Annotated in this window: 41 protein-coding genes and 2 tRNA genes; 6 read left to right on the top strand and 37 right to left on the bottom strand. The window is 69.2% G+C overall.

The annotated features are described in order from the left end of the window. Positions 1-373: 373 nt before the first annotated feature. The 6 genes from AAW14_RS33040 to AAW14_RS33015 form a co-directional block, all read right to left on the bottom strand. A complete protein-coding gene (locus tag AAW14_RS33040; RefSeq protein WP_265568115.1) occupies positions 374-1,150 on the bottom strand; it encodes a TIGR03936 family radical SAM-associated protein in 777 nt (258 codons plus the stop codon). Between the two features lie 301 nt (positions 1,151-1,451). After that, complete coding sequence (locus AAW14_RS33035) at positions 1,452-2,075, bottom strand: hypothetical protein (RefSeq protein ID WP_265568114.1); 624 nt, start codon at positions 2,073-2,075, stop codon at positions 1,452-1,454. An 18-nt stretch (positions 2,076-2,093) separates the two neighbouring features. Continuing rightward, complete coding sequence (locus AAW14_RS33030) at positions 2,094-4,055, bottom strand: protein kinase domain-containing protein (protein ID WP_322741145.1); 1,962 nt, start codon at positions 4,053-4,055, stop codon at positions 2,094-2,096. 296 nt (positions 4,056-4,351) lie between these two features. Further along, on the bottom strand, positions 4,352-4,783 hold the full coding sequence (locus AAW14_RS33025; RefSeq protein ID WP_265568113.1) for an arsenate reductase ArsC: 432 nt from the start codon (positions 4,781-4,783) through the stop codon (positions 4,352-4,354). 22 nt (positions 4,784-4,805) lie between these two features. Continuing rightward, on the bottom strand, positions 4,806-5,549 hold the full coding sequence (locus tag AAW14_RS33020) for an aquaporin (RefSeq protein ID WP_265568112.1): 744 nt from the start codon (positions 5,547-5,549) through the stop codon (positions 4,806-4,808). Beyond that, positions 5,546-5,923 carry an ArsR/SmtB family transcription factor gene (locus AAW14_RS33015; protein ID WP_265568111.1) on the bottom strand — a complete coding sequence of 126 codons (378 nt, stop codon included), beginning with the start codon at positions 5,921-5,923 and terminating at the stop codon, positions 5,546-5,548. Before AAW14_RS33015 ends, AAW14_RS33020 begins: the two co-directional genes overlap by 4 nt. Positions 5,924-6,030: 107 nt before the next feature. On the opposite strand from AAW14_RS33015, the gene arsM reads away from it, so the two are divergent. The 4 genes from arsM (at position 6,031) to AAW14_RS32990 (ending at position 10,275) form a co-directional block, all read left to right on the top strand. After that, positions 6,031-6,924, top strand: a complete 894-nt coding sequence (arsM, locus tag AAW14_RS33010) for an arsenite methyltransferase (RefSeq protein ID WP_265568110.1) — start codon at positions 6,031-6,033, stop codon at positions 6,922-6,924. Between the two features lie 401 nt (positions 6,925-7,325). Then, entirely contained in the window at positions 7,326-7,943 is a 618-nt protein-coding gene (locus AAW14_RS33005) for a GNAT family N-acetyltransferase (RefSeq protein WP_265568109.1), read from the top strand. Positions 7,944-8,988: 1,045 nt separating this feature from the next. Continuing rightward, on the top strand, positions 8,989-9,282 hold the full coding sequence (locus tag AAW14_RS32995) for a hypothetical protein (RefSeq protein WP_265568108.1): 294 nt from the start codon (positions 8,989-8,991) through the stop codon (positions 9,280-9,282). Between the two features lie 462 nt (positions 9,283-9,744). Then, the gene (locus AAW14_RS32990) at positions 9,745-10,275 is read left to right on the top strand and encodes a GNAT family N-acetyltransferase (protein WP_265568107.1); all 531 of its coding nucleotides are present in this window, start codon (positions 9,745-9,747) and stop codon (positions 10,273-10,275) included. Between the two features lie 397 nt (positions 10,276-10,672). Here the strand turns inward: AAW14_RS32990 and AAW14_RS32985 are convergent, their stop codons facing one another. The 16 genes from AAW14_RS32985 to AAW14_RS32910 all read right to left on the bottom strand — a co-directional run bounded on the left by AAW14_RS32985 (position 10,673) and on the right by AAW14_RS32910 (position 32,432). Beyond that, a complete protein-coding gene (locus AAW14_RS32985; RefSeq protein WP_265568106.1) occupies positions 10,673-11,356 on the bottom strand; it encodes an alpha/beta fold hydrolase in 684 nt (227 codons plus the stop codon). Between the two features lie 777 nt (positions 11,357-12,133). Continuing rightward, a complete protein-coding gene (locus tag AAW14_RS32980) occupies positions 12,134-13,468 on the bottom strand; it encodes a Dyp-type peroxidase (RefSeq protein ID WP_265568105.1) in 1,335 nt (444 codons plus the stop codon). A gap of 44 nt (positions 13,469-13,512) precedes the next feature. Continuing rightward, positions 13,513-14,496, bottom strand: coding sequence for a tetratricopeptide repeat protein (locus AAW14_RS32975; protein WP_265568104.1), 984 nt, complete (start codon positions 14,494-14,496; stop codon positions 13,513-13,515). A gap of 89 nt (positions 14,497-14,585) precedes the next feature. Next, positions 14,586-15,737, bottom strand: a complete 1,152-nt coding sequence (locus tag AAW14_RS32970) for a DUF4331 family protein (protein WP_265568103.1) — start codon at positions 15,735-15,737, stop codon at positions 14,586-14,588. Between the two features lie 120 nt (positions 15,738-15,857). Next, complete coding sequence (locus AAW14_RS32965; RefSeq protein WP_265568102.1) at positions 15,858-16,367, bottom strand: hypothetical protein; 510 nt, start codon at positions 16,365-16,367, stop codon at positions 15,858-15,860. 459 nt (positions 16,368-16,826) lie between these two features. Further along, on the bottom strand, positions 16,827-18,797 hold the full coding sequence (locus AAW14_RS32960; RefSeq protein WP_265568101.1) for a TIGR03960 family B12-binding radical SAM protein: 1,971 nt from the start codon (positions 18,795-18,797) through the stop codon (positions 16,827-16,829). A 113-nt stretch (positions 18,798-18,910) separates the two neighbouring features. Then, entirely contained in the window at positions 18,911-20,449 is a 1,539-nt protein-coding gene (locus tag AAW14_RS32955) for a CYTH and CHAD domain-containing protein (protein WP_265568100.1), read from the bottom strand. 131 nt (positions 20,450-20,580) lie between these two features. Continuing rightward, positions 20,581-21,780: a rod shape-determining protein RodA gene (rodA, locus tag AAW14_RS32950; RefSeq protein ID WP_265568099.1), complete on the bottom strand. Its 1,200-nt coding sequence runs from the start codon at positions 21,778-21,780 to the stop codon at positions 20,581-20,583. Then, a complete protein-coding gene (gene mrdA, locus AAW14_RS32945) occupies positions 21,777-24,029 on the bottom strand; it encodes a penicillin-binding protein 2 (RefSeq protein ID WP_265568098.1) in 2,253 nt (750 codons plus the stop codon). Before mrdA ends, rodA begins: the two co-directional genes overlap by 4 nt. Positions 24,030-24,112: 83 nt before the next feature. Continuing rightward, positions 24,113-24,781, bottom strand: a complete 669-nt coding sequence (mreD, locus tag AAW14_RS32940) for a rod shape-determining protein MreD (protein ID WP_265568097.1) — start codon at positions 24,779-24,781, stop codon at positions 24,113-24,115. A 12-nt stretch (positions 24,782-24,793) separates the two neighbouring features. Continuing rightward, positions 24,794-25,732, bottom strand: a complete 939-nt coding sequence (gene mreC / locus AAW14_RS32935; protein ID WP_265568096.1) for a rod shape-determining protein MreC — start codon at positions 25,730-25,732, stop codon at positions 24,794-24,796. 193 nt (positions 25,733-25,925) lie between these two features. Then, positions 25,926-26,945: a rod shape-determining protein gene (locus tag AAW14_RS32930; protein ID WP_265568118.1), complete on the bottom strand. Its 1,020-nt coding sequence runs from the start codon at positions 26,943-26,945 to the stop codon at positions 25,926-25,928. Positions 26,946-27,287: 342 nt separating this feature from the next. Then, positions 27,288-27,701, bottom strand: a complete 414-nt coding sequence (gene ndk / locus AAW14_RS32925; protein ID WP_265568095.1) for a nucleoside-diphosphate kinase — start codon at positions 27,699-27,701, stop codon at positions 27,288-27,290. A gap of 77 nt (positions 27,702-27,778) precedes the next feature. Next, positions 27,779-28,162 carry a DUF4233 domain-containing protein gene (locus AAW14_RS32920; RefSeq protein ID WP_265568094.1) on the bottom strand — a complete coding sequence of 128 codons (384 nt, stop codon included), beginning with the start codon at positions 28,160-28,162 and terminating at the stop codon, positions 27,779-27,781. A gap of 6 nt (positions 28,163-28,168) precedes the next feature. Further along, positions 28,169-29,716 carry a bifunctional tetrahydrofolate synthase/dihydrofolate synthase gene (gene folC, locus AAW14_RS32915; protein WP_265568093.1) on the bottom strand — a complete coding sequence of 516 codons (1,548 nt, stop codon included), beginning with the start codon at positions 29,714-29,716 and terminating at the stop codon, positions 28,169-28,171. A gap of 91 nt (positions 29,717-29,807) precedes the next feature. Next, a complete protein-coding gene (locus tag AAW14_RS32910) occupies positions 29,808-32,432 on the bottom strand; it encodes a valine--tRNA ligase (RefSeq protein ID WP_265568092.1) in 2,625 nt (874 codons plus the stop codon). A 137-nt stretch (positions 32,433-32,569) separates the two neighbouring features. On the opposite strand from AAW14_RS32910, the gene AAW14_RS32905 reads away from it, so the two are divergent. Then, positions 32,570-33,574, top strand: a complete 1,005-nt coding sequence (locus AAW14_RS32905; protein ID WP_265568091.1) for a hypothetical protein — start codon at positions 32,570-32,572, stop codon at positions 33,572-33,574. An 80-nt stretch (positions 33,575-33,654) separates the two neighbouring features. Here the strand turns inward: AAW14_RS32905 and clpX are convergent, their stop codons facing one another. From clpX to AAW14_RS32880, 5 genes are all read right to left on the bottom strand, one after another. Continuing rightward, positions 33,655-34,941 (bottom strand): ATP-dependent Clp protease ATP-binding subunit ClpX, encoded by a 1,287-nt coding sequence (clpX, locus tag AAW14_RS32900; protein ID WP_265568090.1) that lies wholly within the window; start codon positions 34,939-34,941, stop codon positions 33,655-33,657. Between the two features lie 192 nt (positions 34,942-35,133). Then, a complete protein-coding gene (locus AAW14_RS32895) occupies positions 35,134-35,814 on the bottom strand; it encodes an ATP-dependent Clp protease proteolytic subunit (RefSeq protein WP_322741144.1) in 681 nt (226 codons plus the stop codon). Between the two features lie 116 nt (positions 35,815-35,930). Continuing rightward, positions 35,931-36,542 (bottom strand): ATP-dependent Clp protease proteolytic subunit, encoded by a 612-nt coding sequence (locus tag AAW14_RS32890; RefSeq protein WP_265568116.1) that lies wholly within the window; start codon positions 36,540-36,542, stop codon positions 35,931-35,933. Between the two features lie 410 nt (positions 36,543-36,952). Continuing rightward, on the bottom strand, positions 36,953-38,326 hold the full coding sequence (gene tig, locus AAW14_RS32885; protein ID WP_265568089.1) for a trigger factor: 1,374 nt from the start codon (positions 38,324-38,326) through the stop codon (positions 36,953-36,955). 204 nt (positions 38,327-38,530) lie between these two features. After that, positions 38,531-38,607: transfer RNA gene (locus AAW14_RS32880), tRNA-Pro, on the bottom strand. A gap of 152 nt (positions 38,608-38,759) precedes the next feature. Here AAW14_RS32880 and AAW14_RS32875 point away from each other — a divergent pair. Continuing rightward, a tRNA-Gly gene (locus AAW14_RS32875) sits at positions 38,760-38,830 on the top strand. Positions 38,831-39,201: 371 nt separating this feature from the next. On the opposite strand, the gene AAW14_RS32870 is transcribed toward AAW14_RS32875, so the two are convergent. The 10 genes from AAW14_RS32870 to AAW14_RS32825 all read right to left on the bottom strand — a co-directional run. Further along, positions 39,202-39,396, bottom strand: a complete 195-nt coding sequence (locus tag AAW14_RS32870) for a hypothetical protein (RefSeq protein WP_265568088.1) — start codon at positions 39,394-39,396, stop codon at positions 39,202-39,204. A gap of 421 nt (positions 39,397-39,817) precedes the next feature. Further along, on the bottom strand, positions 39,818-41,239 hold the full coding sequence (locus AAW14_RS32865) for a DUF6177 family protein (protein WP_265568087.1): 1,422 nt from the start codon (positions 41,237-41,239) through the stop codon (positions 39,818-39,820). An 82-nt stretch (positions 41,240-41,321) separates the two neighbouring features. Further along, on the bottom strand, positions 41,322-45,299 hold the full coding sequence (gene eccCa / locus AAW14_RS32860; RefSeq protein ID WP_265568086.1) for a type VII secretion protein EccCa: 3,978 nt from the start codon (positions 45,297-45,299) through the stop codon (positions 41,322-41,324). Between the two features lie 23 nt (positions 45,300-45,322). After that, positions 45,323-46,582: a MinD/ParA family protein gene (locus AAW14_RS32855; RefSeq protein WP_265568085.1), complete on the bottom strand. Its 1,260-nt coding sequence runs from the start codon at positions 46,580-46,582 to the stop codon at positions 45,323-45,325. A 48-nt stretch (positions 46,583-46,630) separates the two neighbouring features. Then, the gene (gene eccD, locus AAW14_RS32850; protein WP_265568084.1) at positions 46,631-47,986 is read right to left on the bottom strand and encodes a type VII secretion integral membrane protein EccD; all 1,356 of its coding nucleotides are present in this window, start codon (positions 47,984-47,986) and stop codon (positions 46,631-46,633) included. A gap of 75 nt (positions 47,987-48,061) precedes the next feature. After that, complete coding sequence (locus AAW14_RS32845) at positions 48,062-48,364, bottom strand: hypothetical protein (RefSeq protein WP_265568083.1); 303 nt, start codon at positions 48,362-48,364, stop codon at positions 48,062-48,064. A 50-nt stretch (positions 48,365-48,414) separates the two neighbouring features. Beyond that, positions 48,415-48,906, bottom strand: a complete 492-nt coding sequence (locus tag AAW14_RS32840) for a phosphohydrolase (RefSeq protein WP_265568082.1) — start codon at positions 48,904-48,906, stop codon at positions 48,415-48,417. 96 nt (positions 48,907-49,002) lie between these two features. Further along, positions 49,003-49,512, bottom strand: a complete 510-nt coding sequence (locus AAW14_RS32835; RefSeq protein WP_265568081.1) for a hypothetical protein — start codon at positions 49,510-49,512, stop codon at positions 49,003-49,005. A 134-nt stretch (positions 49,513-49,646) separates the two neighbouring features. Beyond that, a complete protein-coding gene (locus AAW14_RS32830; RefSeq protein WP_265568080.1) occupies positions 49,647-50,072 on the bottom strand; it encodes a hypothetical protein in 426 nt (141 codons plus the stop codon). Positions 50,073-50,089: 17 nt separating this feature from the next. Beyond that, the coding region (locus AAW14_RS32825) for an ADP-ribosyltransferase (protein ID WP_322741143.1) at positions 50,090-51,198 on the bottom strand (1,109 nt) is incomplete at its 5' end.

The raw sequence follows: 51,198 nt of genomic DNA, 5'->3' as shown, positions 1-51,198 counted from the left end.
CCACCTGGACCCTGCACTCGGCCACGCCCTCGAAGCGGCGGCGGCGCGGCGGCAGGGTGTCGCTGGGGGTGTTGTTTTCGGAACCCTCGGTGGGTTCGGTCGGCTCGAGCATGCGGGCGTTTCTCCCGTCAGGCTCCCGGGCGCCGCGCCTGGTCCGGCGATAACCGGTGACGTCCGCGGCTCGCGCGGTGCGCGGTGCCGCCGTCCGGGGCGCGGGCGCCGCACGGGAGCTCTCTGTGTCCTGTCTCGCCGGTTCCGTACGCCATGTACGTACGGCCTGGCGAAAGTCTTCTGGTCGGTGCGCTGCCCGACCCAGGTGGCTCCCGAGTACGAGGGCGGCGCTACGACGTCCGTCCCTTACGCGGAACCTTCCTTACTCCGGCGCCGTCGCGGCGGCAGTGGCGCCGGCCGTGGGTGGCTCGGTCGCTGCTGCCTCGCGGTCGGGCGCGAGCGGGTCGGTCACCGTGCCGGTCTCTTCATCGAACAGCCCCTGCGCCAGCCTGGTCACCTCTGCGGGGACCGGCGGCGCCAGGTCGGCCACGGCGCGGAGACCGGACAGGACGTCGTCGGGTCGCACGGCAGGCGTCACGTGCCGAACAACCAGCCGCAGTATCGCACAGGGCTGGTCGGTCGGCCTATCAGCCTGCGAACCGTGCGTTGTTACGCTCTGAAGGCTCGCGACAGCGGCGCGTGCGTCGAAGCTGCGGACGCCGTTCTTGGTCATGCGCTGGACCTCGACGGTCCCCGCCGCGTTGAAGGCCGCCGCTGCCCGGTCGGCGTCCGCGGGCGCCACGCCGTCCAGGCGCAGCTCCCACACCGACGCCGCCAGCCGGTCGGCGAGTCCCGAGGTACGGACCTCGACCGCCTCGATGACGTCGAGCCCCGCGGGCAACGATTCGTCGAGGAGTTCGCGCAGCTTGTCCGGGTCGCGCGCCTCGGTGAGCGCGATTTCCAGGTACTCCGCCTCACTGCCCGTGCCGGTGGGTGCGGCATTGGCGTACGACACCTTCGGATGCGGCGTGAACCCCGCCGAGTACGCCATCGGCACCTCGGCACGGCGCAGCGCACGCTCGAAGGCGCGCTGGAAGTCACGGTGGCTGGTGAACCGGAGGCGGCCGCGCTTGGTGTAGCGCAGTCGGATGCGCTGCACCGCGGGTGCGGGCGGCGGGCCTTCGGGCTGTCGCTTGCCCAGTGTCGTTCAGTCCTTCGTGAGAGCGGTCGTACTGCTACCTAGAGTACGTGTCTCGCTGGCCGGAGGTTCCCGACGGAGACCGTCCGCCTCTTCCGGGGGCCGCCGAAGAGCGTTCGGCCGAGGTCGGCCGGGGCCTGCCCGATGGCCCCTCCCACGCCGTACGCCCAGCGCACCGGCTCCGCAAAGATCCACCGTAATCCGCAAAGATCCACCGTAAAGAGGGGCCGCGGAACCGTCCGCTCATGACCGTCCCCCACGCTCAAGGGCAGGTGTAAGTGAAGGAGGCGGACACCGTGTGCGAACTGGGCGAGGTGATGACCAACTGTGCTGTCGCGTTGTCGGATCCCTTGCCGTGGAAGGTCCACAGCAGTCGGAGGCGGGCCTCGTGCTGCCCCTTGCCGAGCCGTTCCTCGAGCGGGCCCGAGGACGTGCCGTCGCTGCGGTTCCACCGGTAGGTGATCGAGCCCGGCTGTCCGTTGGTGCTCACGACGGCGACCACTTCGGCGGTCCTGTCGCACGTGAGCACCGTGTCGGTGCGCGCCATCACCTCGGTGATCCGCATGTCCGGCGTGTATCGCTGCCAGAGCAGACAGAGCACGACGACGACCAGAACGGCCGCAGCCAGGCGGTATCTCCGCAGCCCGTGCGGACGTCTGCGGCGTTCGCCCTGGGGGCGGCCCGGTCGGGTGCCGTGCCAGACCTCGGCCGCGGTGTCGCCCACACCCAGGGGCGGGACCCCCGGGCCGAAGCGGACCACTCCGGGCTCGGGTGTCGACGAGGATTCCGTGCTACTGGACCAGTGGGCGTCGAGGGCGGTGGCGATGTAGGCGTCGTCGTCGGCGTTCCGCCACTGCGGCCCCGGGTCCTCGGCGCGCTCCGCCATTCCAGACCCCTTGTGTGATCAGCCAGGTTCCACGACCTCGGACGGGATTCCCTGCCGTGGAGTCACCGGCCCCGATGGATCGGGACCACTGGCCCCGGAGGCGTTGTTGCTGCCGGGGTTGTTGGGGCCGGTGCCGGTGCTACTACTCGGACCGGTGCCGGTGCCGGTGCCGGTGCCGGTACTCGGACTGGTGCCGGTACTCGGACCGGTGCTGGTGCCGGTATGGGCGTTCGCCTGTGTATCGGTGTTCGTACGCGTACTGGTATTGGTTTTGGTATTTGTGTCGGGATTGGCGTTCGTGCCGCCGTGGCCGGAGGCGGTCCGGGCGCCGGAGTCGGTCCCCGAGCCCTTGCTCCCCGATTTTTCCGGGTTGTCCGGGGTAGTGCCCGAACCGGACTTGTCCTGCCCGCCGTGTTCGACGCCGGGAGCACCTCCGGAGCCCTTGGTACCGCCAGGGTTGACCATCCTCGAGTCGCCGCCCGGGCCCTTGGTACCGGAGTCACCGGAGTCACCGGTGGAATCCTTCTTGCCGCCCGGGTCTCGAGAGACGGAGACGCCACCACCCGAATCCCTGCCACCGCCCGGGTCACCCGTGCCGGAACCGGAGTTGGTGTCGCCACGGCTGTTGCCGGTATCTGCGGCACTCTGCGCCGTGTCCACCCTGGTACCGGCCCCGGGGTTGCCGTCGGTCCCGGCCCCGGAGCCCGTATCCCGGTGGGCGGTCCCGGCTCCGGCGGCGGAGCTCGTGCCGGTGCCGGAGCCGGTGCCGGCACGTCCCTTGCCCGCACCCGTACCCATGTCGGCGGCCGGTCCGTTGCCGTTCCGCGGGTCCAGCGTCGTGACGGCCTGCGTCCGGTCCCCGGCGTGAGTCTCTTCCTGTCCGGCCCATCCGCCCGGCATCAGACTCACCAGGCCCGCCACCGCCAAGGCAGCAGCCCCGGCGGCCAGTTCCCCCCGCCCGCGCAGCCGGGCGCGACGGCGTCCAGGTAGATCGGTGCGGGCCAGGTCCACCGCGTCCCCGACCAGCTTGATGTCGAGGCGCGACAACGCGAGGGGCACCAGGGCTGCCGCCACCGCGGCCAGGCAGCTCTGGCCACGCTCCTCCCAGTCGGGCCCGTACGCGCTCCCTGCGGCCCACTCCAACTCCTGCAGGAAGACAGTGGCGTTCTGCGGCCGCTGCGTCGGCGACTTGGCCATGCCATGAAGTACGAGGCCACGCACAGCATCCGGCACGGGCCCCATCGGCACCGGCGCGGCGACGTGCTTGTAGGCGAGTTCCAGGTCCGACCCACCGGTGAACGGGCGTTGGCCGGTCAAGCACTCGTAGAACGTGACGGTGGCGGAGTACACGTCACTGGCCGCGGTGGCGGTGCCTGTTTCCCACTGCTCGGGAGGCATGTACGCCGGCGTGCCGCTGAAACCGCAGTGGTCGCCGGTGCGCACGGAGATGCCGAAGTCCACCAGCTTGGACCGGCCGTCCAAGCTCACCAGAACGTTTTCGGGCTTGTAGTCGCGGTGCACCACGCCCACGCCGTGCGCGGCGGCCAGACCGAGGAGGGATCCTTTGAGTACCGCCAGCGCGGCCTCGGGTTCGGTAGGACCCTCTTGACGCAAAAGCGAGCGCAGGGCCGCGCCGACGACCAACTCCATGACGATGGCGGCGCCCTGCTCCGCCTCGACGTATTCGTACAGGCGCGTCACATGAGGTGACGTCAGGCTGCCGAGAAGCCTGGCCTCGGCCCGAAAGGCCGTACGGAATTCGGCGTTCAGGCGCAGTTCTTCATCGAGGTACTTGATCGCGACGTACCGGCCGGTCGCAGCGTGCACGGCGATCCGCACCCGTCCGCTCCGCCCCCTGCCCAGCCCGCTGACGTCGGTGTAGCCGGGAACGACCCACTCGTCGGCGGCCGGCCCGAATGCCGGCCGAATGGAATGACTTGCTTCTGCCATCATCTCCCCCTGGCGACCAATGGCGATCACGGCACTTCCGTGGGAAGGCCCAGGGAGATTCTGCCAGCCGGGCAAGGATCGAAACGGGTCGGCCATTTCGCAGTTCTGTAACCGTCCAACCGCCTGGAATTCTGATCTTTCAGAAGCGATCACTTTTTTGCAGTACCCGAAGCCAAGTAATCGCCGACCCGGACCTGTTGAGGTCACCGAAAAGAACTGTGGCGCTCTTCGTCAGTTGTGGCCGACCATCACAGAACGCCACTCCACATCGATACCGAAACCCTGAACGAGCTACAGCAAACTCCCCGTGCAGCCCTTTGCTCCGATCACGAAGCCCCAGTCACCGTTGGATCGACCAACTCGGCCACCAGGCCGCGGATGCGCTGCTCGATCTCGTCACGGATCGGGCGGACCGCATCGACCCCCTGTCCGGCGGGGTCCTCGAGCTGCCAGTCGAGGTACTTCTTGCCGGGAAGGACGGGGCAGGTGTCGCCGCACCCCATGGTGATCACCACGTCCGACGCCTGCACGGCTTCGACGGTGAGCACCTTCGGCGTCTCGGCCGAGATGTCGATGCCGACCTCCCTCATCGCCTCCAGCACGGCTGGGTTGACCGTGTCCGCCGGAGCCGAGCCCGCGGAGCGGACGTCCACCTCGTCTCCGGCGAGGTGGGTCAGGAATGCGGCGGCCATCTGGGAGCGCCCGGCGTTGTGGACGCAGACGAACAGCACCGACGGGCGCGCAGTGGGAGTACTCATGGGCCTTGTCTTCCTGAGTGGTTCAGTGAGCGGACGGGACGGTGAGTTCGGCGTCGGAGTGGGGGACGATGACGTCGGATTCCGCCGGAGTGGTGCGGCCGAACACGGCGGACAACAGGCCGAGGCCGACGGCGGCACCGACCAGTTGCGCGGCGACGAACGGGGCGACGGAGGCCGGGGCGATGCCGGCGAAGGTGTCGGTGAAGGCCCGGCCGATCGTCACCGCGGGGTTCGCGAAGGACGTGGACGAGGTGAACCAGTACGCGGCTCCGATGAAGGCGGCCACCACCACGGGGGCCAGATGTGCGCGACCGGCACGCGTCAGTCCGAAGATCAGCAGGACCAGGCCGGCGGTCGCCACGATCTCGCCCAGCCACAGATGACCGGCGGAGCGGTCATGAGTGGACCACTTCACCAATGGCTCCGCGAACATCGCATCGGCCAGGATCGCGCCCCCAACGGCCCCGGCGAGCTGCGCGGGGACGTACGCGGCCACTTCCCGCGCGGTCATTCCGTCACCGCTCCGGCGGCCGGTGAACCAGGCGGCGAGTGTGACCACCGGGTTGAAGTGGGCGCCGGAGACAGGCCCCAGCAGAGCGATCAGCACGCCCAGGCCGAAAACGGTGGCAAGCGAGTTGGCGAGCAACTGCACGCCGACGTCCCGGGACAGCTCGGTCGCCTGGATACCGGAGCCGACCACCACGGCGACGAGTGCCGCCGTCCCCACCGCTTCGGCGACCACGCGCCGCCCCAGCGAGGCACTCATGCGTTTGCCCCGGCGCTCTGCGGGACGGTCAGGAACGAGGCCAGCCGGGCCAGGGCCTCGGGCAGCGCCCAGTAGTAGACCCACGTCCCGCGCCGTTCGCAGTCGATGAGGCCCGCCTGGCGCAGCAGCTTGAGGTGATGGGAGATCGTCGGCTGGGACAGGTCGAAGGCGGGCGTCAGCTCACAGACGCACACCTCACCGCCGTCCCGTGAAGCGATCATCGACAGCAGCCGCAGCCGCACCGGATCCCCCAGAGCCTTGAACACTCCGGCCAGCTCCGTCGCCCGATCTTCGTCCAGGGGGGCGGAAGCGAGCCTCTCACAGCAGGCGCCGTCCGTGTCCTGGCCGAGGACCTCAAGCTCTTGTTTCGACATGCCTCTATGTTGACGTTTTTCAATTCAGAGCGCAAGGTTGCATAGACGAACATCGATACAAGCCGCCGGGGCACCGCCATGCCCTGTCTTCCAGGAGTGAGTGACTCATGCCCGAGCAGTCCAGGGACCTGCGTGAATCCGTCCGCCTCCGCTACGCGGCAGCAGCCGTCAAGGTCACCGAAGGCGGCACCGCCTGCTGTGGACCGGAGCCCGTCGAGGTGGACGAGAACTTCGGCTCCGCCCGCTACGCACCCGACGAGCGCGGCGCTCTGCCCGTGAAGGCCGTCGCCGCCTCTCTCGGCTGCGGCAACCCCACGGCCGTCGCGGACCTCCGCGAGGGAGAACGCGTCCTCGACCTCGGCTCCGGCGGCGGCATCGACGTCCTGCTCTCCGCCCGCCGCGTCGGCTCCACGGGCAGGGCGTACGGGCTCGACATGACCGAGGAAATGCTCTCCCTCGCCCTGGCCAACGCCGAGCAGGCGGGCGCGACGAACGTCGAGTTCCTCAAAGGCACGATCGAGGCGATCCCGCTGCCCGACGACACCATCGACGTCGTGATCTCCAATTGCGTCATCAACCTGTCCACCGACAAGCCCGCCGTCTTCGCCGAGACCTTCCGCGTCCTCAGGCCGGGTGGCCGGATCGGGGTGTCCGACATCGTCGCGGACGACTCCCTGACACCCGGTCAACGCGCCGAGCGCGGCGACCACGTCGGCTGTATCGCAGGCGCACTCTCCTTCACCGAGTACCGCGAAGGCCTCCTGGCGGCAGGGTTCACGAACGTCGAGATCACCCCGGCCCACGAGGTCGCCGACGGCATGCACTCGGCCGTCGTCCGCGCCACCAAGCCCGCGGCAGGCGACGCCGGCACCCGGACGCCCACACCGGCCGGCACCTGCTGCGGAGTCAACGCCTGCTGCACCGATGCCGAAACGTCCGCAGATCCGACCGTCGGCGTGAGCGCGGCGAAGACGGCAGCCGGCTGCGGCTGCCGAAACTGACCGGACACATCCGTTCCGGGTGCCATGGGCCATGGCGCCGCTCGGCATCTGGCTCGCAGTGTCACCGGCGGCGGCAACACCCCGTGGCGTATCCCTCGGAATCGTGTGAAGCAACAGTTGGGCAGGCGGCATGAAGTGCACGACCGCGTGCGCACCGCCGGGCAGTGCCCCGGAGTTGCCCCCGGGGCACCACCGTTCCGCGACAGCCGCTTCCCTACGCCGCGGCAACGCCCTGCGTGTTCGACAGCGGGCAGACCCAGCGTGACGCACGAGGCGGTGGAGAAAGCAGAGTTCACCGGCCAGGTCACCATCTCGTAAGACTCGCGTAGGCGCGTCGGGCGCCGGACTGAGACGATGTATCGATGATCGCTTCGATACCTCCCGTGGTCCCCGCAGGCCGAATGAGCCAGAGCGAGCAACCCGTCTTCCAGCTCGCGAGCGGTGTGCGTCTACGCCCGTGGGAATCGCAGTACGCCCAGGTACTCGTGGACTCCAGTCGCGATCCGGGCATCCAGCACTGGAACCGTCCGGGGCTCCTGTCCATCGACGATGCGCAGGCGAGGATCGCGCGCTGGCGCCGGCGTTGGGAGGCGGAAGAAGCGGCGGTCTGGGCCATCCAACGGGTCGATGACGACCATCCGGTGGGCCTCATCGGCCTGGGTGACATGGACTTCAAAGGCGGCAGCGCCGAGTTCCTGTACTGGCTGCTCCCCGCCGCTCGTGGGAGTGGGGCCATGGTCGACGCGACGATCCGCGTGAGCCGATGGGCTCTGGACGTTCTCGGCCTGCACCGGCTGCGCATCACCCACTCCGTGGCCAACACAGCCTCCTGCCGGGTTGCCACACGGGCCGGGTTCGCTCTCGAGGGGACGATGCGCAGCGCTCTCCTGCATGCCGATGGCTGGCACGACGAGCATCTCCACGCGAGGATCCAGGGCGATGCCTGGCCTGATGAAGAGCACACCACGACGGCCGACCTGAACGTTTCAAACCTCCGAAATCGCCCGGCCGCCACCTAATCTGACCGGCGATCACGCTGGGTGCTTCCCGGCTTGTCGTCGGTGCCATCGGCGTGGCCGCCGAAAGCCGCCTCCTAATTCCTTACGCGGAGGTGCGGGTGATCAGTCGCGAGAGAAGGCACCGGGTCGCATCGGGTTCCAGGCCGCAAGAACCGTGAGCAACGGCCATGGCCCTGCGCAGCATGGCTGAGGGTCTGCATGGCGGCGCCGGCGGGGCTGGCCCTGCCGGGTTGTTGCCTCGTCCCCGGCCCGGGCCGCCACGGCCGGCAGCGTCTACGTCGCCCACTACACCGTCGGCACGGTGACGGTGATCGACACCACCACCAACCCCGTCAGCACCACCATCACCGGCTTTCGGCTTCGCCGCAAAAAGTCGGCCGACGGCAGACCTTTCGGCCGCCCACTGTGCCTGGAGCGCGGCGGCCGGCCGACACGGCACTGCCGAAGAACCTCACACTCGATTCCAACGCCGGGCCACTCCCCCGCGCAACAGCACAGGGGCAGCAGGAAAGCCGCGGTCACACACCGGGCAGCCCGGGTGACGCCCACGTGCCGACAGCGGCCGAGGCGGCAGCCACCTAATCCTCACTCGCTCCCGCCAGGCTCTCAACCGCTCGGTCGAGTGCCCGGCTCACCTCAGTGCACGTGACCGCTCGATGCAGGAGCAGGCGCCGCGTTTCTTGACCGTCAGAGGCAGCAACTTCTTTCCGGTCGGGCCGATTTGTATGGCCGTATCCATCTGCGGGCAGACGCCGCACGCCGATCGGGCACGAGACGCCGATCTCGCCCAGCCCGCAGTACTCGGCAGGATGCTTGTCGAGGTACTGCTGGTGGTGGTAGCAGTCGGCCGCGTAGAAGTCGCCCCCTGCGGCGACGACCCGCAATGCCGTCGCGGAAGCTGAGCCAGGCGAGCTTCCCGATCACGAGGAAGTCCCCGTCGTCGGCCTCGATGAGGTCCGGACACGACTGCCCCGTCGCACTGCCCCGCACGGCGGGCTCGATCCGATCCGACGCATGAGGGCTCCTTGGTGACAGGATCGGTGCCATGGGCACCGAGAGGGTGTGGGCGTACCGAGTGGAGGAGCCACACGGCTCGCACGGCTGGCGCCCCCACGGCGGCCCTTCCCACCGGTGGCGGGGAAGGGTCACCACCGAGTCCCGGAGCGAGGATGCCAGATACGTCGCCGCCCTCGTCGTCACCGACCTTGTGACCGAGTGGAAGGTGAACGGCATCAGCGAGCAGCACGTGCGCGTGATCGTGTGGGCGGGCGAAGAAGGCACTGGCCCCGAGGACGCGGTCCTCACGCTGGAGATCCAGCCCGGCGTCGTCGGAAAGTGACCAACCGCGGCCGGATCCGCGCACTGCCGGGATACCGGCCCGGTCGTCGAGTCGATCTCCTGGTGTCCGGCCAGTGCAGATCGATGCCCGACATCGCAGCGAACTCAGACCCACTCCACCTCTGATCGGATGTGCGAGGAGCCTGCCGGCTCCGGCAGGGGGCCGATTTGTATGGCCGTATCCATCTGCGGGCAGCTACCTACCCACACTCACCATGATCCCGAAGCGGCAGGCGTAGGCGCCTTTGGATCCGTAGCTCTCTGCGGATCGGTCGGTGAGGGGCATACCGGTCGCGCTACGGTCCTGCGAGGTCGCTGTCGTACGGGGCCGGTTGCCGTACCGCCACCGGCTTCAGCGCGGTCTTGGGAGTGCTGCCGGTTGGCTGCGGTCTCTATGGTTGCTGTACTCCGCTGCTGTACAGCCAGGATTGATCAACTCGTTGTCCTGCGGTAGCAATGGCGGATGATACGTGGCAACAAGATCGGCCTGCGAGCCCGGCACGACGCTGACATTCCAGTGCTCCATGCGGTTCTTTACAACGACGTGGCAACCCGGTCGCGTCAGGACCCTCGGCCCTGGCATCCGATACCACCAGGGTCGGCCCGCTCTCCCTATGCAGTCGCTGAGCCCTCGGACGCTGCAGCATCCTTTTCCGTGGTGGAACTCGAGTCGCAGGAACTGGTGGGTGCCGCCTCGCTGTGGGGCATCGACACGCATAACAGGTCGGCGCACCTGGGCATCTCCGTGCTCCCTGACTTCCGCGGTCGTGGTTTTAGCTCGGACATCGTCCGCGTGCTGTGCGAGTACGGGTTCGCGTTACGCGGACTGCAGCGACTACAGGTGGAGACCATGGCGGACAACGCGCCGATGATCGCGGCGGCGAAGAGAGCGGGGTTCACGATCGAGGCCACGTTGCGGCGCTCGGCCTGGGTATACGGAGCATTCGTCGACCAGGTGATCCTCGGTCTCCTCGCTCATGAGTGGACTCCCTGAGGACGAGATGTTGGGGGCCGGGCCGCTGAGTGCCGAAGCACTAGTTTTGAAGAGTCCGGTTGTGGCACTCTGCTGAGCTGGCAGTCTGCTGACCTGCGGTAGCGCGTCGCTCCGGCCGTGATTCACCGTGAGTCCCCGGAAGTTCCCGCCCGATCGGGCACGCGACGGGCACGCCGTGCCCGCAGTGGCCTCGACGCCGTCGCGGCGGCTACCAACGCGCGCCCACGCAAGACTCTCGGGTGGAGACTGCAGCAGGACTTCACCCCCGCAGCGTAGAAACCCGCTGTCCAAGATCAAGGGGGAACTTCGTGCCAGCTAGCGATCCCGACGCACATCGGATCGCGGCCGGCGGCGACGCGCACGGATCCAAAGGCGGCATGCCCCGCGGTCCTCGGCCTTACTCCAGGGTCTTCGCAGCGTCGCGGATGACCTCGAGGACAGCGTTGGGCTGGGAGAGCATCGGGACGTGGCTGCTGTCGAGGCTGACGGTCGTGGCCTTCATCCGTTCGGCGGAAGCGCGCTCCCGGTCCGGGTTCACCGTGCGGTCCTGGGTGCCCACGATGTACCAGCTCGGCTTCGCTCGCCAGGCATTGCCGGGTACCTGCTGGTCGAAGAGGTCCGCGATCGGCGGGTTAGCGGTCGCCAGCACGAGCTTTTGTTCCTCCAGCGGCAGATCGCCGCAGAAGTCGCCGATGCCCGACTCCTTGAGGTAGATGCGGTTGTCGGCGACCTCAAGGTGCTCGAAAACCGGCGAGCTGGGAAACGCGGCCAAGTGCTGCTGCGAGGTCTCGTCGTCGTCCGGGGCAAGCGCGCAGATGTACACCAGGGCGCCCACGCGGTCGTGCACGCCCGCCTTGGTGATCAGCGTGCCGCCGTAGGAGTGGCCCACGAGCACGACCGGGCCGGGCACGTGGTTGATCGCGCGGTTTACGCAGTCGACGTCGCCTGCGAGCGAGTCAAGCCCATGCTGCGACGCGAAGACCTCGCGACCCTCGGCCTGGAGTGCGGGGATGAGCTTTGCGAAGCACGAGCCATCGGCCCACAAGCCGTGGGCCAGCACGATGCTGGCTTTTCCGGCCATGAGTGCCTCCTTTGTCGCTACGTCGCTGCCTGTAGCGGAGATCCACTTCGTTTGATCCTCTTTGTTCAACCCTAGGTGGGGACTACAGGTGCCGCTCGCCCGACACGAGGTCCAGGTCTTCCGACGGCCTGACCCCCAGCCTCACCCACCACTCACCCCGGCTCCCATCCCGTACGCCGTCGACCCACACACCGTGGAGCGGGCGTGGTTCCTGGCGTCCAGGAGGAGCGCGCCACTGTACGAAACGACCTGGACGCCAGGGGCCGCGTCTGCTCGGCTCTGCCTGGGTCGATGATGTGCGGGATGGGAGCCCCCCAGCATCCGCCACGATGGACCCGCGGGCGGCGACGGCGCCCCCTCCATCCCGGTGCCGGCCGATCCCCCGCCGGAGGCACTGTCCTGACCGGCCGCGTACGCGGTGATCGACTCATGGCCACCGGCCCTATCCACCAGTGGGCGCGCGTCGGCGCAGCGCGGGCGGAGCGGGCCGGAGGCAGGGGCGCCGTCGACGACGGGCGAGGGACCGAGGCGCCGACCGCCGCCAGCGCAGCCGCCACCTCGTCCTCACTCGCCCCCGCCAGCGCCTCCATCACCCGATCGAGTGCCTCGCTCACGTCAGTGCTCGTGACCACTCGAAACGGGCGCCTGACCTGCGTTCTTGACCGTCAGCGGCAGCAACTTCTTGCCGGTCGGGCCTACTTGTACCCAAGTATCCATCTGCGGGCAGGCAGACACCCACAACGGCCCTGGATCCATTGATGTGACCGTCAAGTCGGCTCAGGCGTCAGGGTTCGCCAGCCAACGCAGCGCGCTGAGGCTCGGCAGGAAGAAGTACTCTCCGCCGCGGGTGGTGACAAAACGCTCTACGCCGTGCAGGCGGCGCCGGATGGGGTGCTGCGGGATCGTGAAGATGCCGGAGCCGTCGTTGTCGCCCGTGAGCAGGTCCTTTTCCTGGTCGAGGCCGGTGAAGTTGCCCTCGTTCAGCCATTGCGACTTCACGAATTCAAACTGACGGTCCAGGTGTGAGCCGATGAAGACGAAGACGATGCCGCGGTCGGCTCCGTCGTCGTCCAGGATGCCGGCCGGCAGCGGCGGTCCGTAGTTGGTGCCCCGTCGAATCATGTGGTGCAGGCGAACGTCGCCGATGATCTCCGAGTCGCGCGGGTTGGCCCGCCTGGCGTGGGCGCCGTGGGGACAGATCGCGCCGCGCGGATCGGACTCGTAGCGGAAGTCGTTGTTGCGCTGGTCGTCCGCCCCCAGGGCCGGGTCGTCGTGCTCGGGCGCCAGGATCAACGGGGCGCCGCTCTGCCAGCGGCCCACGATCTTGGCGGCGAGCAGCGACTCTTCCTCCGGGCTGCCGGAGTTGTCGTGGAGATACCGGCGGAAGGCCGCGACGCGTGTGTGCAGCTTCCGCCAGGCGACGAAGGTGCCGTTGCGGCCCAGCTCGGCCGGCTGCGGCATCGGCGGCAGGTTTCCGGTCTCGTCGGGATAGCCGAGCACGAATTCGCCTGCCTTGAGCACGGAACCGTCACCGGGCGGACTCTCGGCACCGCTGCCTTCGATCGTGGGGTTGCCGATGCCGTCCTTGTAGCCGAAGCTGGTGCGCCCTGTGGACAGCTGGTAGAAGTCCTGCCGATGGACGAACTGAAGGCCGGGGAGCTGCGCGTGGGCCTTGCGCGCACGTTCGAGGACGACCGCCAATGACTCCTGGTCGGCGGCCAGGAGGGACAGCACGACGTGTACCTGGCCGGTGCCGAAAGGCGGCTCCCAGCGTGCGGGCGCGCTCTCGCCGGTATCACCGATGAACTCGGCGCGTGCCGCCATGCCCTGCCGATACTCCTCAGGGAAGGTGTTCAGGGCAGCCGGTGGGACCTGGAGCGCTTCGAGTCCCCGGTACGTCAATCCGACGTTGAGGAGCGCGGGCAGGTCGGGTTGCCACCAGTTGGCAGCGGAGTCGACCAGCTCGGCCAGGCGCCCCATCAACTGACGCCCGGCGCCGGGATCGTCCACACGCAGCAGGATGTAGGTGCCGACGTACGGTGACGGCCGGTTGCGCAGCACGATGCCCTGAATCTCGTCCAGCTGCAGCGGCGGTGCTTCAGTCGCTGTCATGACGTCCTTCCGGTCAGGTATCGGCGACTTTGTACCAATCGCCACTACTGTCGGCGCTGTCCGACACGGCACATCGCGCGATTGACGAGCGCGTGGGCGCGCGGGGTCGCTCGAAGCGCGAGGTTCAGCCGCGCGAGCCGCAGGGCTCGTTGGGGATCGTCGCCGATGGTCAGCCAGAACTCTGCTGCGTGATCGGCGTACGCCTCGGGGTGGCGCACCATCAACTCCTCGTAGCGCGCGGCAGCGTGGGCACGCCAGAACCGAGCCTCCGTCGATGCCTCGCACTTGCCCAGGAGGCGGGCAAGCCGGGTCGCGTAGTCGGGATCGTCACTGGCGAGGGCCAATCGGCGCAGGCGCTCTATCGCTACGGCCACCCTGCCTTCGGCGGCATCGGCCTCGGCGAGGTGGCCATGCGCCGGCACGTAGGACGGCAGTCGGCGAGTGGCCGACTCCAGCCAGACGCGCGCGCTCGCCAGTCCGCCCTGGGCCAGCCACATCTGCCCGCACTGGAATTCGAGGATCGCCAGCGGAAAGGGGCTGACCCCGCGGTAGGCGCGTCTCGCTGCCAAAAACCATGACTCGGCCTCGTCCACCTCGCCGCTCTCGGCCTGACAGCGGGCCATGGCGCCGAGGGTTCTGAAGTCCTGCCCCCTCGACAGCCCCTGCCGATGCAGCGCAAGCGCGTCTTCGTATTGCCCGACCGCCTGGCAGACGGCTGCTCGCTCCTCGTCCACGCTTCTCCGGTCGAGCCCCAGTGCAGCCGCCGCGTCCAGATCGTTGAGAGCCGCCGCGAACTGGTGGAAGAGGCCCGCCAGCCTGGCGTGCGCCACGAGCGAGCGAGGATCGCGCGGCGCCTGGTCGACGAACATCTCGGCCAGCGATGCCGCGCGCTCGGTCTCGTCGATGCGGCCCAGCACGTGCCCGCGCAGGACGGTCAGCTCCACCAATTCGCCCCAGCCGTCGGCGGTGAGTCTTCCCCGTCTCGCCTGCGACGTCAGACCTTCGATGCGCGCATCGAGGTTGCCCATGGCGATGATGCCGGCTGTCGTGGGGGGCCCGCCCACAAGATCGGGCTCCCTCTCACCGTCTGCAAGAGTGGCCGCACTGGAACTGCTCATCAGCTTGCGGCGGCCGTCGGGACGGAAACGGGTTCGGGCGGGTCGGGGTTGGGCGGTGCCAGGTACGGGAACTCGCGCGAAGCCGGGACGGTCCCGTCGACGCCGTCGCTCACGCGCGGGCCATGGCCCGCGTTGACGATCAGCGTGTAGAGCGTGTCGATGACATCGTCGTTGAGCGACCGGCCGCCACAGGTCGCATGCTCCCGTCCCTCCAGCAGGGCCCGCTCGATCTCGAAATAGCTGTCTTCGGCGTAAGGCTTGGCGACATCCACGACCAGGAAGTCCGCGAGCAGCAGCTCCGTCAGCGGATGCGTCCCGTCCGGCTGCGTCGTCCAGTCCGCCTTGCTGTCGAGGCCGTCGAAGAAGACCAGGTTGGCGTTAAGGCGTGAGCGGTAGGCGTCCACGTAGCTCGGCCCCAGCCGGAACGGATCTTCCTCGTTGTAGAGATCGCGCAGGTCAACGACCTTATTGGCGGCGTCGACCCCGTTGTCTGACAGGAGAATGTTCTTGACCTCGGGGCGGCCGAGGCGTTCGAGGCGCACGGGATACGGTCCGACCGTGACGGTTTCCGCCGCAACGGCGAAGACGCTCCCCGAGGCCGCCCCGAACACCCTGGCGACGTCAAGCTCTGCCACGACGGTCAGGACGTCGGTGCCCTCCAGGGAGTTGGTGCCATTTGGTACGAAGGCGAGCCGCCGCCTCACCCGCGTCTCCACCTCCTTGGCCACGTCCATGAAGAAGGGATCCAGCCGCAGCCCGGCGTAGCAGTGCACGCCATGTCCCTCGCCGCCCCGCTCGTCATTCACCAGCAACGAAACCGATTCCCCGTTGGGTAGCACGCACGTTCCCCGCTGCGTCAACTCCCCATTGTCTTCCGCTCCGACCGGAATCGAGAAGGTGCAGGTAAGCGCGAATTCGTCGGCGCCGACATCGAAGAGTGAGCCGGAATCCGCCATGGGCACGGATACCGGACGGACGCGGAAGCGATAGCTGGCAGCGTCGGAGAACAAGGCTCCCGGCCGCGCATTGGGAAAGACATTCATGACGAGGACGAGCCGACCCGCCTGGGAGGGGCTGGAAAAGGCATAGAGGTCGGTCAGGTCTATGGCCGGATCGGCCAGGGCGCGGGTGCCGGAAAGATGGTCGGACATGATGCTGCGACCTCCGCTGACGGGGCCCGAGCCTACGACCGCGCGCCGTTGCCAGGCCGCCCGGTGCTACCCAGGCGCCATGGCCACGGGGCTACAGGTACCTGGGACGCGAGACAGCTGCTAGCTGGACGCAGTATCCAGCAACGCGTTGAACGCCTGCGTGACCTTCTGCGCCTTGGCGGTGTCCTCGACCGTCATGGTCGGATTGGAGGCGTACCACATGTCGGCCTCCACAATCTTCGTAGCCAGCCAGTCGACGATATGCGGATCGGTCGCCCCGGGATAGCCCTCCGCGACACCTTCGAACATCTCATCGAACCATGGTGCGGCGTTGGCGAAGATGTCCGCCATGTACGGCTTGAAGTCACCGTCATAGGTGACCGCGCCGATGACCTGGGTGTCATTGTTGATGAACGCGACGCGGAAGTCGTGGACAGTGCCGACAAGTTTTTCGTAGTGCCAGGCGTCGTCCTGGATCTTGGCGGCGTTCTGGCGGAACCTCTCCGCCCCGCCCGGCTTGGCGTCGAAGAGAACGGTGATTTCCGCTACCTCCCCAACCCGCTTGCCGAGACCGTCAGGCTGCCTGGTCACGGTTGGAGTCGCCGACCTCGCGGAGCTCTGTGCCGTCATGACTCCCTCCTCCTTTGATCGTCTATCGGCTGGGCTGCGGGCTCTCCTCCCGTCTGAGCGCGTTCCGTAAGGCCCACATAGCCAGCTTTGTCGCCCTCCAGGGTGTCGGCAAGACGATCAGGCCCCACGGGGTCGACGGCGTATTGCGAGTCTGCACCGGGGGTCTCCGCCCGGGATGGAATGAGTGCGGACCGCTAGATCGTCGAGTCGCCTCCCGTCCAGAGAAAGGGGCTCGAGTGGTCACACAGCGGTACGGAATCCTGGTGCTGGACTCAGACCCACTCCACCTCGGAGACGATCTGCGAGGCGCTCCCAGGGCCCGGCAGAGGCGTCGGGGAGCAGACCAGCGGCGCCGACGGGCGAGAGCTCGAAGCGCCGGCCGCAGCCAACGCCGCAGCCACCTCCTCCTCGCTCACCCCCGCCAGCGCCTCCACCACCCGATCGAGCGCCTCGCCCACCTCAGTGCACGTGACCGCTCGATGCAGGAGCCGGCGCCGCGTTCTTGACCGTCAGAGGCAGCAACTTCTTTCCGGTCGGGCCGATTTGTATGGCCGTATCCATCTGCGGACACACACCACAGTCGAAGCACGGCGTCCAGCGGCAGTCCTCGACCTCCGTCTCGTCGAGGGCGTCCTGCCAGTCCTCCCAGAGCCAGTCCTTGTCGAGGCCCGAGTCCAGGTGGTCCCAGGGGAGGACCTCCTCGTACGTGCGCTCGCGGGTCGTGTACCAGTCGACGTCAACTCCGTAGGGAGCCAGCGCCTTCTCCGCACAGTTCATCCAGCGGTCGTAGGAGAAGTGCTCGCGCCAGCCGTCGAAACGGCCGCCGTCCTCGTAGACCGCGCGGATCACGGCGCCGATGCGGCGGTCGCCGCGGGAGAGCAGGCCTTCGACGATACCGGGCTTGCCGTCGTGGTAGCGGAAGCCGATCGAGCGGCCGTACTTCCTGTCTCCGCGGATCTTGTCGCGGAGCTTCTCCAGGCGGGCGTCCGTCTCCTGAGCGCTGAGCTGCGGGGCCCACTGGAAGGGGGTGTGCGGCTTGGGGACGAAGCCGCCGATCGACACCGTGCAGCGGATGTCGTTGGAGCCGGAGACCTCGCGGCCCTTCTGGATCACGCGCGTCGCCATGTCGGCGATCTGCAGCACGTCCTCGTCCGTCTCCGTCGGCAGGCCGCACATGAAGTACAGCTTCACCTGGCGCCAGCCGTTGCCATAGGCCGTCGAGACGGTCCTGATCAGGTCCTCTTCCGACACCATCTTGTTGATGACCTTGCGGATGCGTTCCGAGCCGCCCTCGGGGGCGAAGGTCAGGCCGGACCTGCGGCCGTTGCGCGTGAGCTCGTTCGCCAGGTCGATGTTGAACGCGTCCACCCGGGTCGACGGGAGCGACAGGCCGATCTTGTCGTCCTCGTAGCGGTCCGCGAGGCCCTTCGCGATGTCGCCGATCTCCGAGTGGTCCGCGGAGGACAGGGACAGGAGGCCGACCTCCTCGAAGCCCGTCGCCTTCAGGCCCTTGTCCACCATCTCGCCGATGCCCGTGATGGAGCGCTCACGGACCGGACGGGTGATCATGCCAGCCTGGCAGAAGCGGCAGCCCCGCGTGCAGCCGCGGAAGATCTCGACGGACATGCGCTCGTGGACGGTCTCCGCCAGGGGGACGAGGGGCTGCTTCGGGTACGGCCACTCGTCCAGGTCCATCACCGTGTGCTTGGACACGCGCCACGGCACGCCCGACCTGTTGGGGACCACGCGGCCGATGCGACCGTCCGGGAGGTACTCCACGTCGTAGAACCCCGGGACGTACACCCCGCCCGTCTTCGCCAGGCGGAAGAGCAGCTCCTCGCGGCCGCCCGGGCGTCCCTCCGCCTTCCAGGCGCGGACGATCCCGGTGACCTCCAGGACCGCCTGCTCGCCGTCGCCGATCACCGCGCAGTCGATGAAGTCGGCGATGGGCTCGGGGTTGAAGGCCGCGTGGCCGCCGGCCATCACGATCGGGTCGTCCAGGCCCCGGTCCTTGGACTCCAGGGGGATGCCCGCGAGATCGAGGGCGGTCAGCATGTTCGTGTAGCCGAGCTCGGTGGAGAAGGACAGGCCGAACACGTCGAAGGCCTTCACCGGGCGGTGGCTGTCCACCGTGAACTGCGGGACGCCGTGCTCCCGCATCAGTGCCTCGAGGTCCGGCCACACGCTGTAGGTGCGCTCGGCGAGGACACCCTCCTGCTCGTTCAGGACCTCGTAGAGGATCATGACGCCCTGGTTGGGCAGACCGACCTCGTACGCGTCGGGGTACATGAGCGCCCAGCGGACGTCACAGGCCTCCCACGGCTTGACCGTGGAGTTGAGCTCTCCGCCGACGTACTGGATCGGCTTCTGCACATGCGGGAGCAGGGCTTCGAGCTGCGGGAACACCGACTGGGCGGCTTCGGCAGACATCTCGCGACTTTCGTGAGCTGGACTGAACTGACAGGGGTGACCATCAAGCCTAACGCGAGCGCACCGCCTCCCCGGACGCCCGGACGGCCGGGGACCGGGACCGGGGCCTGCCCTCAGACCCTGGCCTTCCGCTTCACCTGCGGCCACACCTCGGGCAGCGCCGCCTCCGCCGCCGCCGCGCGCTGTTCCTCCCGGCCGTACAGCACGCCGTACGTGAAGGTGTTCTCCCTGGCCGTGTACGCCTGGGCCGACAGCTCCCGCAGGACCTCGCGAGCCATCACGCTGTCCTGGTGGTCCCCGAGCAGGGTCTGCAGGGACTTCATCGCCTTGACCAGTTTCCCGGCCGGCTTGCCGAGCGCGGGGGTGGCGGCCTCGGCCGCGTACCGCGTGCGCTTGGACTTCTTGCGGGCCTCGTGCATCGCGACGTCGCGGTCGTGGCCCGACGGCAGGTCCAGGGCCTGGCCGACCAGGTCGGCGACCTTCCGGAAGTCCCTCCGTACGGCCTTGGCGAGCACCTTCGACGGCTTCCCGGAGGCCGCCTTGCGCAGGGGCGGGTCGGCGATCAGAGCGTCCAGGGCCTCCAGCAGGTCCAGATAGCGCTGCGAGTCCAGGACCTCGGTCAGCAGACGCCGGGAGGCTTCGTGCCGCACGTTCGACCAGGTGCGGATGCGGTTGAGGACCGGGCCGGTGAGCAGCACGGGGGGCAGTTCGGACAGGGCCTTCGTCAGACGCTCGGCGAGAACTTCCCGGTCGCGGTCGATGCCCAGCTCACCGGCCAGCCACTTCAGCTCGTCGGCGATCGGGTCGGTGACGGCGCGGTCCAGGACCTTGCCGAACGAGCGGAACGTGCTGCGCAGCCGGCGGGTGGCCACGCGCATGGAGTGCACGGCGTCCTCGACGTCCCGGCGCACCGCGGGGTCGAGCTCGACGATCGCGTCCCGCTGGGCGCGGACATAGGCGAGGACATGGTCGCCCGCGGTGACGGGCGGTTTTGCGGTAGGGGCCGCGGCACGCCTCGTGCGCTTCTCCGCACCGGTCGCGGCCTTGACCCCCTCCCGCGTCTCCTTCAGCGCCCTCGCCAGCTTCGACGGGGCGGACGAGCGGTTCAGCCCGGCCTTGCGGAGCCTCTTCTCGACCTTGTCCAGGATCGCGGGGTCACGGTCGTCCGCCAGTTCGACCTCGATCTCGGTCCAGTCGGCGGTGCCCGTGCCGCCGCTCAGCCGCTCGGCGTGGACCCGGTCGAGGCTGATCTCGGCGAGCAGGTCGCCGTCCGCGTCGACGAGTTGGCGCACGTCGCGGGCGGAGCGCAGCCGTACGACGGGGACGAGGTCGGCGTCGCGCACGCGGGAGCGGACCAGACCGGACAGGTAGGGCGGGAGGGTGTCGGACAGCGGTGCGCGGATCTCGTCGCGTACGCCGTCGGCGACCGGCAGCTTGAGGTGCCAGCCGGCGTCGTCGCCGCCGGTACGGCGGCGCAGGGTGACGGCATGCGCGGCGAGGCGTTCGTCGGGGGTGTCGTAATAGGTGGCGTCCAGATCCGCGACGCCCTTGTCGACGACGGCACGGACTCCGCCGACGCCGGTCAGATCGGGGAGCTCGTCCCCTGCAGCGGCCTCGTATTTCCGCTCGATTTCACGCTTCGTGTCCGCCATGAACCGAATCTAGTGGCAATCGGGCCGGTACGGCAGGGCCCGCCGAGACGCTTTTCGCCTCCTGACCCCGGCCGATTCCAGCGGGTCAGGAGGCGAACAGGGCTCGGCGTCGCGGCGTCGTCCGCCCTTCCCTACGCCGAGAGCGGCCGCTGCACCCGGATCGACTGCAGCAGTCCCACCGCTATCCAGACGGCGAACATCGACGAGCCGCCATAGGACACGAACGGCAGCGGAATGCCCGCCACCGGCATGATGCCGAGGTTCATTCCGATGTTCTCGAAGGACTGGAAGGCGAACCACGCGATGATCCCGGCGGCGACGATCGTGCCGTACAGCTCTGTCGTCTCGCGGGCGATCCGGCACGCCCGCCACAGGACGACACCGATCAGGACGATGATCAGACCGCCGCCGACGAAGCCCAGCTCCTCCCCGGCCACCGAGAAGACGAAGTCGGTCTGCTGCTCGGGGACGAACTGGCCCGTGGTCTGGGAGCCGTGGAACAGGCCCGCCCCGGTCAGTCCGCCGGAGCCGATCGCGATGCGTGCCTGGCTGGTGTTGTAGCCGACGCCCGCGGGGTCCAGGTCGGGGTTGGCGAAGGCGGCGAAGCGGTTGATCTGGTACTGGTCCAGGATGTGCAGCTGCCAGACGGCGACCGCGCCCAGGGCGCCCGCGCCGAGCAGGCCGAAGATCCAGCGGTTGGAGGCGCCGGAGGCGAGCAGCACACCCAGCACGATGATCACCATGACCATCGTCGAGCCGAGGTCGGGCATGAGCAGGATGATCATCATCGGGACGGCGGCCAGGCCCAGGGACTGCGCCACGGTCCGGTGGTCGGGGTACTGCTTGTCGCCCGCGTCGACCCGGGCCGAGAGCAGCATCGCCATGCCCAGGGTGATCGTGACCTTCACGAACTCGGAGGGCTGCAGGGAGAAGCCGCCGCCGAAGACGATCCAGTTGCGGTTGCCGTTGATGGTGGCGCCGAGCGGGGTGAGCACCATCAGGATCAGGAAGACCGAGAGGCCGTACAGGATCGGCACGGCCGTGCGCAGGGTGCGGTGGCCGAGCCAGATGGTGCCGATCATCAGGGCGATCCCGATGCCGGTGTTCATCAGGTGCCGGATCAGGAAGTAGTACGGGTCGCCCTGGTTGATCTCGGTGCGGTTGCGGGTCGCCGAGTAGACGAGGGCCGTGCCGATCAGCGACAGGGCCACGGCCGACAGCAGTATCGGCCAGTCGAGACGGCGGGCCAGGCCGTCGCGGGCGAAGACCCGCGTCCAGCCGGGCCGGGCGGGGCCGTACCCGGAGACGGAGAAGTTGTTCGCTCCGGTCACGTCAGGATCCTCCGCCTCTTCTTCGGGCGGTCCGTGCGCCGTCGGGTGGTGCGGTTGCTCGCGGTCGGTGAGGGCGTGGTGGCCGACGGGTTGTCGGTGGGTGTGCCCTGCTGGTCCTGTCCGGTGGCCTTGTCGGCGTTCGGGTCGAACTTCTCGATCTTCGGGGAGACGATCGAGCCGTCGGTCCGGATCTTGGGGAGGTCCTTCTGCGGGGTGGGCAGCAGGGCCTTCTTGTTGTCGATCGAGCCGTCGTCCTGAACGCCGTACAGTGCGTTGTAGATCTTGTGCACGGCCTCACCCGAGGCGCCGGAGCCCGTACCGGCCTGGGCGATGGTCATGACGACCGCGTAGTCCTTGCTGTACGTGGCCAGCCACGACGTGGTCTGCTTGCCGTAGACCTCGGCGGTACCGGTCTTGGCGTGCAGCGGGATCTTGTCCTGCGGCCAGCCGCCGAACTTCCAGGCGGCGGTACCGCGGGTGACGACGCCCGCGAGGGCCTCGTCCATGACGTCGCGCGTCTTCTGGTCGATCGGCAGCCTGCCGTGCGACTGGGGCTTGATCTCGGTGATCTTCTTGCCGTCGGGGCTGATGATCGCCTTGCCGATGGTCGGGTTCCACAGGGTGCCGCCGTTGGAGATGGCCGAGTAGATGTCGGCCTCCTGAATCGGGGTCAGGAGGGTGTCGCCCTGGCCGATGGAGTAGTTGATCTCGTCACCCTCGCGCATCCTGTTGCCTTCGAGGCAGTTCTCGTACGCGATCTTCTCGACGTAACTTCCATCCTTTTTGCCGGTCTTGCACCAGGCGTCCTTGTTGGCCTCCCAGTACTTCAGCTTCCACTGGCGGTCGGGGACGCGGCCGGAGACCTCGTTGGGCAGGTCGACGCCGGTGGGCCTACCGAGGCCGAACTGGTGGGCGGTCCTGAAGAACCAGTCCTTGGGCTGTCCCTTCTTCGGGTGGATGCCGCCGTCCTTCTTCCACTCGTTGTCCGCGAGGCCGTAGAAGACGGTGTCGCAGGAGACCTCCAGGGCGCGACCCAGCGAGATCGGCCCGAAGTTCTCCCCTTCGAAGTTCTTGAAGACCTGGCCGCCGACAGAGTACGAGCTGGTGCAGGGGTAGTTGCCGTCGAAGGCGTAGCCGGCCTGGATCGCGGCGGCCGTGGAGACCACCTTGAAGGTGGAGCCGGGAGCCGACTGCCCCTGGATGGCCCGGTTGAGCAGCGGGTAGTCGGATTCCTTGCCGGTGAGCTGCTTGTAGTCCTTGGCGGAGATGCCGCCGACCCAGACGTTGGGGTCGTACGTCGGGTTGGACGCCATGGCGACGACACGGCCCGTCTTGGCCTCCATCACCACGACGGCCCCGGAGTCCGCCTTGTAGTTCTCGCCGGTGTTCTTGTCGAACTGGGCCCGTGCGGCCTTCATCGCCTCGTTCAGCTCGTACTCGGCGACCCGCTGGACGCGGGCGTCGATGCTGGTGACCAGGTTGGAGCCGGGCTGGGCGGAGTCGCTCTTGGCCTTGCCGATGACCCGGCCCAGGTTGTCGACCTCGTAGCGGGTGACGCCGGCCTTGCCGCGCAGCACCTGGTCGTACTGGCGTTCAAGTCCGGAGCGGCCGACCTGGTCGGACCGCAGATACGGCGAGCTGGTGTTCTTGGCCTGCTGGATCTCCTCGTCGGTGACGGGCGAGAGATAGCCGAGGACCTGGGCCGTGTTGGCCTCTCCGGGGCTCGGGTAGCGGCGCAGGGCCTCGGGCTCGGCGGTGATGCCGGGGAAGTCCTCGGAGCGCTCACGGATCTGCAGGGCCTGCCGGGGGTTGGCATCGTCGGTGATGGGGATCGGCTGGTACGGGGAACCGTTCCAGCAGGGCTGCGCCGTCTTGGCGTCGCACAGGCGGACCTTGTCCATGACGTCCTGCGGCTTCATGCCCAGGACGCCTGCCAGCTTGGTGAGGACCGCCTTGCCCCGGTCCTTCATCTTCATCAGGTCGGTGCGGGACGCGGAGACCACCAGCCGGGTCTCGTTGTCCGCGATCGGGACGCCCCGCGCGTCCAGGATCTCGCCGCGCACGGCGGGCTGGACGACCTGCTGGACGTGGTTTCCCGAGGCCTCCTTGGCGTACTCGGCGCCGCTGCGGATCTGGAGGTACCAGAGGCGGCCGCCGAGGGTGCCGAGGAGGGACAGCACGAGGATCTGGATGACGACGAGCCGGATCTGGACCCGTGGGGTCCGTCCCGTCTCGGGAATGTTGGTCACTGCTGCCTCCCCCTCTCAGCGCACGTACGGGTTGTACGAGTACACGGTCAACCTGTGCGGCCGGACGGCCGGGACTCGGATCGTCACAGCCGCTTGACCCCCTTGATGCGTCCGGCGCGGGCCACCCGGGCCTTGGCCGCCTTGACACGCAGCACACCGCGCTGGCTGCCGATGCGCAGTCCGGTGCCGGAGGAGAGCCAGCCGGAGGAGACGTCGGCGGCCTTGGCGGAGTTGGTCTCGGCGAGCGGGTCGTTGTCGGCACGGCGGGCCAGGCCCATGATCCCGGGGACCACGAAGGGCGCGAGCAGCAGGTCGTACACGGCGGCCGTGAACAGCAGGCTGATCAGGCCCACATGGCGCGCCGCGGTGTCGCCGACGAGGGCGCCCACGCCCGCGTACAGCAGGGTGGAGCCGATCGCGGCGGCGACCACCACGGCCATCGGGCCGCTCGCGGACTTGAGCCGGCCGTTGTCGGGCCGGGCGAGTCCGGCGAGATAGCCGACGACGCACAGCACGAGGGCGTAGCGGCCGGCGGCGTGGTCGGCGGGCGGGGCGAGGTCGGAGAGCAGGCCCGCGCCGAAGCCGATGAGACAGCCGCCGACATGGCCGTAGACCAGGGCGAGGCCGACGACCGTCAGCAGCACCAGGTCGGGCACGGCACCGGGCAGATGGAGGCGGGCGAGGACACTCACCTGGATCACCAGGGCGACGATCACCAGGGCGGTGGAGAGCAGCACCCGGTTGAGGCGCATGTGGATCAGCTCCTAGGGCGTCTGCTGCTGGTCGGAGGCGGAGGGCGAAGGCGTCACGGTGACGGTCACGGTCGGCGTGGGAGTGGGCTGTGGCTTGGGGGGCAGGACGGTGTCACGCGGGTCCTTCTTGGGCGCCTGGACTACGACACCGACGATGTCGAGGCTGGTGAAGGACACGAACGGCTTCACATAGATCGTGCGGGTCAGGCCGCCTCCGGAGGGGTCGACCCGGGAGACCACGCCGACCGGAACACCCGGCACGAACGGCTTGTCGGCCTGCGAGCCGAAGGTGACCAGGCGGTCGCCCTTCTTCACGTCGGCCTTGGCGTTGAGGAGCTGGACGCGCAGTGGGCGGTCACCCTGGCCGGAGGCGAAGCCGAGTTCGTCGCTGTTCTCCATGCGGGTGCCGACGGTGAAGTCCGGGTCGTTGGCCAGCAGCACGGTCGAGGTGTCGGGGCCGACGGTGGTGACACGGCCGACCAGACCCTCGCCGTTGATCACGGTCATGTCGCGCTTGATGCCGTCGTTCGCGCCCACGTCGATCGTGACGGTCCAGGAGAAACCCTGGGCCGCTCCTATCCCGATGACCTCGGCGCCCTTGATTCCGTACTGTCCCTCGCCCGCCACCCGGATCATCTTGTCGAGCTGCTTGAGACGGCTGCGATTGCGGTCGTCGCTGCCCAGCTTCGCCTTCAAGGCGGCGTTGGCACGCTCCAGTTCGGCGATACGGTCGTGCCGCCTGCCGGAGTCGCGTACGGCCGCGATCGCGTTTCCGACGGGGTCGACCGCGGACGACACCCCGTTCTCGATCGGGCCGAAGGCCGTGGCGGCGACCTGGCGGGCACCTTCGACCGGTGAGTCCTGACCGCCGCGGATGTCCACCGTGATCAGAGCGAACGCGATGGCGATCAGCAGCACCAGGAGCAGCCGGCTCTCTCGTGTGTCCCTCACGTGCGGCGGCCGTGCCTTCCTCGTCGGAATGTGTAGGGCGGGCGCCCCGGAATGCGCGGTGCCCGGTGGGCCATACCTGGCAGGCACAACCCGGTGGGCGGGACCCGGGGGCGATTTGGGGGCTTATGCCTCTATATCAACGATCCGCCGCACGAGAGGAGATCGTCTCGTACGGCGGAATCGGCGCGTCGCCTCATCTGCGCGGCTGGGCGTCCAGCACCTGCTGGAGCGCCTCGAACTCCTCGACGCACTTGCCGGAGCCGAGCGCCACACTGTCCAGCGGATCCTCGGCGATATGGATCGGCATGCCGGTCTCCCGGCGCAGCCGCTCGTCGAGGCCGCGCAGCAGGGCGCCGCCGCCGGTCAGGACGATCCCCCGGTCCATGACGTCGCCGGACAGCTCCGGCGGGCACTTGTCGAGGGTCGTCTTGACCGCGTCCACAATCGCGTTGACCGGTTCCTCGATGGCCTTGCGGACCTCGGCCGCCGAGATGACCACGGTCTTGGGCAGCCCGGAGACCAGGTCCCGGCCGCGGATTTCGGTGTGCTCGTCAGCGTCGAGGTCGTACGCCGAGCCGATCGTGATCTTGATCTGCTCCGCCGTCCGCTCACCGAGGAGGAGGGAGTACTCCTTCTTGACGTGCTGGATGATCGCGTTGTCCAGCTCGTCACCCGCGACGCGGATGGACTGGGCGGTGACGATGCCGCCGAGCGAGATGACCGCGACCTCCGTGGTGCCGCCGCCGATGTCCACCACCATGTTGCCCGTGGCCTCGTGGACCGGCAGGCCCGAGCCGATGGCGGCGGCCATGGGCTCCTCGATGATGTGCACCTGGCGGGCGCCGGCCTGGGAGGACGCCTCGATGACGGCGCGGCGCTCGACGCCCGTGATGCCCGAGGGCACACAGACGACGACGCGCGGACGAGCCAGATAACGCCGCTTGTGGATCTTCAGGATGAAGTAGCGGAGCATCCGCTCGGTGATCTCGAAGTCGGCGATCACGCCGTCCTTCAGCGGGCGCACGGCAACGATGTTGCCCGGCGTCCGGCCGATCATCTTCTTCGCTTCCGCGCCGACCGCGAGGATGCCCCCGGTGTTGGTGTTGATCGCGACGACGGACGGCTCGTTGAGTACGATCCCGCGACCCCTGACGTACACCAGCGTGTTGGCGGTCCCGAGGTCGACAGCCATGTCACGGCCGATGAACGACATTGAGTTCCCCATCAGGATTCGTCTGGCCTTCCCAAGTGGAGCGTACGAGGCTTTCGTCGGGGCGGCGGAGTGGGTGCTGTGACGTGAAGGCTTACATCGTAGTCTCGCCTGCACGAACACTGTGCGAGGGTCTCCGCCATTGTCAGCAGATGACGCGTCGCCTCGCTTGTGGAGACGGGCGTTCGGGGGTAGCCGTTCCCCCGATCGGCACGCATATGCCACACGACGACCGGGTTTTCAGGAAGGGGTTCCTCGGCCGTCCGGGTTTCAGCCGTCCGGGTGACGTGACAAAGCCTCAGAAATTATTCACAAGACGAGCTCAGAAGTTCATCATCCGGACGCTCAGAAGCGTCCGGGAAAGAAAATCTTCAGCTCGCGCTCGGCGGACTCCTCGGAGTCGGAGGCGTGGATCAGGTTCTCGCGGACGATCACGCCGAAGTCACCGCGGATGGAGCCGGGGGCGGCGGCGATCGGGTCGGTCGGGCCGGCCAGCGCGCGCAGCCCCTCGATGACCCGCTCGCCCTCGACGACGAGCACGACGACCGGGCCGGAGGACATGAACTCCACCAGCGGCTCGTAGAAGGGCTTGCCCTTGTGCTCCCCGTAGTGCTGCTCCAGCGTCTCCTGGTCCAGGGTGCGCAGCTCCAGCGCGCTGATGGTCCAGCCGGCCTTGCGCTCGATACGGCTGATGATCTCGCCGATCAGCCCGCGACGCACGGCGTCGGGCTTGAGGAGGACGAGGGTGCGGGAGGTCACGAGGGTGGCTCCTTACAGGTCACGGTTGTGCGGTGCGTAGAGGGTACAGGGCCCGTTCGGGTGGACGTTACGCAGCGTCAGGTGCTCTGGGGCGGGGCGGCCGGCGGGGTGCCCGGGCCGCCCTCTTTGCCCTCGGCCGCCGCGAAGCGGGCCTTCGCCTCGTCGATCTTCCGTCCGTAGTGCACCGACGCCCACCACAGCGCCGCGAAGATCGCGCCCAGGAAGAACATCGAGGGGACCACGAACCCGGAGGCGATCAGCGCGACCTGCAGCGCCCAGCCCAGCAGGACGCCGCCGGGGCGGGTGATCAGGCCGCACAGCAGGACGCTGAGCACCATGGCGATGCCGCAGACGGTCCAGACCGTCCCCATGGACATGCTCGGGTCCTTCATGGCGACCAGGCCGGCGAAGCCGATGACGAAGAACTCGCCGATCAGGGTCGAAGCACACAGCGTACGCACCGGACGTCAGCCCTTCCCCAGGAGCAGTCGGGCCTCGCCGACGGTGATGACGGAGCCGGTGACGAGCACGCCGCCGCCCGTGTACTCCCCCTGCTCCTCGGCGAGCGTGATCGCGGCCTCCAGGGCATCGGGCAGCCTCGGCTCGACCTGGACGCGCTCCTCGCCGAAGACCTCCACGGCGAGCGCGGCCAGCTCGTCGGCGTCCATCGCGCGATGGCTGGAGTTCTGGGTGACCACGACCTCGGCGAAGATCGGCTCGAAGGCCTCCAGGAGGCCACGTACGTTCTTGTCGCCGCTGGCGCCGACGACCCCGATCAGCCGGCTGAAGTCGAAGGCCTCGCTGACGGCCTCTGCGGTGGCGCGGGCGCCCGCCGGATTGTGGGCGGCGTCCAGGACGACGGTCGGGGAGCGCCGTACGACCTCCAGACGGCCCGGGGACGACACCGAGGCGAAGGACTTGCGGACCGTGTCGACGTCCAGCGGCTCCGGCCGCTGGGACCCGACGCCGAAGAACGCCTCGACCGCGGCGAGCGCGACGGCCGCGTTGTGTGCCTGGTAGGCGCCGTGCAGCGGCAGGTAGATCTCGTCGTACTCGCCGCCGAGGCCGCGCAGGGTCAGCAGCTGGCCGCCGACCGCGACCTGCCGGGAGACGACCCCGAACTCCAGGCCCTCACGGGCCACGGTCGCGTCCACCTCCACGGCCTTCTTCAGCAGCACCTGGGCGGCGTCGACCGGCTGCTGGGCCAGGATGACGGTGGCGTCCTGCTTGATGATGCCGGCCTTCTCCTGGGCGATCTCGCCGGGCGTGCCGCCGAGCCGGTCGGTGTGGTCCAGATCGATGGGGGTGACGACGGCGACGTCCCCGTCGATGACGTTCGTGGCGTCCCAGCTGCCGCCCATGCCGACCTCGACGACCGCGACGTCCACGGGCGCGTCCGCGAAGGCGGCGTACGCCATGCCCGTGAGCACCTCGAAGAACGAGAGCCGGTACTCCTGCTGGGAGTCGACCATCTCGGCGTAGGGCTTGACGTCTTCGTACGTCTCGATGAAGCGCTCGGGGGAGATGGGCGCGCCGTCGAGGCTGATCCGCTCGGTGATCGACTGGACGTGAGGACTCGTGTACCGGCCGGTGCGCAGTTCGAACGCGCGGAGGAGGGCCTCGATCATGCGGGCCGTGGACGTCTTGCCATTGGTGCCCGTGATGTGGATGGACGGGTACGACCGCTGCGGGTCCCCCAGCACGTCCATCAGCGCCGAGATACGGCTGACGGACGGCTCCAGCTTGGTCTCGCCCCAGCGGGTGGCCAGCTCGCCCTCGACCGCCCGCAGCGCCTTGTCGACCTCGGGGTCCCCGGGCCGCGCGGGCAGGCCGGACTCCGGCGGCCCGCCCTGCGTCCGCAGGGTACGGCTGCCGGCCTCGATCACCGCGAGATCGGGGGTTGGGGTCTCCGCTGCTCGAGCGGCGTCGAGGGCTTGGGGAAGCTGGGTCTCGGCCTCGACGATGTCCTCGAAGGGGTCGCTCTCATTGGGGTCACGCGGGGGCAGGTCGCTCACGAGGCCAGTCTACGGAGGACCGGTGACAAGGTGGCCGAAGGCCCCCGGAGCCGTGCGGTTCCGGGAGCCTTCGGCCACCTGCGCAACCGGCTCACGCCTGCGGCAGACGCTCCAGCTGGGCCTGGATGCGGGCGATGTCCTCGTCCGCCTTGGCGAGCCGCGTGCGGATCTTCTCCACGACGTGGTCCGGGGCCTTCGCCAAGAACGCCTCGTTGCCGAGCTTGGCGGTGGCCTGGGACTTCTCCTTCTCCGCCGCCGCCAGGTCCTTGGCGAGCCGCTTGCGCTCCGCCGCCACGTCGATCGTGCCGGACAGGTCCAGCGCGACCGTGGCGCCCGCGACCGGCAGGGTCGCCGTCGCCGTGAAGCCCTCGCCCTCCGGCTGCAGCCGGAGCAGCTGGCGGATGGCAGCCTCGTGCGGGGCGAGCGCCGTGCCGTCGAGCGTCAGCCGGGCCGGGACGCGCTGGCCGGGCTGGAGGCCCTGGTCGGCACGGAAGCGGCGGACCTCGGTGATGACCGACTGGAGGGTCTCGACCTCCTGCTCGGCTGCCGGGTCCCGGAAGCCGCTGTCCTTGGGCCAGTTGGCGATGACGAGCGACTCACCGCCGGTCAGGGTGGTCCACAGCGTCTCGGTGACGAACGGGACGACCGGGTGCAGCAGCTTCAGGGTGACGTCCAGGACCTCGCCGAGGACGCGCTTGCCGACCTCGGCCGCCTCGCCGCCAGCCTGGAAGGTGGTCTTGGACAGCTCGACGTACCAGTCGAAGACCTCGTCCCAGGCGAAGTGGAACAGTGCGTCGGACAGCTTGGCGAACTGGAAGTCGTCGTAGTACGCGTCGACTTCGGCGACGACCGAGTTGAGCCGGGAGAGGATCCACCGGTCGGTCGCCGACATCTTCGACTTGTCCGGCAGCGGGCCCTCGACCGTCGCGCCGTTCATCAGCGCGAAGCGCGTGGCGTTCCAGATCTTGTTGGCGAAGTTGCGGGAGCCCTGGACCCAGTCCTCGCCGATCGGCACGTCGACACCCGGGTTGGCGCCGCGGGCCAGGGTGAACCTGAGCGCGTCCGACCCGTACTTGTCCATCCAGTCCAGCGGGTTGACCGCGTTGCCGAAGGACTTCGACATCTTCTTGCCGAACTGGTCGCGGACCATGCCGTGCAGGGCGATGGTGTGGAACGGCGGAGTGCCGTCCATCGCGTACAGGCCGAACATCATCATCCGGGCGACCCAGAAGAAGAGGATGTCGTAGCCGGTGACCAGGACGGAGTTCGGGTAGAACTTCTCGAGGCTCTCGGTCTGCTCGGGCCAGCCCAGCGTGGAGAAGGGCCACAGGCCGGAGGAGAACCAGGTGTCGAGGACATCGGTGTCCTGGCGCCAGCCCTCGCCGGTCGGGAGCTCCTCGTCCGGGCCGACGCAGACGACCTCGCCGTTCGGGCCGTACCACACCGGAATGCGGTGACCCCACCACAACTGCCGTGAGATGCACCAGTCGTGGAGGTTGTCGACCCAGTCGAAGTACCGCTTCTCCATCTCCTGCGGGTGGATCTTGACCTTGCCCTCGCGGACCGCGTCACCGGCGGCCTTGGCGAGCGGGCCGACCTTGACCCACCACTGCATGGACAGGCGCGGCTCGATCGTGGTCTTGCAGCGGGAGCAGTGGCCGACCGAATGGATGTACGGACGCTTCTCGGCGACGATCCGGCCCTCGGCACGCAGGGCGCCGACGATGGCCGAGCGGGCCTCGAAGCGGTCCAGGCCCTGGAAGGGGCCGTGCGCCGTGATGACGGCGTGCTCGTCCATGACCGTGATGGCCGGAAGGTTGTGGCGCTGGCCGATCTCGAAGTCGTTCGGGTCGTGGGCCGGGGTGACCTTGACGGCGCCGGTACCGAACGAGGGGTCGACGTGGGTGTCGGCGACGACGGGGATGGACCGGTCGGTGAGCGGCAGCTTGACCAGCTTGCCGATCAGATGCTTGTAGCGCTCGTCGTCGGGGTGGACGGCGACGGCCGTGTCGCCGAGCATGGTCTCGGCACGGGTCGTGGCGACGACGATGCTGTCGTCGCCCTCGCCGTACCTCATGGAGACGAGCTCGCCGTCGTCGTCCTGGTATTCGACCTCGATGTCCGAGATCGCGGTCAGACAGCGCGGACACCAGTTGATGATGCGCTCGGCGCGGTAGATGAGCTCGTCGTCGTAGAGCCGCTTGAAGATGGTCTGGACGGCCTGTGACAGGCCCTCGTCCATGGTGAAGCGCTCACGGGACCAGGCGACTCCGTCGCCCAGGCGCCGCATCTGCCCGGAGATCTGCCCGCCGGACTCGGCCTTCCACTGCCAGACGCGCTCGACGAAGGCGTCACGGCCGAGGTCGTGCCGGGACTTGCCCTCCTTGGCCAGCTCCCGCTCGACGACGTTCTGCGTGGCGATGCCGGCGTGGTCCATCCCGGGCTGCCACAGCGTCTCGTAACCCTGCATGCGCTTGCGGCGGGTCAGGGCGTCGATGAGGGTGTGCTCGAAGGCGTGCCCGAGGTGCAGGCTGCCGGTGACGTTCGGCGGCGGGATGACGACGGTGTAGGGCGGCTTGTCGCTCTTCTCGTCCGCCTCGAAGTAACCCCGCTCTACCCAGCGCTCGTACAGCGGCCCCTCTACATCGGCCGGCGCGTACTGGGTCGGCAATTCGGTGTCGGGCGCTGATGGCTGCTGCTGAGCGTTCTCGGTCACGGGCCCAGTTTAGGGGTGTCACGGGGCCGTCCCGAAACGCGATTCTTTGGTAACGGTGAACCCCCCGACGGCCCGGTGTTCCGGCTCCTGCGCCAGGATGTCAGGAACGCATAAGCATCTGGAGGGGAACCCAGACCATGAGCTACAACCAGCCGGGCCCGTACGGCGGGCAGCCTCAGCAGCCCGGGCCGTACGGCCAGCCGGGCCCTTATGGCCAGCCGCAGCAGGCACCCCAGCCCGGCTACGGCCAGCCGCAGCAGGCGCCCCAGCCCGGCTACGGCTACCCCCAGCAGGCTCCGCCCGCCCCGGGCTACGGGTACCCCCAGCAGGCCCCTCAGGGCGTCCCGCCGCAGCAGAACCCGTACGGCCAGCAGCAGCCGCCGTACGGCCAGCCCCAGTACGGCCAGCAGCCCTACGGTGTCCCGCAGCCGCCGGTCCAGGAGGGCGGCAAGAAGAAGACCGGTCTCATCATCGGCGCGGTCGCGGTTGTGGCGGCGGTCGCGGTCGGGGCGTACTTCGTGATCGGCGGGGGCGGGGGCGGCCTGTCGAACGACGGTGCGCACAAGCTGACGACGCCGGCGAAGCTTCTGGGCAACTACACCCGGGTGACCAAGGACGGCGCGACCGCCAGTGACGCATCGACCGTGAAGGACCTGGAGGCCAGCGGCGTGAAGGACGGCACGGCCGTCTTCGGGGTGTACACCACGGCCAACCTCAGCAACTACAACCCGCAGGACCCGTCCACCGCCCCCAGCGCGGCGGAGCTCGCGACGGCCAAGGGCATCACCTTCGTCGGCGGCTACGGCCAGATCGCCGACCCCAACGCCGCTCTGGACAAGTTCTTCGCCTCGCTCAAGAAGTCGACCGAGGACAGCTCGTCGAGCAGCAGCACCACCGGCCAGAAGGCTCAGCTGATCGGCCGGCCCGAGTCGGAGAACCTGGACGGCGCGGTGATGAAGTGCCAGGCCGCCAAGGGCACGAACGCGGTGACCAAGAAGGAGAAGACCGACTGGTTCTGCGCCTGGGCGGACTACAGCACCCTCGCCATGGTCTCCCCCGGCGACAACATGGGGGACGTCTCCAAGGACACGGCGATCGACGTCACCACCAAGGTCCGTAAGGAAATCCGCGTCGCGAAGTGACCGCCAACCGGAGGTGAGAAGCGGTACAGAAGAGGTGCCCGGCAGGGTTGCCGGGCACCTTCGTGGTGTTTGCCTGTGGCCTACGCCGTCTTCTGCTCCCCGGGCCCCCGCCCCCGCGCATCCCGCGGAATGAGCGTCGGGTTCACGTTCGACAGGACCACGTCCGCCGTGATGACGACCCGGGCCACGTCCTTGCGGGACGGGACCTCGTACATCACCGCCTGGAGGACCTCCTCCATGATGGCGCGCAGACCCCGGGCGCCCGTCTGGCGCAGGATCGCCTGATCGGCGATGGCCTCCAGCGCCTCGCGCTCGAAGTCCAGTTCCACGCCGTCGAGTTCGAAGAGCCGCTGGTACTGCTTCACCAGCGCGTTGCGCGGCTCGACGAGGATCTGCAGGAGTGCCTTGCGGTCGAGGTTGTGGACCGACGTGATCACCGGGAGGCGGCCGATGAACTCCGGGATCATGCCGAACTTCACCAGGTCCTCCGGCATCACGTCCTCGAACTGGTCCTTGGATTCCAGCTCGCGCTTGGAACGGATCGTCGCGCCGAAGCCGATGCCCTTCGCGCCCGCGCGCGCCTCGATGATCTTCTCCAGGCCCGCGAACGCGCCGCCCACGATGAACAGCACGTTCGTCGTGTCGATCTGGATGAACTCCTGATGCGGGTGCTTGCGGCCGCCCTGCGGCGGAACCGAGGCGGTCGTGCCTTCCAGGATCTTCAGCAGCGCCTGCTGCACGCCCTCGCCCGAAACGTCCCGGGTGATCGACGGGTTCTCACTCTTGCGGGCCACCTTGTCGATCTCGTCGATGTAGATGATGCCCGTCTCGGCCTTCTTGACGTCGTAGTCGGCGGCCTGGATCAGCTTCAGGAGGATGTTCTCGACGTCCTCTCCCACATAACCCGCCTCCGTCAGCGCCGTCGCGTCGGCGATGGCGAACGGGACGTTCAGCATGCGGGCCAGAGTCTGTGCGAGGAGCGTCTTGCCGGAGCCCGTGGGGCCCAGCAGCAGGATGTTCGACTTGGCCAACTCGATGGCGTCGTCGCGGCCTTGGGCGCCGCCGTTCTCGCCGGCCTGCACCCGCTTGTAGTGGTTGTACACCGCGACAGAGAGGGCCTTCTTCGCGGCCTCCTGGCCTACGACGTACCCCTCGAGGAACTCGTAGATCTCGCGGGGCTTGGGGAGTTCCTCCCAGCGCACCTCGCTCGTCTCCGCGAGCTCCTCCTCGATGATCTCGTTACAGAGATCGATGCACTCGTCGCAGATGTATACACCGGGGCCTGCGATGAGCTTCTTGACCTGCTTCTGGCTCTTGCCGCAGAACGAGCACTTGAGCAGATCGCCGCCGTCACCGATGCGTGCCACGGTGTGCTTCCCCTTCGCCTGGGAGACGCCTTACGTCCAGCGGCTCCTGGTGCTGCCTTATGTCCGACGGTACCTTGCCGAGCCCCCCGTTCGGGCCCCCCTTGGCACGGTTCACTTTGACGTGCACCGAGTCACACCGTGCCAAGGAGCGGCAGACGATACAGATCCGATGACGAATCGAGTCGATTCGCGTCAGCGGACAGCTGCGTTGTTCATCTTGCGGGTCGAGATGATCTGGTCGATCAGGCCGTACGCCAGCGCGTCCTCGGCCGTGAGGATCTTGTCGCGCTCGATGTCCTCGCGGATCTTCTCGATCGGCGTGTTCGAGTGCTTGGCGAGCATCTCCTCCAGCTGCGAACGCATCCGGAGGATTTCGTTGGCGGCGATCTCCAGGTCGGAGACCTGGCCGCGGCCCGTCTCGCTGTACGGCTGGTGGATCAGCACGCGGGCGTTCGGGAGCGCCATGCGCTTGCCCGGGGTGCCCGCGGCCAGCAGCACCGCGGCGGCGGACGCGGCCTGGCCCATGCAGACCGTCTGGATGTCCGGCTTCACGAACTGCATCGTGTCGTAGATGGCCGTGAGCGCGGTGAAGGAGCCACCGGGGCTGTTGATGTAGACCGAGATGTCACGGTCGGGGTCCATCGACTCCAGGCACAGCAGCTGCGCCATGACGTCGTTGGCGGAGGCGTCGTCGATCTGGACGCCCAGGAAGATCACGCGCTCCTCGAAGAGCTTCGCGTACGGGTCGTACTCGCGGATGCCCTGCGAGGTGCGCTCCACGAAGCGCGGGATGACGTAGCGGGACTCGGCCACGGGGGCGGTGTACTCGGCGCGGGCACGGTCGTAGAGGCCGCTGCCGGGGAAGTCGTTCACGGTGTCTCCTGAAAGGGGCTGGGGCGGTGGCTGAGGGGCTGGAGGGGGCGCTGGGGCCCTGTGGGGCCGGACGGAGCCCGCGGGGCTCTGCCGGCCGTACGGGGCCCGGTGAGCCCTTACGAGCCCGCCCCGGTACCTCCGCCGCCCGGCATGCCGACAGCGGTGGGCATGATGTCGTCGATCAGGCCGTACACCTTGGCCTCCTGCGCGTCGAACCAGCGGTCGCGGTCGGAGTCGCGGGTGATCTGCTCGACCGACTGGCCGGTGTGGAAGGCGGTGAGTTCGGCCATGCGCTTCTTGGTGTGCAGGAGCCGCTCGGCGTGGATCTTGATGTCCGACGCGGAGCCGGCCAGGCCGGCCGAGGGCTGGTGGATCAGGATCTCGGCGTTGGGCAGGGCGAAGCGCTTGCCCGGGGTGCCCGCGCTGAGCAGGAACTGCCCCATCGAGGCCGCCATGCCCATGGCGATCGTCACCACGTCGTTCTTGATGTACTGCATGGTGTCGTAGATCGCCATGCCGGCCGTGATGGAACCGCCGGGGCTGTTGATGTACAGGAAAATGTCCTTGTCCGGGTCGGCGGCAAGGAGCAGCAGCTGTGCGGTGATCCGGTTGGCGATGTCGTCGTCCACCGGCTGGCCGAGGAAGATGATCCGCTCGTCGAGCAGCCGGCTGTAGACCTGGTCGCCGAGGCCGCCACCGATGGAGGGCTGGCCGGCGGCGGAGGGCATCAGATTCGTCACGTATCCACCTGCTCGTCTTACGACGGCGCGGGGCCGTCTCACGTGTTCTGCTGGGGCGTGGGACCCCGTGCGGCCGCCGCGTGGCGGCTTCGGGGACTCCCCTGCCCTCGTATTCATGGACCCTAACGCGCAGGCAGTCGGGTGCCATCCCGCTTCTGCGGGTGTTCGCTGTCAGCGCATGGGCGTTGGACGTACGGTGGCCGACGGCCGTCCCGCAAGGGCGAGCCCCGGACCCCTGTGAGATCACCGTAGCCCTGACGGCGGCGGGTCGCCTCCGGTCGCCCGTGGCAGCCCGTGCGGTTCCCCGCGCCCTGCGGGGCGCGGCCCCGCTCACGGCGACGGGCCCCGGGACGCGGCGTGCGTCCCGGGGCCCGTCGGTTGCCGGTGGTCCCGGAGGGTTACGCCTCCGGCTTCTCCTCGGCGGCCTCGGCGGAAGCCTCCGCGGAGTCCTCCGTCTCGTCCTCGTCGTCCAGGTCGACGATCTCGCCGTTGGTGTCCTTGACGGTGGCGGCCTCGACGACCACCGCCAGGGCCTTGCCGCGGGCGACCTCGCCGACGAGCATCGGGACCTGGCCGCCCTCGACGACCGCCTGGGCGAACTGGTCGGGGGACATACCGGAGGAGGCCGCGCGCCGCATGAGGTGCTCGGTCAGCTCCTCCTGGTTGACGTTCAGCTTCTCCTTGTTGACCAGCTCGTCGAGGACGAACTGCGTCTTGATGCCCTTGATCGCGGCCTCGCGCGTCTCGGCGTCGAACTCCTCGGCCGTCTTGCCCTGGATCTCCAGGTACCGGTCGAGGGTCAGACCCATCTGGCCGAGCTGGTGGTGCTCGAGGTTGTGCTTACGGGTGTTGATCTCGTCCTCGAGGAGCTTCTCGGGGATCGGGACCTCGACCAGCTCGAGGAGCTTGTCCAGGACGCGCTCCTGGGCCTGGGTGGCCTGGTCGTACTGCTTCATGTTCTCGAGGCGCTTGCGGCTGTCCGCCTGCAGCTCCTCCAGCGTGTCGAACTCGGACGCGAGCTGAGCGAACTCGTCGTCCAGCTCCGGCAGTTCGCGGGAGGCGACCTGGGTGACCTTGACCGTCACCTCGGCCTCCTTGCCCGCCGCCGAGCCGCCCTTGAGCTCGGAGGCGAAGGTGGCCTCCTCGCCGGCCGACAGGCCCTTGACGGCGTCGTCGATGCCGTCGAGCAGCTCGCCGGAGCCGATCGTGTAGGAGACGCCGCTCGCGACGCCGTCCTCGAGGACCTCGCCGTCGACCTTGGCCTCCAGGTCGATGGTGACGACGTCGCCGTCCTCGGCGGCGCGCTCGACCGGGGTCGTCGACGCGAAGCGGTCACGCAGCTGCTGGACCGACTTCTCGATGTCCTCGTCGCTGACCTCGACGGCGTCGACCTCGACCTCGATGCCGGAGTAGTCCGGGATCTCGATGGTCGGGCGGATGTCGACCTCGGCGGTGAAGGACAGCAGCTCGTTGTCCTTCAGCTCGGTGATGTCGACCTCGGGCTGGCCCAGCGGGTTCAGCTCGGCCTCGTTGACCGCCTCGGTGTAGAACTTCGGCAGCGCGTCGTTGACGGCCTCCTCCAGCACGGCGCCACGGCCGAACCGCTGGTCGATGACCCGGGCCGGGATCTTGCCCTTGCGGAAGCCCTTCACCGTGACCTGCTGGTTGATCTTCTTGTACGCCGCGTCGAGGCTGTCCTTCAGCTCCTCGAAGGGCACCTCAACAGTGAGCCGAACCCGGGTCGGGTTCAGGGTCTCCACGGCGCTCTTCACGGTTCGGTCTCCTTGTGGCTGACTTCTTGGGGTTCTGCCGAACTGCTCCGCCCCGGTCGGGCGGGCCTTCGGCGGATTCGCGGGCCCCTGCCTGAGAGACGTGGCAGTGCAGACACACGGGCGCGCAGCTTGCATAGTAACCGCAGCCACTCGGCGTCCCAAAAGGCGATCAATGCGAGCCGACGCCCGGTGGGCGCTCGGCGGTGGTCGGGGTGGCGGGATTTGAACCCACGGCCTTCCGCTCCCAAAGCGGACGCGCTACCAAGCTGCGCCACACCCCGTCTGGTGCGACACGTAGGGTACATGCCCGGACCGGCTGCGTCGGCCGCTTTGTTTCATGGGAGGGCGCGTGAGCCAACGCGTTGGCCTACGGGGCGCGCGACCCGCTACGATGCCTCCTGTGCCGCGGTCACTGACCTGCGGCGCGTCCTGTGCGGGCGTAGCTCAATGGTAGAGCCCTAGTCTTCCAAACTAGCTACGCGGGTTCGATTCCCGTCGCCCGCTCTGACGGCTCAGGGCCAGGTCGGAGGATCATTCCTCCGACCTGGCCCTGATCGCTTCCGGCGCCCGCCGGGAGTCGGCCCGCTCCATGGATCGAGCGACCTCCCAGGGAGCAGACCGTTTCGTCGAGCTTGTTTGTCGTACTTAGCCGTACTTGATCGTGCGTATTTATCGGACTTATATCTGGCTTATATGTGGCTGCCTCCGCCATGCGGCTGCCTCCGCGTACTCATATGCGCTACTTCCGCACTTCCGCGCCAGGCTTCCCGACGGTAAGCGGAGCGTGACCGTTCAGGGGCGTGGCGCAGCGGCGGCCGTTCCTGCGACGGGGGGAGCAGCCGCACGCCGCCGTGCGGCCGAGGCCGCCGCGCGGGTCAGAAGCTGATCGAGTTGATGGTCTGCGCTATCGAGTTGAGGAACCGGCTGATGGACGGTGCCATGCCGGTGGAGGCGAGGAAGAAGCCGAAGAGGATCGCAACGATCGCCGGGCCGGCCTTGATCGAGCCCCCTCGTATCAACACCACCAGGATGATCGCCAACAGCAGCACCACTGACAGTGAAATGGCCACAACTGATCACACCCTCGGTCGGTCCGCTCTCCCGGCCCGGGGGCGCCATCCCCTGCACACCCCCGCCAGAACCATCGTGCCACCAACCGGCCCACGGTATGCGGCCCGTGGAGCATCGGGCGCCACCCCGGTCGCAGGAACCGCACCGGCCGAGCGGCAGGAGATCCGCTGAACTCCGGTGTCCCGCACAGCATTTCGGGGAGCGCACGGAAGAATGTGGCAGCGGTCGTTTCCGTGCCCGCACGTCGCGTTCGCAACTAATTTCCATGATCCGGCCGGCCTCCCCCGGGCGGAGATTCCACCAGAGTCGCCCACGAGGGTTCATGCACCCTTTATTCAGGATCAATCCGGACAACGCCCCTACGGGGGAGGGAAATCGACATGACCGTCTATGGGCGCGGGAACACGTCCCTGCAATGGTCTAGGCGCCCTTGAGGTGTCGCATGAGCCTCTCGAAGTCCTGCCACCCCGACAGATCCCCCGGATCGCCCGGCAGCGGGTAGTACAGCGCCGGGTGTGCCCTCGGGCCCAGGGGGACCGGCGCTTCGGGCAGCGGGGTGCGACGGGCGCGGTCACCGGGCATCGCGCGGACCTCCTCGGCGCCCAGGACGAACGCGAACGGGACACCGGGGCCCTCGAAGCGCGGCGGTACGGACAGGTCCCGGCGGGCCTTGCGGATCTGGACCAGCATCGACTGGAGGTCGTGCCGGGTGGCGAGCACCTCGGCGGCCGTACGCACGGCGTCCGTCGGCACCTCCTCCCCCGGCCCGTAGCCGAACGCCAGTGTGACGTCCTCCTCAACCCCGCCCTCCGTACGGCTGATACGGACCGTCGCGAGCCCGGGGCGCTCCGGGGTGCCGACCACGACCAGCCAGGTCGGCTCGGGCGACCGCTCGTGCGCCGCATCCGTCAACTGCCGCAGTGACCACGGAAGATTGGCCGGTTCCTCGGTGCCCCAGCCCGCCGGAGGCTCGCCCGTGATCTCGCGCCACACCGATTCCAGCGCACCGCCCAGCACCAGTCGGTCGTCGGCCGGGTGGACAGCCCGGAAGGAGATCGCCAGCTGGCGTTCCCCCCTGTCCGTCACGTCGCTCCGGAAGGCGCCGGCCACCGGCGTGCGCGGGTCCTGCGGGGTCGCGTCCGGGGACTCCACGGTCACGAACAGGCCGTTCCGCCACTCCAGTACGGCCCCGGACAGCCCGTCGTAGTAGCCGTCCTTCTCGTCCTGCACCACCCACCGGGAGGGCCATCCCGGCAGGCTGTTGCGGACGGCGGGCGAAAGGCGGGTGCCCGCCGGGGTGACGATCTGCAGGCCCAGTTCGGCGTGCGCCGCCGCGCGCAGCGCGTGGGAGAGCCATGCCGTCATCGCGACGACCGGGCGGTCCTGGATGACCACGGCGACCTTGTCGGTGAGCACGTCCACGGCGGGCTGCGCGGCGGCGGGCGTCGGTACCGCGCTCACCCCGTCGGTCTTCACCACGGCGAGGGACGTCGCGGCTCCCGGCGGCCACGCGGTGCCGCCGACCAGCGTGGCGAGGCGACCCGCGAAGGTGCCGGCGAGCTGCTCGGCCTCCTTCACCCCGGTGGTGGCGCGGGCCTCCGTCCACCAGTACGGCACCGCCGGCTCCGTGGCCCCCAGCAGGCGCTCGGCCTCGCCGCGCACCTGCACCAGCAGCGGTGCCTCGACGGAGACCAGCGGGCGCCCCTGCTCGTCGCAGAGCTGCACGACCGCGCCGTCGCCCTCCGTGCCCACCAGCTTGTCCGGGCCACCGGAGAGCAGACCCGCGATCACGCTCAGCGGGTCGGGCATCTTCTGGGTGAGGGCGATGACGTCCTTGGTCATGAGGTCGGCCGGTCCTTCATGCTGCTCGGTTCGGGTGTCGTACGTCTCTGCCGTGCTGGACGTCCCACGGGAACCGTCCGGTTCACCGGTCCCCCGCGTACACGGTCTGGATCAGCCGGTTCGGCTCGCCCCGGCGCACCAGCACCCCGCGGCCCGACGGCTGCTGGGTGGCGTAGACGCCGGGGAAGAGCTGGCCCTCGCTGCGGTCGCCGGCCATCACAAGAGCCGTGGCGCCGGACTCGCGAAGACCCTGCAGCAACGGCTCGTACAGGCCCCGCGAGGCGCCCGCGACGCGGCGGGTGACGACGAAGTGGAGGCCGATGTCGACGGCCGAGGGGATGTAGGGGAGGAAGGGGGCCAGCGGCTGCTGCCCGGCGGTCGTGAGGACGTCGTAGTCGTCCACCAGGATCACGATCCGCGGACCCGAGCCCCAGCTGCCCGGCTCGAGGGCCGCGCCGTCCGCGCTCTCGTCGGGCAGCCGCTTCTCGAGCTCGGCGGCGATGCCTGTGGACAGCGCCCCGGCCAGCTTGGAGTTGTAGGCGTAGCCGCCGCGGTACTCCTCGGGGATCGCGCCGCGCAGGCCCCGGCGCGGGTCCATCACGCCGAAGACCAGCTCGTCCTCGCCGTAGCGCTCGATGAGGCCGTTCGCCAGTACCTTCAGCAGGTTCGTCTTGCCGCACTCGCTGTCACCCATGATCAGCAGATGCTGGTCGTGCGCGAACAGGTCGAGCAGGACGGGCGCCAGCCGGTTCTGGTCCAGTCCGATGGGCACCCGGCGGGGTGCGGCCACCGGGCCGGGCAGCAGCTGCGGCTCCAGGACGTGCGGCAGGACGCGTACGGGCTGGGCGACCTCGCCGGTCCAGGTGGCACGGATCGTACGGGCCGTGCGCTCCAGGACCGCGCCGAGGTCCGCGGTGTCGGCGAGGCCGTCCGTGCGCCCCAGCGCGACCTGGGCGAACAGCTTGCCGTCGGTGAGGACGCGGCCCTTCTCCTCGGGCGAGAGGGTCTCGGCGAGCTTGCGGTCGACGCTGGACTCGCCGGGGTCGTTCAGCCGCAGTTCGACCCGGGTGCCGAACTGTGACTGGGTGGCGATGCGCACGTCGTTCCAGCGCAGCATGCCCGCGACGACATGGACGCCGTAGCCGCCGCCCCTTTTGAGGATGTCGACGACCGCGTCGTCCAGTTCCTCGAAGTCGTCGCGCAGGGCGCCGAAGCCGTCGACGATCAGCACGATCTCCGTTGAAGCCAGCTCCGGCAGGCGGCCCGCGGCGCGCAGATCGCGCAGTTGCTCCAGCGAGTCGATGCGATGGATGCGGAACAGCTCCTCGCGCTGGTCGAGCATGGCACGCACGGAGTCGACGGTCCGTGCGGCGCGCTCGCGGTCTGCGCGGCCCGCGACCCCGCCGACGTGCGGCAGCCCGGACAGGGCCTGGAGGCCTCCGCCGACCAGGTCCAGGCCGTAGATGCCGACTTCCTGCGGGGTGTGGGTGAGCGCCAGGGAGAGGGCGAGGGTGCGCAGGAGCGTCGTCTTGCCGGACTGCGGTCCGCCGATGACCGCCGCGTGTCCGCCCGCGACCGTGAGGTCCAGGTGCCAGGGGCCCTGCCACTGCCTGGTCGGGTCGTCGAGGATGCCCATCGGCACCTGGAGCGGCCCGTTCCGCCTGGTGAGCTGGGTGCCGCGCGGGCCCACCTCGATGGGCCCGGCGACCTTGTCGAGGGCGATGGCCTCGGGCAGCGGGGGCAGCCAGATCTGGCGTACGGGCTTGGCGCCCACCCTCTCCATCTGCTGGACCATGACGCCCATCTCGGTCGGACCGGTCTCCCGGCGCCGCATCTGCGGCTCCTCCGGGCCCGAACTCCCCTCCTGCCCCCCGGTGTTGTAGGCGTCGTACTCGAGTGCGAGCGGGCCGGTGTCCTCCACCTCACGCCGGACGGGGCCGCGGTAGGCGCCGGAGACATAGCCCGCCTTGAACCGCTCGTAGTGGCTGGTGTCGACCTTGAGGTAGCCGAAGCCGGGCAGCGGCGGCAGATGGAAGGCGTCCGTGGTGTCCAGGACCGTACGGGACTCGTCGGCGGAGAAGGTGCGCAGGCCGAGCCGGTAGGACAGATAGGTGTCCAGGCCCTTGAGCTTGCCGCCCTCGATGCGCTGGCTGGACAGCAGCAGATGGACGCCGATGGAGCGTCCGATGCGTCCGATGGACAGGAACAGGTCGATGAAGTCCGGCTTGGCGGTGAGGAGTTCGCCGAACTCGTCGATGACGACGAACAGGTGCGGCAGCGGCTCCAGATCGGGCCGCTTCTCGGCGCGCAGGGCGGCGTAGTGGCCGATGTCGGCGACGTTGCCCGCGTCCTTGAGGACCTGCTGACGGCGCTTGACCTCACCGGCGAGCGAGGCGTGGACGCGCTCGACGAGACCCGCCTGGTTCTCCAGGTTGGTGATCACCCCGGCCACGTGCGGCAGGCCCGCGAAAGGCGCGAAGGTGGCGCCGCCCTTGTAGTCGACGAGGACCAGGGAGAGGTCCTCCGGCGGGTGCGTGGCCACCAGCGCGAGTACGAGGGTGCGCAGCAGTTCGGACTTGCCGGAGCCGGTGGCGCCGACGCACAGGCCGTGGGGGCCCATGCCCAGCTCCGAGGACTCCTTGAGGTCGAGCAGGACCGGCTCGCGGCTGTCGCTGATGCCGATCGGGACGCGCAGGAAGGCGCGTTCGCCGCGGGGCGCCCACAGACGGCCGAGGTCCAGTTGGGCCACGTCGTCGATGCCGAGGAGCTCGGCGAAGTCGACCGGGCCGGTGAGCGGCGCGTCGGCCATCGACTCGGCGGACAGCCGCAGCGGGGCGAGCATCCGGGCCAGGCCCTCCGCGAACGGGATCCCGACCTCGTCGACCGTGCCGTGCGCGCTGATCGGTTCGGCCTCGCGCAGGTCCTCGATGACGATCCCGTCGCCGTCCACCGTGATCCGTACCCCGACCTGCCCGGGTTCCTGGATCCGCTGGTCGAGCAGGTGCAGCACGGTGACACCCATGTCGCGCAGGCCCACCGCGTCGTCGGGGCGGGGCAGGTCGACGGCGTCCTCGCCGTGTCCGTCGGCGACGACGAGCAGCCGGGACGTCATGGCGAGGGCGTCCGTGCCGGCCAGACCGCGGCGCACCTCGGCCGCGAAGGAGGCGCGCCGACGCAGCTCGGGGCCGATCTGCCGGGCCAGCTGGGGCAGGGAGGGGGCGATGCGGCGAGCGGCTACCGGGCCGTCGTACTGCTCGGGGTCGAGCAGATGCGGCAGCCACTTGGCCCACTCCCACTCCGCGAGCCGGTCGCCGGGCACGGCGAGGGCGATGCCGACGTCGTCGGGGGCGTGGGTGGCGGCGGCCTGGATCATCAGGGCGCGGGCCACGCGCAGGGTGTCCTCGCGGGGGCCGATCACGCTGATGTCGCCGACCCGGTCCAGCGGGACGGTGAGCGGGAGTTCGGTGCCGGTGCTGAAGCGGGCCATCAGCGCGGAGGCCTCGTTCAGCATGAACCGGTCGGGCGGGGTGAGCACGGACGAGCCCTGCTGGGCGACCTTCAGATCCCGTACCGGCATCTCGCCGGTGCCGACGCGTACGCGAAGGAAGTCGCCGTCGAGCCGCCGCCGCTCCCACAGTCGCGCCGGATCGCGGACCACGTCGTACAGCGCGTCCGGTGGCGGGTTGAGCACCTGGGCCGTCTCGCGCCGCTGCCTTTCCTCCCTGGACAGTTCCTCACGCAGGTCCTCCAAGTAGGCTAGATAGGCTTCGCGTTGGGTACGCCGGGTGCGCTGGGCCTTGCCCCGCTGGGAGAAGACCAGGGCCATGGAACCGGCGATGGTGACCACGAGGATGATTGCGCCGAGGCCGGCGAACTGGCTGTTGCGCACGACGGTCATCATCACGACGGACGACATCACACCGGCCACGGGCAGCAGCGAGGTCGCGATGGAACCAGCCTTGCCCTCGGGCAGGTTGGGCGGCGCCTCGACGGTGCGCGGCTCGGGGGCCGCCGGGGGACGGGTGGTGCGGGCCGGGCGGTGGATCAGTCGGGTGCTCATGTGCCGTGTTCCTCCCCCTTGCCTCAACGACGCTTCTGGGAGAGCTGGAAGACCTCGGCGGCCAGACGCGTGGCGGCCTGCCGGGTGGTGTGCGCGAGGAGTTCGGTGCGGATCGTGCCGCCGGACGCCAGGTGCCGGTCGTAGGGCAGTACGCGGACCCGGGCGCCGGTCGCCTTCAGCGTCCCGGCGGCTTTGCCGGCGTCGAGGCCGGTGTGCGGGACCGTCTCGGTCAGCGCGACGACCGTGGTGTCGATGATGTGCCGGGGCAGCCCTCGCATCCACTCCAGGACGGCGTATGTGCTCGAGATGCCCTCCAGCGTCGCCGGCGCCGTCAGCACCCGGGCCTGGGCCGCGGACAGCGCGACACGCGCGACCTCGGCGGGCAGGGTCTCGCAGTCCACGACGGAGACGCCGAAGTAGCGGCGCAGGGACACCATGACCTTCTCGTACGCCCTGGTGTCGAGCATCGCGCCGATCTGGCCCTGGCTGCCGGGCAGCAGCCAGGCGTTGTCCGGGAGCTGAACGAGGTAGCCGGTGACATCGAGCAGGGACATCTGGGGCTGCACGATGCCCGCGACGTCGGCGGTGGTCCAGCGCAGTGTCTCGGCGCCGAGCCGCAGCGGCAGCGAGCCGAGCGCCGGATCGGCCTCCACGATGAGGGTCGGATCGTGCCGGTAGTGCGCGTACGTCGTGCCGAGCAGCGCGGCGACGGTCGTCTTCCCGGCCCCGCCGCGGATGGAGGTGACGGCGATCTGGCGGCCGGTGGTCACGGCCTGCTGGAGCACCTCCGCGGTGGCGCCGGCTTCGGCGACCTCCTGGGCGGCGGAGGAGGACACCGTACGGCGCACGGCACGCAGGGCCCGGGCGGTGAAGGGTTCGCCGTGGCGGGGCTTGAGTCCGGCGGCCGCGAGCTGCTTGTCCAGGACGGGACGGGAGTCGGGGGTACGGACCTGCGGGCGGGGCCCGGGGGCGGCGGGGGGCTGCTTGGACCGGGCGGGGGCCTGCTGGGGCTGTGCGGGGCCGGGCTGGTGACCGGTGGGTGGCTGGTGGGTGGGTGTCTGGGGTTGTGCGGCGGCCTGGGGTGGTTGTGCAGGTGCCTGAGGTTGTGCAGGTGTTACCTGCGGGTGCGTGGGGGTGCCCTGCGGGTGCGCGGGGGTGCCCTGCGGGTGCGCGGTACCGGCGGCGGAGGTGCCCTGCGGCTGGGGCTGCTGGGGGCCCGGCTGCCCGGTGGCACCCCTCAGGTCGCGCAGCACGTCGCTCTGCCAGTTGTCGCCGTTCGGCATGTCGCCCTTCTCTCCTGCCCGCCCCGCCCGGAGCGGCCGCACCGTCTGTCAGAACCTGTTGAGCAGCTGCCCGTAGATGCCGAAGACACCGACGGCGAGCGGGAACAGCCCGATCACGCCGACCGACTCGATCAGGTCGGCGATGCGCCGCAGCCTGACCTGCATGTGCTCCGGCGGCTGAACCGCGAGGACCAGCAGGGGCAGCACCGCGGCGGCGCACAGCACGGCGAGCGGCCCTGCGCCGGTGGCGTGCGCCATCCACAGCACCACCAGTCGTACGACGAGCAGCGCGGCGGCGGCGAACAGCGCGACCACCTCCGCGACCAGCGGGAAGGCCCGGGCCCGGGACAGCAGCACGACGGCCACCAGCGACGCGAGGGCCACGGTCCATGCGGTCGGCCTGTGCACGGTGGTCAGCAGCCAGCCGCCCGCGGCGGCCGAGGCGGCGGTCGCGATGGTCGCGAGGGCGAGGCCGCGGTGGGTGGCCGCCAGCGCGTTGCCGACCTGGTGCCGGCTGACCGAGGCGCCGCCTGAGCGCCTGTCGTCGAGCCCGGTGAGCCCGGACGCCATGAGCGCGAACCGCGGCAGCAACCCGAGCAGCACGACCGAGAACACTCCCATCACGGCGCCAAGCCGGTCGGGCCGGTCCTGCACGGCAGCCGCGGCCTCCCACACCACGGCGATGCCGGCGATGGCCCCGGCGCCGATGAGGCCGCCGCGGCCGAGCGGCGAGAAGAACGCGAGCAGCACGAGGTTGAGCACGAGGGCGGCCACGACAACGGCCAGCCGGGCGGTCCCCGGCCAGCCGTAGGCATCGGCGGCGGTCCAGGCGGTGAGCAGCCCGAGCCCGCCGGAGGCGAGCAGCAGAGCGGTGGCAAGGCCACGGTTGCCGTCCCCGACCTTGGCGACGAGCGCCCCGGCGACAAGGAGGAGAACGGTGACGGCCACGAGCCCGTTCGCGAGGGGCTCCAGGGCGAACTCGCGCCGGGCGAGCACGGCGGCGATCACCGAGAAGACGACGGTCGCCGTTCCGGCGCTGACCCGGCGGGCGGCGGGGCGCCAGCGCCAGGCGCGCAGGTCGAGGTCGTCGGCGACCTGGTCGGTGACGTCGTGGACGACGGGAGCGGGCGGGGCGGCATGTGCCCGTACGAGTTGGAGCACGGCACCGTCGGCGACCTCGACCGAGGACAGCGTGGCGTCGTGCGGCAGCACCGAGCCGTCGGAGGTGATCAACTGCCGTGTCATGGGGCGCGCGGCGGCCCGGTCGTCGAGCAACTGCAGGATGTCGGGGAGCAGTTGCCCGATGGGGGTGTCCGACGGCAGGACGATGTCGGCTCGGCGTCGCTCGCCGACCAGGGTGACCCGGCTCAGCTGGGCCCGCGAAGTCGTTGCTCTGCTCACCACTTACGGGAACCTATCATCGCGATGTCGTCCGAAACGGGTCTGCCCCGGGGGGTTCCACGCAGGCTCGGCACGCGCTCACGGCGTGCCACTGCGGGAAGGTGTGGGGGCGCTCGTCCCTGACGGGTTGTACAGCTGCTCCTGCTGCTGTTGCTGCTTCTTCTGCTCGGCCTTCTGCTTCGCCAACGTGGCCTGGAGGAAGGACCATCCGACGCATCCTGCGCACATCACGGCGGCGATGGCGATGCCCGCGAACACCTTGCCGAGCCGCTCGTCCACCGTGCGCCGGCTGCGCCGGGCGCCGAACAGCAGCGCGTCACGCATCCGCCGGCGGCGCACCGCCACCGACTCCAGGAGCTGGCTGTCGTAGTCCCGTGCCATTCAGTCGTCCTGTGCCTTCGTGGTCATCCGTGGAAGCCCGGGGCGGGCTGTCAGTCGTCCGCGGTGAGGCCGAGGTACCGCCGCATGGTGGCGTACTTGCGGGTGAGCCGCTCGGCGGTGGGGGCGTCGAGGGCGGCGAGGCGGTCCGGGTCGGCGTTGTGCGCGAGGTCGGCCGCCTTGACGAGCCGGGCGCCAGGGGTGGCGAGGATGCGCCGCGCGTATGCCTCCGGCTCCTCGCCGGGCCGCTTGCTGACGGCCCGCACGATGTCCTTCGTCACCTGGGACAACGGGGCGGCGTCCAGCCACGCCTCGCTGAGGACACCGTCCTCCACGGAGTCGTGCAGCCAGGCGGCGGCGACGAGTTCGTCCGCGCCGCCGCGGGCCCGTACGCCCTCGGCGACGGCCCGCAGATGCTCCACGTACGGCCGCCCGGCCTTGTCCGTCTGCAGGGCGTGCGCCGCGCGGGCGACGGCCTCGACCTCGGCCAGGCTCATGGCGGGCGCCGACGCGGACGTCCGCGGTGTCCGCCGTTCCTGCTGCATGCCAGGCTCCCCCCTAACCTTGCCTACGCAACATAGGGCATGGACGAGCGGGGAGTACACCCCGGGGCGGTCGGGCACGCAGGGGGCGGACGCAGGTCAGTACCTGGCCGCGACCGGGGCCTGAAGCTTCCTCACCTTGACGCTGGCGAACACGTTCCACAAGAGGGTGAGCGGCGTGAACAGGAAGAGCGAGAGAGGGCTCCACCAGCCCTGCCAGAGCGTCTCGGTGGTCAGCTTCTTGTAGACCTGCATCCCGCACGTGTGGCACATGGGCCCTTCCAGCTTCCGGAAGGTCATCATGACCAGGAGCCCGCGGTGGGCACGGAAGGTGACGTCCACGGCCGGGGCCGTGCCGCAGAACCGGCAGGCGAGGTAGGGAACTTGCCCCTGCGGAGCGGCCCACTGGCCCGCAGGAGCGGCGGGGTTGGGGTACGCCTGGCCACCCTGGGGGTACCCGGCCGCCGGCGCCGCATAACCGCCCTGCTGCGGGTAACCGCCCTGCTGCGCATAGGGGTTGGGCTGCGGCTGGTGACCGTAAGGTCCGGCCTGCTGGCCGCCGTACGGGTTGGCCTGCTGGCTGTAGGGGTTGCCCTGAGGGGTGGTCATGAGGACGGGGCTCCTGGGAACGGTGGGATGACGATTATCTGTATCGCGTGGAGAGGGATGACGCCAACTCAGTTCCGGGAAACCGGCCCCAGGGCCATCTCGGAGAGGACGCACTGGAAGGAGAATGATTCCTGTCAGTTCTTGTCGGCGAGGGCCTTGATTACGGCGACGTTGGGGGCCTCGGCCAGGGAGCCGGGGAGGGCACGGCTGACGTCGTCGCCGGGATAACGCATGAGCTCGGCTAGGGCCTCCGAAGGAAGAAGTCCGTTCGCCTTGGCATCGCGCAGCCTCCGCGACCACCTGCCGGACTTGTTGAAGGCGGGGGGGCCGCCTGCCTTCCGCACGACGAAACCCGCAGCATCGTCCTCGTCGTTGCCCCAGGCATAGCCGATCACCGATCCCTCGTCGTCAACCACGGTCAGATACTTGACCGGCTTGTCGGTCACAGGCTGGTAAAGCGGTGGTCCACCCGGCTTGACACTAAAGCTCAGGTCTTCGTCGAGACGGGGATTCCGCTTCGGCCCGGCAGGCTCCCCACGGTCCCTAGATTCGCTGGTCATGAAAAACGCACTCTTTCTTACGGACGGGGGAGGACTTCCCCGTACACCTGCCACTTCCCCGCCTCGTCCATGAAGACGCGCGTGACCTTGAAGGCCGAGCCCCGCGCCAGCAGCAACTCTCGCTCATCGACGTCGTACTTGCTGACCTTCTCCAGCCAGAGCGCCGGAGTCCCTTTGGGGACCCGCAGGTGCAGAATGGCTTCCTTTCCGGCGAAACTCGGCACCGGATGGTTACCGAGTGACGTGGAGAAGTATCCCTCGTCCGGGAAGGTCTGGCCTTCCATGTCCATCGGTGAGTCCAAGCGGAGGTGATCGAGCCCGGTTCCGCGGACGACCATGACGTCGTCCGGCACGGGCCTGGTCGACAGAACCCGGTCCATTTCGGCAATGGCGTGCAGGACCTCCGGCTGGGGGACGACGTAATCCTTGAGGCCCCGCAGATAGCCGTTCATGTCCCTGTAGGAGGGGAAGGAATCGCCGGTGTACTCGTGGAGGGCACGCTTCGCAGACGGATCCAGGTTGTCGATGTAGTCGTTCCAGTGCTTCCGGCCGTAGTCAATCGCCGCGTTGTCGTCAAGGTACGGCTTGGTGCCCGATGACAGTTCTCCTGCGGCAACCCGGTGCTTAGCCGCGTCGTCGAGTTGGTCGAAGCCTTCCGCCGACATCTGCGGCTTGTACTCGAATGACCCACCAGCCCCGTGAGTCTCCACCTCATTGTGCCCCACACCCGCGGCGCCGCCCTCCTCACCCCCATACGGATCAGCATGCCCGCCGTCCGCACCGTCACCCAGGTGCGGCAGGTCGTCGGACAGGCGGTCGTGGAGCATACCGGCGTCGTGCAACGTCATCCCCGGCGGCCGGACCGCCTCTTCGCCCGTGTGAGCTAACCCTCCCCCGTGGGCTCCCGAGAGTGCCGCCTGCCGGATCGCCCCGTGCGTCGGCACTACGGGCTCGTGCGGTACCGGCGTCGTGTCGATGGCGCCGGCGTGGTCGGTGAGGTTGCCGTTCGGGTGCAGCAGGCGGCCGTCGGGCAGCTTCACCGAACCGTCCGGGAGTTTGGGGATGTCGATGCCGGCGACGCTCTTCAGCCCCTTCGCGATGTCGCCGATCTTCGACAGACCCGCAC

This window comes from Streptomyces hygroscopicus, from assembly GCF_026168105.1.
Lineage (GTDB): Bacteria > Actinomycetota > Actinomycetes > Streptomycetales > Streptomycetaceae > Streptomyces > Streptomyces hygroscopicus_D.
This window is presented reverse-complemented; position numbering and strand designations above follow the sequence as displayed.

Coding starts and splice junctions, on each gene's coding strand:
- AAW14_RS33005 (WP_265568109.1), top strand. CDS start 7,326: ATGAGCCAGAGCGAGCAACCCGTCTTCCAGCTCGCGAGCGGTGTGCGT.
- AAW14_RS33025 (WP_265568113.1), bottom strand. CDS start 4,783: ATGAGTACTCCCACTGCGCGCCCGTCGGTGCTGTTCGTCTGCGTCCAC.
- AAW14_RS32955 (WP_265568100.1), bottom strand. CDS start 20,449: ATGGCGGACACGAAGCGTGAAATCGAGCGGAAATACGAGGCCGCTGCA.
- AAW14_RS32965 (WP_265568102.1), bottom strand. CDS start 16,367: ATGACGGCACAGAGCTCCGCGAGGTCGGCGACTCCAACCGTGACCAGG.
- AAW14_RS32990 (WP_265568107.1), top strand. CDS start 9,745: ATGATACGTGGCAACAAGATCGGCCTGCGAGCCCGGCACGACGCTGAC.
- AAW14_RS32905 (WP_265568091.1), top strand. CDS start 32,570: ATGAGCTACAACCAGCCGGGCCCGTACGGCGGGCAGCCTCAGCAGCCC.
- AAW14_RS33020 (WP_265568112.1), bottom strand. CDS start 5,549: ATGAGTGCCTCGCTGGGGCGGCGCGTGGTCGCCGAAGCGGTGGGGACG.
- AAW14_RS32845 (WP_265568083.1), bottom strand. CDS start 48,364: ATGGCACGGGACTACGACAGCCAGCTCCTGGAGTCGGTGGCGGTGCGC.
- AAW14_RS32995 (WP_265568108.1), top strand. CDS start 8,989: ATGGGCACCGAGAGGGTGTGGGCGTACCGAGTGGAGGAGCCACACGGC.
- AAW14_RS32835 (WP_265568081.1), bottom strand. CDS start 49,512: ATGACCACCCCTCAGGGCAACCCCTACAGCCAGCAGGCCAACCCGTAC.
- AAW14_RS32840 (WP_265568082.1), bottom strand. CDS start 48,906: ATGCAGCAGGAACGGCGGACACCGCGGACGTCCGCGTCGGCGCCCGCC.
- AAW14_RS33035 (WP_265568114.1), bottom strand. CDS start 2,075: ATGGCGGAGCGCGCCGAGGACCCGGGGCCGCAGTGGCGGAACGCCGAC.
- AAW14_RS32855 (WP_265568085.1), bottom strand. CDS start 46,582: ATGCCGAACGGCGACAACTGGCAGAGCGACGTGCTGCGCGACCTGAGG.
- AAW14_RS32865 (WP_265568087.1), bottom strand. CDS start 41,239: ATGACCAAGGACGTCATCGCCCTCACCCAGAAGATGCCCGACCCGCTG.
- arsM (WP_265568110.1), top strand. CDS start 6,031: ATGCCCGAGCAGTCCAGGGACCTGCGTGAATCCGTCCGCCTCCGCTAC.
- mreD (WP_265568097.1), bottom strand. CDS start 24,781: ATGCGCCTCAACCGGGTGCTGCTCTCCACCGCCCTGGTGATCGTCGCC.
- AAW14_RS32830 (WP_265568080.1), bottom strand. CDS start 50,072: ATGACCAGCGAATCTAGGGACCGTGGGGAGCCTGCCGGGCCGAAGCGG.
- AAW14_RS32930 (WP_265568118.1), bottom strand. CDS start 26,945: ATGTCGTTCATCGGCCGTGACATGGCTGTCGACCTCGGGACCGCCAAC.
- AAW14_RS32970 (WP_265568103.1), bottom strand. CDS start 15,737: ATGTCCGACCATCTTTCCGGCACCCGCGCCCTGGCCGATCCGGCCATA.
- eccCa (WP_265568086.1), bottom strand. CDS start 45,299: ATGAGCACCCGACTGATCCACCGCCCGGCCCGCACCACCCGTCCCCCG.
- AAW14_RS32960 (WP_265568101.1), bottom strand. CDS start 18,797: ATGTCTGCCGAAGCCGCCCAGTCGGTGTTCCCGCAGCTCGAAGCCCTG.
- AAW14_RS32975 (WP_265568104.1), bottom strand. CDS start 14,496: ATGGGCAACCTCGATGCGCGCATCGAAGGTCTGACGTCGCAGGCGAGA.
- AAW14_RS32890 (WP_265568116.1), bottom strand. CDS start 36,542: ATGCCCTCCGCCGCCGGCCAGCCCTCCATCGGTGGCGGCCTCGGCGAC.
- AAW14_RS32985 (WP_265568106.1), bottom strand. CDS start 11,356: ATGGCCGGAAAAGCCAGCATCGTGCTGGCCCACGGCTTGTGGGCCGAT.
- AAW14_RS32980 (WP_265568105.1), bottom strand. CDS start 13,468: ATGACAGCGACTGAAGCACCGCCGCTGCAGCTGGACGAGATTCAGGGC.
- AAW14_RS33015 (WP_265568111.1), bottom strand. CDS start 5,923: ATGTCGAAACAAGAGCTTGAGGTCCTCGGCCAGGACACGGACGGCGCC.